Source organism: Veillonella ratti, from assembly GCF_003992115.1.
GTDB lineage: Bacteria > Bacillota > Negativicutes > Veillonellales > Veillonellaceae > Veillonella_A > Veillonella_A ratti.
On the sequence record NZ_RQUX01000017.1, the window covers coordinates 1 to 47,721 of the forward strand.

At 41.1% G+C, this 47,721-nt stretch carries 41 protein-coding genes and 1 tRNA gene; 23 read left to right on the top strand and 19 right to left on the bottom strand.

Annotated elements, in window-relative coordinates; genetic code table 11:
• The 16 genes from EO124_RS07660 to dnaA all read right to left on the bottom strand — a co-directional run.
• Positions 1 to 890, bottom strand: an 890-nt coding sequence (locus EO124_RS07660; protein ID WP_206512555.1) for an AlbA family DNA-binding domain-containing protein, incomplete at its 3' end; no start/stop codon positions are given.
• Between the two features lie 130 nt (positions 891 to 1,020).
• Positions 1,021 to 1,097 (bottom strand) — tRNA-Arg (locus EO124_RS07665).
• A gap of 329 nt (positions 1,098 to 1,426) precedes the next feature.
• A complete protein-coding gene (locus EO124_RS07670) occupies positions 1,427 to 1,744 on the bottom strand; it encodes a hypothetical protein (RefSeq protein ID WP_021840478.1) in 318 nt (105 codons plus the stop codon).
• Between the two features lie 147 nt (positions 1,745 to 1,891).
• Positions 1,892 to 4,939, bottom strand: coding sequence for an efflux RND transporter permease subunit (locus tag EO124_RS07675; protein ID WP_127059027.1), 3,048 nt, complete (start codon positions 4,937 to 4,939; stop codon positions 1,892 to 1,894).
• On the bottom strand, positions 4,936 to 6,027 hold the full coding sequence (locus EO124_RS07680) for an efflux RND transporter periplasmic adaptor subunit (protein WP_127059028.1): 1,092 nt from the start codon (positions 6,025 to 6,027) through the stop codon (positions 4,936 to 4,938). Before EO124_RS07680 ends, EO124_RS07675 begins: the two co-directional genes overlap by 4 nt.
• A 161-nt stretch (positions 6,028 to 6,188) precedes the next feature.
• Positions 6,189 to 6,740, bottom strand: a complete 552-nt coding sequence (locus EO124_RS07685) for a winged helix DNA-binding protein (protein ID WP_021840475.1) — start codon at positions 6,738 to 6,740, stop codon at positions 6,189 to 6,191.
• A 123-nt stretch (positions 6,741 to 6,863) separates the two neighbouring features.
• Positions 6,864 to 8,222: a hemolysin family protein gene (locus EO124_RS07690; protein ID WP_127059029.1), complete on the bottom strand. Its 1,359-nt coding sequence runs from the start codon at positions 8,220 to 8,222 to the stop codon at positions 6,864 to 6,866.
• A gap of 412 nt (positions 8,223 to 8,634) precedes the next feature.
• Positions 8,635 to 10,386, bottom strand: a complete 1,752-nt coding sequence (locus EO124_RS07695) for a 1-deoxy-D-xylulose-5-phosphate synthase (protein ID WP_127059030.1) — start codon at positions 10,384 to 10,386, stop codon at positions 8,635 to 8,637.
• Between the two features lie 352 nt (positions 10,387 to 10,738).
• Complete coding sequence (locus EO124_RS07700; RefSeq protein ID WP_127059031.1) at positions 10,739 to 12,190, bottom strand: amino acid permease; 1,452 nt, start codon at positions 12,188 to 12,190, stop codon at positions 10,739 to 10,741.
• 16 nt (positions 12,191 to 12,206) lie between these two features.
• The gene (gene gyrB, locus EO124_RS07705) at positions 12,207 to 14,108 is read right to left on the bottom strand and encodes a DNA topoisomerase (ATP-hydrolyzing) subunit B (RefSeq protein WP_127059032.1); all 1,902 of its coding nucleotides are present in this window, start codon (positions 14,106 to 14,108) and stop codon (positions 12,207 to 12,209) included.
• A gap of 85 nt (positions 14,109 to 14,193) precedes the next feature.
• A complete protein-coding gene (locus EO124_RS07710) occupies positions 14,194 to 14,463 on the bottom strand; it encodes a hypothetical protein (RefSeq protein WP_127059033.1) in 270 nt (89 codons plus the stop codon).
• Positions 14,464 to 14,490: 27 nt separating this feature from the next.
• Positions 14,491 to 15,630: a DciA family protein gene (locus EO124_RS07715; RefSeq protein WP_127059034.1), complete on the bottom strand. Its 1,140-nt coding sequence runs from the start codon at positions 15,628 to 15,630 to the stop codon at positions 14,491 to 14,493.
• A 2-nt stretch (positions 15,631 to 15,632) separates the two neighbouring features.
• Entirely contained in the window at positions 15,633 to 16,709 is a 1,077-nt protein-coding gene (recF, locus tag EO124_RS07720; RefSeq protein WP_127059035.1) for a DNA replication/repair protein RecF, read from the bottom strand.
• Complete coding sequence (locus EO124_RS07725; protein ID WP_127059036.1) at positions 16,706 to 16,948, bottom strand: RNA-binding S4 domain-containing protein; 243 nt, start codon at positions 16,946 to 16,948, stop codon at positions 16,706 to 16,708. The genes recF and EO124_RS07725 overlap by 4 nt, the downstream gene beginning before the upstream one ends.
• A 76-nt stretch (positions 16,949 to 17,024) precedes the next feature.
• Positions 17,025 to 18,134, bottom strand: a complete 1,110-nt coding sequence (dnaN, locus tag EO124_RS07730) for a DNA polymerase III subunit beta (protein WP_127059037.1) — start codon at positions 18,132 to 18,134, stop codon at positions 17,025 to 17,027.
• A 254-nt stretch (positions 18,135 to 18,388) separates the two neighbouring features.
• A complete protein-coding gene (gene dnaA, locus EO124_RS07735) occupies positions 18,389 to 20,245 on the bottom strand; it encodes a chromosomal replication initiator protein DnaA (protein WP_164726585.1) in 1,857 nt (618 codons plus the stop codon).
• A 449-nt stretch (positions 20,246 to 20,694) separates the two neighbouring features.
• Between dnaA and rpmH the strand changes: the two genes are divergently transcribed.
• From rpmH to EO124_RS07835, 20 genes are all read left to right on the top strand, one after another.
• The gene (gene rpmH / locus EO124_RS07740) at positions 20,695 to 20,829 is read left to right on the top strand and encodes a 50S ribosomal protein L34 (protein ID WP_006555255.1); all 135 of its coding nucleotides are present in this window, start codon (positions 20,695 to 20,697) and stop codon (positions 20,827 to 20,829) included.
• A gap of 60 nt (positions 20,830 to 20,889) precedes the next feature.
• Entirely contained in the window at positions 20,890 to 21,276 is a 387-nt protein-coding gene (gene rnpA, locus EO124_RS07745; protein WP_412192070.1) for a ribonuclease P protein component, read from the top strand.
• A gap of 14 nt (positions 21,277 to 21,290) precedes the next feature.
• The gene (gene yidD / locus EO124_RS07750; protein WP_021840463.1) at positions 21,291 to 21,533 is read left to right on the top strand and encodes a membrane protein insertion efficiency factor YidD; all 243 of its coding nucleotides are present in this window, start codon (positions 21,291 to 21,293) and stop codon (positions 21,531 to 21,533) included.
• Between the two features lie 120 nt (positions 21,534 to 21,653).
• Positions 21,654 to 22,310 (top strand): YidC/Oxa1 family membrane protein insertase, encoded by a 657-nt coding sequence (locus tag EO124_RS07755; protein WP_021840462.1) that lies wholly within the window; start codon positions 21,654 to 21,656, stop codon positions 22,308 to 22,310.
• A 2-nt stretch (positions 22,311 to 22,312) separates the two neighbouring features.
• Positions 22,313 to 23,431 (top strand): RNA-binding cell elongation regulator Jag/EloR, encoded by a 1,119-nt coding sequence (gene jag, locus EO124_RS07760; protein WP_127059039.1) that lies wholly within the window; start codon positions 22,313 to 22,315, stop codon positions 23,429 to 23,431.
• A 64-nt stretch (positions 23,432 to 23,495) separates the two neighbouring features.
• The gene (gene mnmE / locus EO124_RS07765; RefSeq protein WP_127059040.1) at positions 23,496 to 24,884 is read left to right on the top strand and encodes a tRNA uridine-5-carboxymethylaminomethyl(34) synthesis GTPase MnmE; all 1,389 of its coding nucleotides are present in this window, start codon (positions 23,496 to 23,498) and stop codon (positions 24,882 to 24,884) included.
• A gap of 181 nt (positions 24,885 to 25,065) precedes the next feature.
• Positions 25,066 to 26,943, top strand: coding sequence for a tRNA uridine-5-carboxymethylaminomethyl(34) synthesis enzyme MnmG (gene mnmG, locus EO124_RS07770; RefSeq protein WP_127059041.1), 1,878 nt, complete (start codon positions 25,066 to 25,068; stop codon positions 26,941 to 26,943).
• Between the two features lie 8 nt (positions 26,944 to 26,951).
• Entirely contained in the window at positions 26,952 to 27,677 is a 726-nt protein-coding gene (gene rsmG / locus EO124_RS07775) for a 16S rRNA (guanine(527)-N(7))-methyltransferase RsmG (RefSeq protein ID WP_127059042.1), read from the top strand.
• Between the two features lie 302 nt (positions 27,678 to 27,979).
• On the top strand, positions 27,980 to 28,672 hold the full coding sequence (locus tag EO124_RS07780) for a methionine synthase (protein WP_127059043.1): 693 nt from the start codon (positions 27,980 to 27,982) through the stop codon (positions 28,670 to 28,672).
• Between the two features lie 117 nt (positions 28,673 to 28,789).
• Positions 28,790 to 31,216 carry a homocysteine S-methyltransferase family protein gene (locus tag EO124_RS07785; RefSeq protein ID WP_127059044.1) on the top strand — a complete coding sequence of 809 codons (2,427 nt, stop codon included), beginning with the start codon at positions 28,790 to 28,792 and terminating at the stop codon, positions 31,214 to 31,216.
• A gap of 119 nt (positions 31,217 to 31,335) precedes the next feature.
• Complete coding sequence (locus tag EO124_RS07790; protein ID WP_127059045.1) at positions 31,336 to 32,199, top strand: methylenetetrahydrofolate reductase; 864 nt, start codon at positions 31,336 to 31,338, stop codon at positions 32,197 to 32,199.
• A 381-nt stretch (positions 32,200 to 32,580) separates the two neighbouring features.
• Complete coding sequence (locus tag EO124_RS07795) at positions 32,581 to 33,342, top strand: ParA family protein (protein WP_127059046.1); 762 nt, start codon at positions 32,581 to 32,583, stop codon at positions 33,340 to 33,342.
• Entirely contained in the window at positions 33,335 to 34,330 is a 996-nt protein-coding gene (locus tag EO124_RS07800) for a ParB/RepB/Spo0J family partition protein (protein WP_127059047.1), read from the top strand. Before EO124_RS07795 ends, EO124_RS07800 begins: the two co-directional genes overlap by 8 nt.
• Before the next feature lie 77 nt (positions 34,331 to 34,407).
• Positions 34,408 to 35,625, top strand: a complete 1,218-nt coding sequence (gene hydF, locus EO124_RS07805) for a [FeFe] hydrogenase H-cluster maturation GTPase HydF (RefSeq protein WP_127059048.1) — start codon at positions 34,408 to 34,410, stop codon at positions 35,623 to 35,625.
• Between the two features lie 209 nt (positions 35,626 to 35,834).
• A complete protein-coding gene (locus EO124_RS07810; protein ID WP_127059049.1) occupies positions 35,835 to 36,356 on the top strand; it encodes a DUF4446 family protein in 522 nt (173 codons plus the stop codon).
• 73 nt (positions 36,357 to 36,429) lie between these two features.
• The gene (locus EO124_RS07815) at positions 36,430 to 37,428 is read left to right on the top strand and encodes a M23 family metallopeptidase (RefSeq protein ID WP_127059050.1); all 999 of its coding nucleotides are present in this window, start codon (positions 36,430 to 36,432) and stop codon (positions 37,426 to 37,428) included.
• A gap of 341 nt (positions 37,429 to 37,769) precedes the next feature.
• On the top strand, positions 37,770 to 38,348 hold the full coding sequence (locus EO124_RS07820) for a cob(I)yrinic acid a,c-diamide adenosyltransferase (protein ID WP_127059051.1): 579 nt from the start codon (positions 37,770 to 37,772) through the stop codon (positions 38,346 to 38,348).
• Between the two features lie 155 nt (positions 38,349 to 38,503).
• Positions 38,504 to 39,616, top strand: coding sequence for a hypothetical protein (locus tag EO124_RS07825; RefSeq protein ID WP_127059052.1), 1,113 nt, complete (start codon positions 38,504 to 38,506; stop codon positions 39,614 to 39,616).
• Between the two features lie 61 nt (positions 39,617 to 39,677).
• Positions 39,678 to 40,052 carry a GerW family sporulation protein gene (locus tag EO124_RS07830; RefSeq protein WP_021840419.1) on the top strand — a complete coding sequence of 125 codons (375 nt, stop codon included), beginning with the start codon at positions 39,678 to 39,680 and terminating at the stop codon, positions 40,050 to 40,052.
• A 234-nt stretch (positions 40,053 to 40,286) separates the two neighbouring features.
• Entirely contained in the window at positions 40,287 to 40,736 is a 450-nt protein-coding gene (locus EO124_RS07835; RefSeq protein ID WP_127059053.1) for an OmpH/Skp family outer membrane protein, read from the top strand.
• A 177-nt stretch (positions 40,737 to 40,913) separates the two neighbouring features.
• On the opposite strand, the gene EO124_RS07840 is transcribed toward EO124_RS07835, so the two are convergent.
• The 3 genes from EO124_RS07840 to EO124_RS07850 form a co-directional block, all read right to left on the bottom strand.
• Positions 40,914 to 41,201: a cupin domain-containing protein gene (locus EO124_RS07840; protein ID WP_127059054.1), complete on the bottom strand. Its 288-nt coding sequence runs from the start codon at positions 41,199 to 41,201 to the stop codon at positions 40,914 to 40,916.
• A 216-nt stretch (positions 41,202 to 41,417) separates the two neighbouring features.
• The gene (locus tag EO124_RS07845; protein WP_127059055.1) at positions 41,418 to 42,080 is read right to left on the bottom strand and encodes a hypothetical protein; all 663 of its coding nucleotides are present in this window, start codon (positions 42,078 to 42,080) and stop codon (positions 41,418 to 41,420) included.
• A 2-nt stretch (positions 42,081 to 42,082) separates the two neighbouring features.
• Positions 42,083 to 43,078, bottom strand: coding sequence for a DUF1858 domain-containing protein (locus tag EO124_RS07850; protein ID WP_127059056.1), 996 nt, complete (start codon positions 43,076 to 43,078; stop codon positions 42,083 to 42,085).
• A 342-nt stretch (positions 43,079 to 43,420) separates the two neighbouring features.
• Between EO124_RS07850 and sfsA the strand changes: the two genes are divergently transcribed.
• The 3 genes from sfsA (at position 43,421) to gyrA (ending at position 47,536) form a co-directional block, all read left to right on the top strand.
• Positions 43,421 to 44,584 (top strand): DNA/RNA nuclease SfsA, encoded by a 1,164-nt coding sequence (gene sfsA, locus EO124_RS07855; protein ID WP_127059057.1) that lies wholly within the window; start codon positions 43,421 to 43,423, stop codon positions 44,582 to 44,584.
• A 20-nt stretch (positions 44,585 to 44,604) separates the two neighbouring features.
• Complete coding sequence (locus EO124_RS07860) at positions 44,605 to 44,925, top strand: YnfA family protein (protein ID WP_206512556.1); 321 nt, start codon at positions 44,605 to 44,607, stop codon at positions 44,923 to 44,925.
• Between the two features lie 133 nt (positions 44,926 to 45,058).
• Entirely contained in the window at positions 45,059 to 47,536 is a 2,478-nt protein-coding gene (gene gyrA / locus EO124_RS07865; RefSeq protein WP_127059059.1) for a DNA gyrase subunit A, read from the top strand.
• The last annotated feature ends 185 nt before the right edge of the window (positions 47,537 to 47,721 follow it).

Consider the following 47,721-nt stretch of genomic DNA (forward strand, 5'->3'; position numbering starts at 1 on the left):
CCTGTAAATCCATAATCTCTATGAGTAACAGCATTTACAATGCCTTCAAACCAAGCAAACTCTGGATATTCAGGTATAATTTGAAATTGTCCATTATCACCTAATTTTTGGAATTCTCTTAATTGTGTTTTTATAAAATCAGTTATCTCTGGTATTAACTTTGGTATAGCACTATCAAACGATTGCTCCTTAACTATATTTAATCTTGAGCCGGTTTTTGATTGACTACCATCATACCGAATAAATTTTATACGAGCATTTGGTAGAAACTGTGTTGGATTTTTCCCAAATAAAAGAATAGCTGCATTAGTTAATTTGTTATTTTTATATAATCCTCTTGCAGTTAATACCTCAATGTTATCCTTATGCAAGACATTCATTCGCTCTTTATAGTTTTCTATAATTAACAAATCTAAATCATCGATAGTTGCTTCTTCTATTACTTTATCTTCATATAGACGAAAGCCACGATCATACTCCAAACTCGTTATTTCCCTATGGCTCAATTCTCGAGAAGAATCTTTCACACGTAAATATACTTTATCACTCCTATCGCTAATAATACTCCCCGATTCACTTTCAACGCCAATGAGTAAAATAAAGTCCTTTGTTTCTTCATTAATAACTATTGTTTTATATTCAAACTTTGGAACCGGAATACAGTTTTGTCTTATAGCATTAATATATTCATCAACAGTATATTTTGATCGTGCGAAGCCTGTTATTTCTCCTTTATCCTCTACTCCTACAACAATAACTCCCCCATTTGCATTAGCAAATGCTATAATTTGCTTTACTAAATGATCTGGTTTAATGGCCGAACTTTTACGTTCAAAATAGCCATTTTCTTTAGTTTCTGTTATATATTCTAATGTTATATTTTCAAACATACTTCCCTCTACATATACATATACCTAAACTATTTATTACAAAAATTGTAGCACGCATACAAAGTACCGTCAATTTACTAAGATAATACAAAAACAACCACGAAGACCTATCTTCATGGCTGTTCTTATTTGGTGCGCCTAGGCGGAATCGAACCACCGACACGCAGTTTAGGAAACTGCTGCTCTATCCTACTGAGCTATAGACGCATGTATGTATTAAATTAAAACACTTTACAAACTATATTATAAACGGAATGTTCACATCTCGCAATATACCTATATTCTTAAGCACTTATACACGAGTTATCCCCAGTTTATACACAGAGTTATGCACTTTTTCGTTCACTTATGCACCAAATTTTTAGACTTACACACAAGCTATACACAACATATCCACAGATTTATGTGTATAATCTGTGGATATGTTCGTCAGTATGTACTATTTTTAGTTTATAACCGGTGTATAACTTTTAATTTGTTCGCTCAAAAATAACATGTTCTGCCAATTTTTACTAACAATACAGATCATCCATTACTTATTCCGGAAACTTAAATTCGCCGTCGATTTCAACCGGGCGGCTCCAATCAACTTGAACGTCAGTGCGTTCCCACATAACGGTTAACGCTAATTTTAAATTTTCCAAAGATTCAGAAGGATCTAACGTAACTGTTTCATACACGTCGAGGCTTAACGCTTTTTCAATAGTTTGCGGTGTATGCAAATAATCCCAAACCTTTTTTTGCCAAGTTTCATCAGGCAATACTACTGTCATTTCCTTATTGTCTTTATTAAAGGCAATATATCCCTTTTCATCCACCCCATAATGAATGGCATAATATGCTACGTTACTCATCGTATTAGCTCCTTTTCACTGTTATTGGCAATGTCTACTTACTTATTTAATCATACATTACATCATCTACGCAATATGCTTTGATTAAATTTTATCGTATTAATTACAATATTACCAATAAATTTTCACTAATTTTGATAATTCCCTTTATTTTTCTTCCGCTTTAAAATAAACGGCATACATAACGGGCAGCACAATTAAAGTTAAAATTGTAGCCACAAAGAGCCCACCGCTGAAGGCTATGGCCATCGGTGACCAAAAAGCACTGCGCATGAGCGGTACCATGCCTAAAATCGCGGCTAAGGCGGTGAGCATAATCGGCCGGAAACGCAAGATAGTGGAGCTTACAATGGCTTCATAAGTCGTTTGTCCTTCTTTGCGATGTAACTCAATCTGGTCAATTAAAATGATAGAGTTTCGGATAATCATACCGCTTAATGAGATAACCCCCAAGACTACCATAAAGCCCATCGGCGTATTGGTTAAGAGCATAGTCAAAACAACCCCGATGAGTCCAAGTGGTGCCGTTAACATGGCCATAATCATGAGGGAGATTTTCTTGAGCTGGAACATGAGAATCACCATAATGAGACAAATCATAATCGGCATCGGCCCTTTTAAGTTATTAAGAGCAATGTTACTTTGTTCCGCAGATCCATCTACTTCAATGGTGTAGCCGGCCGGTAAGTCCGCTCTCATAGTATCCAGTTTTTCATTAATTTCATTAGCTAAGGAATCGGCCATTACATTCGGCGGTACATTGCCATGGACCGTAATGGTCGGCGCCATGTTACGGTGCCAGATGATACCGTCTTCATTTCCTAAGGAGATGGTTGCTATCTGGCTTAAAGGTACATAGGCGCCGGAACCGGTCTGAATTGGAATATTTTGCAAAACACTCATATTATGATCTTCGTTACCGCTGAGTTTAAATTTCATCGGTATCGTCTGATTGCCTACATAATATTGCCCCACCGTAATACCGGATATTTTACTTTGTAAATCCGTTGCTACCGTATAACTGTCAACGCCCATCAAACGCGCTTTAGACGGGTCGATATGAACTTCAATATTCGGTGTATTATCCGGCCAATCTTCGGCAATATCGGTGATTTCAGGATATTCTTTGAAAACAGCCTTCACATCGGTGGCGATGTCTTTAACTTTAGCCATATCAGGTCCCGATACACGGAACATAATCGGATATTTTGAAGGCGGACCGGTTTGAATAAAGTCCATATTAATTAAAGCCGACGGGAATTCGTCCTTCAACTTTTCATTTAATTCATTGTACAAACTGTTTCTATCGTCCAAAGAGTTAGCTACAATCACATACTGCATGTAGTTGTTACGCTGTACTTCCGGTTCCAAGGTAAGTACGAAGCGCGGCGCTCCTTCACCGATATAAGAGGAATAATGCTCAATTCGTTTATCGCCGCTGAGGATATTATCCAATTGCTCCGCCTGTTCTTTTGTATACTGTAAGGACGAACTTTGCGGAAACTGAATGGCTACCATGATTTCCGGTCTGGTAGAAGCCGGGAAAAATTCCACTTTAATGAGCGGCACACTGACTAATGAAATCAAGAATAAAACCAACGTTGTTATGAGAACTGTACGACGATGGCCCAGGGCCCAGTGAAGAAATTTTTCGAAGCGAGCCAAAAAGGCTTTTTGTATCCGCATAGCTCTTGTTTCCTCATGACCCGGTTTGATACGGATTAACTTACTGCCCAATACTGGACTTACCAACACCGAAGCAAACCATGATAATAAAAGTGCCATGGCCACAACAATAAATAAAGCATGGGTAAATTCGGCAACCGATCCTTCCGATAAAAAGATTGGCAAGAAGCCGCAGCAGGTAATTAAAGTACCGCTCAGCATCGGAAAGGCTGTCGATTTATAGGCAAAGGTAGCCGCATCATGCGTATTGAGCCCTTCTTCCATTTTGAGGGTCATCATTTCTACGACGATAATCGCATCATCTACCAATAGACCTAAGGAGATGATTAAGGCACCGAGGCTTACTTTATGTAACTCAAGCCCGTCAGCGTACATGCCCACAAAGGTACTGGCCACAACGACCGGAATCGTAAGAGCTACCACAATCCCACTACGTACACCGAGGGATATAAAGCTGACGATTAATACGATAACAATGGCTTCAAATAGAGAACGGGTAAATTCACTGATGGAATCATCCACCACTTTCGGCTGGTTGGATACCTGACTGACATCGAGTCCAGCCGGTAAGGCATCCTTATAGGACGCCATTTTAGCATCCAATGCCTTACCGAATTCAATATTATTGGCTCCCGGATCCATGGAAACAGCAATGCCTATGGCCGGTTTACCATTATAGTAGAACAGCGGACTTTGGGGTGATTCGTAATCCATACGAACCGTGGCAATATCCCCTAAACGCAAAGTCTGACCATTCACTTGGAGTGGCATTTCACGAACGGAATCAACGCTGTCAAACAGCCCGTTCACCCGTAAATAGACATTATTCGTGTCTGTATCAATCATGCCAGCCGGTGCCATGGAGCTTTGTTGTTTTAAGGCATTTAAAATTGTCTGGGCGCTTATTTGATAGGCCGACAATTTATCCTTATTCATTTCCACATAAAGCGTCTGCTCTTGCACACCTTTTAAATCTATCCGTTTTACATTCGGCACACTGAGCAAAACACGTTTAATATCTTCCGCATAAGCTCTTTTTTCTTCATAGGAATAGTCATCGCCCGTAAGTGCGTAAATCGTACCGTACACGTCGTCAAAACGGTCGTTAATAACAGGTCCCTGCACGCCGTCTGGCAGACTTGACCATTCATCATCAATCATGTGACGTACTTCCGTCCAAGCGGCCCGTACGTCGTCACTTTTGACCGATTCTTTGAGGTTAATATAAATAACCGTTTTACCGCCGTCCGTAAAACTCTTTGTATAATCAAGGCCCGGTAAGTCGCGGATTTTTTCTTCCAGCTTATCCGTAACCTGTTCCGACATCTGTTGTGGCGATGCGCCCGGCCAGGTAGCGGCTACAACCATGGTTCGAATCGTAAAGTTCGGATCCTCCATGCGACCGATTTTCATAAAGGAAAAACTACCGATGGCAAAGAGCATGGCCATAAAGAAGTATATGATGGACTTGTGTCTGAGGGCCCAATCAGCTAAGTTAAACTGCTTCATATGCGTACCTTAGCCCCTTCTTCCAATTTATCCGTACCGGCCGTTACAATGCGGTCACCGGCCTTCAAACCGGATACTACCATGACTTGATTATTGCCTAAACTACCTAAAGTAACATTTCGTAAATGCACCGTATTATCGGTGACTACATAGACTTGTCCCTGACTGTTTGGTGTCGGTTGACGAGTCCCTACCAACGCTGTCAACGGAATCATCAAACCGTTGCTATTTAATTGATTGAATACTACATTAGCTGTCATGCCAAGCTGTAATTGAGCCGGCGGATTTGGTAAGGAAATTTTAACCGTATAGGTACGCGCCGTCGCATCCGGCACCGGAGAAATTTCACGTACTACACCGGCCGTTGTCACATTTGGTAAAGCCCAATAGGTTACACTGGCCGGTGAGCCGACGGCTACGGATGCCATCATTTGTTCCGGTAAGGCAATAACCGCTTCCGGTTCATTGCCGACCGCAATAGTACCTACGGTCTGACCGGCGGCTACGACCTGACCCACTTCGATTGAGGCAGCCGTAATAATACCGTCAGCCGGTGCTGTTAATTGCGTGTAGTTTTGCTGATTAGCACTGGTTTGCACATTAGCCTGCGCCTGTGCCAATTGAGCGGCCGCTACTTTATAGGAGTTTTCCATCTGGTCCAATTGCAATTGACTGATTGCTTCTTCCGCATAGAGTTGACGATAGCGCTGTACGTTGGTAGCTGCCAAATCATACTGTGACTGAGCCGCCGCCAATGCGCCTTCCGCATTTTGTAATTGACTGCTTGTATCGCCTTGGTCTAATACTGCCAGTACTTGACCGGCTCCGACGCGATCACCGATATTAAAATTCTTTTGAATGACACGTCCGCCGATTTGGAAGGATAATGCCGTTTCATTGCGGTTTTTAATGGTGCCGGCCAAACTGTTTTCACCGGCTCCGCTCCCTTGCCCGACAACCTGCGTTTTAACCAACGGTGCTTTATCACTCGTTTCGTCCGATGAGCCACATCCACTCACCAAGAGTAACAAACCTGTCAATAATGCTGTAATTATCGTGTATCGGCGCCAACTTCTCAGCCCGCTCATATGAATCTCCTCCTTATTTATTACCGGTAATATATATGTTAATTGTAAGAGTTATTCCCATTACTGTCAATTATTTTCAATATACTGTGTACCTTATACTAGTCGACTTTGATTGGTGTTACGGTAGTGCCAATAAGATTTTATTTCAATATAAATGACTATCAATAAGCCGATTTTGGCTTCATACCGGTTAACGTATTCAATTCTTCATCAGATATAGCAATCGGTCCATTCATTAAAAGTTTAAGCGTTTCCAAGGTGTCCTTAATTTTTTCAGCCGGCACATTACTGAGAACCGATTTAAAATAGGCTTCTTCACGCTTATGCAAATCATTATGCACCAACGCCACCGCCGTTCCCAGTTCCGTATTACGCAATAATACAGCTTTTAAATCTTCTTTGTTGTGAAAACGAATGAGCAAATTATTGGCCGCCAAACGTTTCACATACCGTGATAACAGCCCCTGTGAAAATGGCATGGCCTTCAAAATTTCCTGATAGGTACCCGTTTTATCCGGTTTAGCTTCCAAATAGCTTAAGATCTGCATCTCCGAATGATTAAATTTTTTATTCATCAGCTTATTTGCCGATTCACAAGGTACTGTATCAATATACGTTTCAATAGCCTCTTTTAGGAGACGTTTACGAACTTCCTGCACATATACAGCAAACAGTGAAGCCGTAGTCACTAATTCTTTGTACGTATTTTCCATTGGTATTTACAACTCCGTATTTTTGTAGTTTTATTCAGATGTTTAACACATCTCATAATAACCGTCTTTTAACTAAAAAAATCCTCATAGCTTTGGTCTTAGCCTACACTATGAGGATAGTTCTTATTCGTCGGCAGCTACTGTTTCCTCAATCGGCTCGTGAACCACCATGATTTTATCGATACGAACATTATCCATATCGACAATTTCAAAGGTATATGTTTCCCACACGTAGCGGTCCAGCTCTTTAGGAATGCGACCGAATAAATATGTCAAAAAGCCGCCCACCGTTTTATATAAATCTTTTTCTTCACCCGGTAATTCTTTGTTAATACCGAAATATTCTTTAAATTCATCAATGCTGAGTAGGCCATCAACAAGCCAAGTTGTTTCCGTGCGCTGAATGATACGATTTTCTTCTTCTTTCAGCTCATCTTCGCTGGCCGGCATCAAACCAACCAATTTTTCCATGATGTCATGAAGTGTTACAAGCCCACTAAAACCGCCGTATTCGTCGAGTACTACTGTTTCATGAATACCTTCCGAACGGAATACTTCAAGAAGCTTCATAAGACTGATTGATTCCGGTACCATAACCGGCTGCTTGGTACATTCTGCCACCAATTGTTTTAACGTCTTTTGCCCGCCTGCTTTCATATGTTCAGCGAACACATCAGCCACAATAACGAGACCTTCCAATTCATCCAAGGAATCGCGCCCTACGGGCAAACGATAATGTGTAGAGTTGCAAAGACGTTCTTTGATTTCTTCCTCCGGACTATTCAAATCAAGCCACTTAAGCTGTGTACGCGGTGTCATTACATCACCGGCATTTAAATCGGCCAAGCGGAAGACATTATCTACAAGAATCGGTTCTTCTTTTTCAAAAGCCCCCAACTCAACGCCTTGGGTCAACATTTTGTTGATTTCAAGTTCTGTAACCGGCGCTTCTTCCTTCTCTTTGACACCCAAGAGTTTTAATAAAAAGCTGGTGGATGAACTGAGCAAAACTACCAACGGCTTTGCTATAACCGAAAACGAATGCATCGGTACGGCCATAATAATGGCAATTCTCTCCGGTGCGTTCAAAGCGATACGCTTAGGTACCAATTCACCCACAACGAGGGATAAATAGGTCGTCAACGATACGATAACAATAGGGCTTACCGAATCGGCATAGGGTGCCAAAACAGGTATATGTTCTTTAATAGCTTCTGCCATCGGCGTCGATAATGCAGCGCCGGAATACAAACCGGTTACGATACCGATTAAGGTAATCCCGATTTGAATGGTAGAAAACATCTGATTCGGGTCTTCCGATAATTGAATCGCCCGCTGTGCCCCCGTACTGCCTTTTTCGGCACTATCTTCCAATAAACCCTTACGGGCATTGACTATGGCTAATTCTGTCATGGAGAAAATACCATTTGCTATAATGAGCAAGAAAATTATGAGTATCTCCAGACCCACGTCACCATCCACTAATGAATCACTCTCCTCTTACTTACAGTGGATACTTATATTCTGTCAGGCTACTTTAGCCTGTACTTACCGTATAGTATATCAAAAATTGAATATTTTCGCTATATTGAGTCTTACTGCCTCTATTTGTAAAAGATCAACTGTCGGTATATTACCTAAGTTAAAGCAATTAGTCTTATAATACTTACGACTAATACTTACGACATAATGTAAAAACACCCTGTCGCTGCGTATTGCGACAGGGTGTTTTCATAGAATATATCGAAGGGCTAAGCCTATTTTGCTTGGCATTTATGCCTAAAATGCCAAGCATCTATCAGATAAACGTTTTAACTTTAATAAAACGGGAACCGGAAAACTAATCTTACAGTTTTAATTAATAATACTGCCATTAACTCTAAATTAACCTGAATTATTTATTTAAAATCGCTTTTACGTCCTTAACGATTAATTCAGGGGACAAGTGGTAACGAGCTACCAATTCATCCATAGGAACACGGTCGTTTACTTCTTTTTTCATACCGATGTTCAATACTTTCATATCAGCTAAACCGTAGAAACGGGATACTTTTTCACCGAAACCGCCATCCAATACGCCGTCTTCCAAAGTAACTACGAGGCTGTGGTCTGCTTTTAAGCTTTCCAAAGTGTCAGCATCTACTTCAGAGGATAAACGAGGATTTACAACTGTAGCATCAATGCCTAATTCGGCTTTTAACACATCTTTAGTTCGTAAAGCAAGGTCATAGAATGCGCCTAAGCCCAAGAGAGCTACCGTATTACCTTTAACCGTTACCTGATTACTCAAATCACCGTTAAATGCGCTGCCTGCTTCATAAGTCTGAACTTTACCGCCCGGTACGCGAATCATTACAGGGAAATCAGTCTGTTCCAAAGACCAGTCAAGCATAGCCAATAATTCTTCTTTTGTGGCCGGTGATAATACACGAAGGTTTGGAATGGTGCTCATCATCGCCAAGTCGAAAGCGCTGGAGTGCGTTGCATCCATTGGCGAAATACCACCACCCAATGGGAAGGATAAAATAGTAACGGCATTGTTATTCAACGCCATATCCTGAGTCAATTGGTCATAGGTACGTTGTAAGAAGGTAGCCGCATCAAGGATTACCGGTTTACCGCCGTTTTTAGCAATGCCGGCCGCCATAGCCACCATATGTTCTTCCGCAATGCCTACATCAATGAATTGTTTACCCGCTTCGGCACGACGCTGTGGATTAAAACCGGGAATGCCCGGTACACCGGCCGTTAAACCGACTACGGTAGGATCTTGTTTCATTTTTTCAAGCAAATGGGTCGCAATGATGTCATCGAAGTGTTCTTCTTTCATGTATGCATCCACATCAAAATGTTTGCCCATAATGTAGTGATACGATTCTTTATCCGCTTCTGCTTCCGGTAAACCTTTACCTTTAACGGTTACCATGTGAATTACGATTGGATGATCGATATCTTTAACCGCTTTGAAGGTTTCAATCAAGGATTCCAAATCATGACCGTCTTCTACGAATACATAGTCAAAACCCATAGTTTTGAAGAAGTTGTTTTCAGCTTTGCCTTTGCTGTCACGCAAAGCTTTGAAGTGAGCGTAAAAACCGCCTTCGTTCGGAGCGATGGACATATCGTTATCATTGAACAATACGATAAAGTTGCTGCCCAATGTAGCACTTACATTAAGACCTTCCAAGGCTTCGCCGCCGGACATGGAACCATCACCGATGATGGCGATTACATTGCCGTCTTCCCCTTTAAGGTCACGCGCTTTAGCCATACCGGACGCAAGACTTACAGACGTTGAAGTATGACCTACGGTAAAGAAGTCATGTTCACTTTCATTCGGATTGGTATAACCGGAATATTTGCTGTAAGACGCCGGGTCGGTAAAACCTTCTTTACGACCGGTCAACATTTTATGAATGTAGGATTGATGGGATACGTCAAATACAAATTTATCTTTTGGGGAATCAAACACGTAATGAAGGGCCAAGGTTGCTTCCACAAAACCAAGGTTCGGAGCCATATGGCCACCGGTCTCGGTTACGCGATTAATTAATACTTCGCGAATTTCCTGAGCCAATATTTTTAATTCTTCAATACTCATACCTTTAATATCTTTAGGACTGTTTACTTTATTTAATAAGTTCATACTATCTTCCTTTCTAAACACCATATATATAATCCGTATATCATACATTGTCATCCAACTTAGGATTTGCAAAACTATTATGAATACAACTTACTAACGATTTGTTTCAAACAAAAAAAGTTCTGTAATCTTCACTGTGACTCACATTTCGTAGTCATCAGCGGTGATTACAGAACTCATTATAGAACTTGAAGTCGACTTCAAGTCAAGCATTAAATTTAAATTTTTCTATTTAATTTAAAATTTCCGTTCAACGAATGATGCATATATCCCTTAGAAACCGCTCTAATATCAGTATTTATGACCAAATCGCCGGTTTTAAAAATTTTTTAGAAAATAGGAACTTACCGGATTATTTTTCGTAATCCCGATCCAAATTAACTTCTTTTAACGGAATAACATGAGTTTTATATTTACTCTTATACGCCGCATATACCAACAAGAATACCGGAATACCGATATAGGCTACGCTGGCACCGTACCAGTCAATCGTTTCACCGGTAAACGCTGTATAGTTCTGACCGGCAATGATGATAAGACATAAAACGGTAGCAAAAATAGGACCAAATGGATAAAACAAGGCTTTAAACGGTATGGCATCCAAACTTTTGCCCTGTGCATGGAATGCACGACGGAAACGATAATGAGCAATGGCAATCCCGAGCCATGCAATAAAACCACTCATACCACTGATATTAATTAACCAGTTGTACGCCGTACCTTCACCGATTAAGGAAGTTAAGAACGCAAATACACCGAAAGCAGCCGTAGCCAATAAAGCCGGTACCGGCACACCACGAGAATTTAACTTTGTAAATACCTTTGGTGCATCCCCTTCTTTAGCCATGGCATATAGCATACGGGTAGATGCATAAAGACCGGAGTTACCGGCAGACAATACGGCTGTTAAAATAATAGCATTGATGAAGCTGGCCGCAAAGGCAAAACCGAAACGATCGAGTACCAAGGTAAATGGGCTGATAGCGACATTTTCAACACTGGAATTCAATAAATTCGGATCATCGTAAGGAATCAAGAAACCGATGACTACGAAAGCACCGATATAGAATAATAAAATACGCCAGAAAATGGAGTGAATCGCTTTAGGAATATTTTTTTCCGGCTCTTCCGATTCACCGGCAGCTACGCCGATTAATTCCGTACCTTGGAAGGAGAAACCCGCTACCATGAAGATGGCCATAATAGATGCAAAACCACCTACAAACGGCGCTTCACCGCGTGTCCAGTTTTCAAAGCCCGGCGATGTACCACCAATGCCCAAAATAAGCATGGTACCTACAAATAAGAATACGAAAACAGTAATAACCTTCATACTGGAGAAGAAATATTCACTTTCGCCGAAGGAACGGGTCGATAAATAGTTCATCAAGAATAAAGCTGCCAAGAACAAGGCCGACCACACGATGGCCGGAATCTCCGGGAACCAGTATTTCATAATTAAAGCACCGGCAACAAGTTCCGCTGCCAACGTAATAGCCCAGTTAAACCAGTAATTCCAGCCTAAAGCAAAACCAAAAGCCGGATCTACATACCGAGATGCATAGGTACCGAACGACCCCGGTACCGGTAAATAGGTAGCCATTTCACCTAAACTGGTCATCAAGAAATATACCATAATACCGATAAAACCATAGGCTACCAAAGCGCCGCCCGGGCCGGCGGTGCTAACTACTTCACCGCCTGCTACGAAGAGGCCCGTACCAATGGAGCCGCCCAAGGCAATCATATTCATGTGGCGCGATTTCAGACTTCTTTTTAATTTAGTATTCGCTGCATCACTCATACACTATCCTCCCACCCTACAAGTCTAAATTACGAACTAATTTAGCATTATCTTCAATAAATTTGCGACGCGGTTCTACTTTATCCCCCATGAGTACACTAAAAATCTTATCGGCCTCAATGGAATCTTCCAAACTTACCTGCAAAATAGTACGATTTTCCGGATTCATGGTTGTTTCCCAAAGTTGTTCCGGATTCATTTCACCTAAACCTTTGTAACGCTGAATTGTAATATTGTCACGGCCGATTTCATCCAACTTAGCGGCCATTTCAGCATCACTGTATACATACCAATGACCTTTGCCTTTTTTGATTTGATACAATGGCGGCTGTGCAATATATACGCGTCCTTCTTCAATGAGCGGTTTCATATAACGATAGAAGAAGGTTAATAAAAGCGTACGAATGTGGGCGCCATCAACGTCCGCATCGGTCATGATAATAATTTTGTGATAACGACTCTTATCGAGATCAAAATCCTCTCCAATACCGGTCCCGAAGGCCGTAATCATGGAACGAATTTCATTATTAGCTAAAATTTTATCTAAACGCGCTTTTTCTACGTTCAAAATCTTACCGCGCAACGGTAAAATTGCTTGATAGCGACGGTCACGGCCCTGTTTGGCACTACCGCCCGCAGAATCACCTTCGACGAGATAAATTTCAGTCATAAGCGGATCTTTTTCAGAACAATCTGCTAATTTGCCCGGTAAAGAATTTACTTCAAGGGCATTTTTACGACGGGTCAATTCACGCGCTTTACGAGCCGCTTCACGAGCACGGGTAGCGCTGGTTGCTTTTTCAATAATACGTTTAGCTTCTGCCGGATGTTCTTCAAGGAACGTTTTAAGACCTTCCGATACAACCGTATCGGTAATGCCTTTAACTTCACTGTTACCCAGTTTTGCTTTCGTCTGACCTTCAAACTGAGGATCTAAAACTTTTACACTGATAACGGCAGCCAAACCTTCGCGCACGTCTTCACCGGATAAATTACTTTCATTATCCTTAATGAGACCGGATTTACGACCGTAATCATTTAAAGTACGCGTCAAGGCGCTGCGGAAACCGCTTAAATGAGTACCACCGTCAATAGTGTTAATATTATTTACAAAAGAAAATAAAGTTTCGCTATAGCTGTCATTGTATTGGAAAGCTACATCTACCACTACATCGTCACGAGTATTTTCCACATCGATAACAGTAGGGTTAACCAAGTTTTTCCCTTCGTTTAAAAATTCAACAAAGGATGTAATACCGCCTTCATACATGAAGCTTTCTACTAAATTTTCTTCCGGACGTTTATCCGTAAGGGTAATACGGAGGCCTTTATTCAAGAAAGCCAATTCCTGTAAACGAGTACGCAATACGCCGAAATCAAATACGGTAGTTTCAAAAATTTCCGCATCCGGTTTAAACGTAACAGTTGTACCGGTGTCTTTAGCTTCACCGATTACTTTTAACGGTGTTTGCAAATGACCGCGTGCAAAGGTAATTTCCTGTTCCTTGCCGTCCTGACGAACTTTAACAATCGTCCATTCACTCAAAGCATTAACTACAGAAATACCTACGCCATGGAGACCGCCGGATACTTTGTAACCGCCGCCGCCGAATTTACCGCCGGCATGCAATTTGGTTAAAACCAATTCAACCGCCGGAACGCCTGTTTCATGCATACCTGTCGGAATGCCGCGGCCGTCATCGGTAACGGTAACGCTGTTATCTTCATTAATGCTGACTTCAATATGCGTACAATAGCCGGCTAAGGCTTCGTCCACACTATTATCAACAACTTCATATACTAAATGGTGCAACCCTTTAGATGATGTACTCCCTATGTACATCCCCGGGCGGCGTCGTACCGCTTCCAGGCCTTCTAAGACCTGTATATTATCGGCACTATAATTCTGTTCTGCCATTCCATATCCTCCCTAATTTCAGTAATAAACCATATCTATGGGGATTTAGCTTTATAAAACAATTATCCTTAATTATACTCTATTTTTATCGTTTTGTGTATAAGCTTACCGGAATACCGGTAGCGGCACGCTGTAAACGGCGGCCTACGCCGGTAATAGACATACTTAAGCCATAAACCGCATCTACTGTAACCAAGTAGCATTCAATCGGTTCATCCGGAAAAACTTGGATTACATCCTTGTTCTGCCATTGCTTATTGCGACGGCGCCGCCCTTTTAATAGCGGAATATCCTGTACCACCGCCACGATATCTTCAATAGACACGCTATACGTATCCGATAAATGAACGAACATACATCTTACCATCACTTTCTCTATATTTCAATTGCTTTGAGGTTTACGAGACTTTACAGCCTCCTTGTATTGAGCCCGCATTTTTAAAACCGAATTGCGTACAAATTCCGGTTTTAGCTGTTCTGCTTTTTTGTGCGTAATCAGCATTAACAGCATATATATATCATAATTCTCGTTGGATTCTTCCTTGACGACTCGATTTCTGAAAAAATACACGCATTCACGATGAGCCAACTGATAATCAGTCATAGTGCACTGCGGTACATGTTGACGCATTTCATCATATACGGCAAAAGGTTCTTGCATCAATCTATCTTTAATGCAATTAATATGCTGACGATATAAAAAAGCCTCATGTTCCTGCGCTTTTATAGTACAGGAGGAGCAAAGAATTTCATCAGGACCGATAAGGTTTTCACAGCATTCACAATTATGATAACCATGTTCCTTTAGGTAGACCGTCTTCTTATACTGTTTTATCTGCACATCTTTCAACTGCCGACGCAATTCTTCGCTTTTTATATTCGCCACCGATGAGTCTATTTGAGCCATCACATCAATGGGAATGGGAATCGCTTTAAAATTAATGAGCACTCGCTCATAGGAATCAGTGTGTTTTGCTTTGCCCATATAGGCCGATGCATCGCCCTTAGTTAATCCTTGACTATTAGACGATGTTACCGACACTGCATCAACCGGCTGAATCGCTTTCAAATAGCTTTGCCGATACATGGTGCATTGTAACTCCGTAATAAGCTCCGATCCGTAAAAATCATTAATCTTCTTCAATAATTGACGTTTCATCATCTGAAGTTGCTGCAAACAGGGTGATGTCATGGCCGCCACTTTAATAATAGGCGGCTTAATTTCAAGCACTTTAGTCTGTTTGCCCAGCACTGTCCCCACAACTTTAGGCCAATGATGATACAGGCGCATGACGGCGAATTGTTTGAATACGTTGAAGGATTTATATTTACTGTTCAAATGCGTATCATATTGCCGCACATAGGCATCCGGCTTATAGCCGATGGGTCCGGCCGGCCGATTGGAGGCTAACAGCCCTTCAATATAGCGGACTGTTGTATCATCCCCGGCAGCATCTTCCGTCTTAACCTCGGAGACTGCCGGTTGTATGCCGTTTTTCGACTCAAACGTTTCGCTCATCATGATCACCGCCTTTCACAATTAATGAGTTCCACATCACTCAATTGTTTCACATCTTCCAAATCGGTCGTAGTTATAAATGTTTGGATTTTTTTATGGATAAAATTCAACAGATTTTGCCGTCGCTCCTTGTCCAATTCACTGAGCACATCATCCAATAACAATATAGGATACTCGCCCACTTCCGATTTGATATATTCCAATTCGCTTAATTTAAGCGATAAAATAGCCGTTCGTTGCTGACCTTGCGAGCCAAATCGTTTCAAATCCATAGGACCGGAAAAGAAGCCTAAATCATCACGATGAGGACCAAAAGAGGTACTCATACGATGCCGATCCACCGGTAAATTAGCCTGCAATTGCTCATAAAACGCTTGCGGTTCGGTTAAAAATCCATTTGAAATTTGATGTTGCTCATAGGTAAGCTTTAAGTTTTCTTTACCCCCTGTGAGTTTGCGATTCATCAAATCCAGCAAAAGATTAATTTTACGCAAACTGTCGAGTCGTTTTTTTATAATAAAGGAACCCGTCTCCGCCAACTGTGTATCCCACTCGGCTAAAGAAATATCTCGCTTGCCGTAAGAATCTTTTAACACTTTATTGCGTTGCTGCAAAATCTTATTATACAAGCGCAGTTGCTGATAATATAAAGCACTGGTCTGAGATATTTCAATATCTAAAAAGCGGCGCCTTAAAGAGGGACTGCCTTTTATGAGCTGTAAATCTTCAGGACTGAAAAGAACAGTATTCAAGGTGCCTACTAATTCTTTTTGTAAAATACGGTTACCGTTGAGACGAATATCTTTCTTTTCCTTGCCACTGAGCTTCAAATTGATTTTGTGTTTCGTATCGCGCTTCGTAAATTCCACAATAATCCCCGCTTCGGTAGCACCAAATTGCAGTAAATCCTGTGTATCATTGGTACGAAAACTGCGGCCGATAGTGCTGACATACAAGGCTTCTAAGAGATTACTCTTGCCTACACCATTGGGTCCGTGAAGCACGATGATATGGGGCGGAAAGGTCCAATTGGCATGCTCGTAATTTCTGAAATTAACGAGTTCCAAGGAGTGAATATTCACTCGCCGGCCTCCTCTTTAACAACGACTAAGGTACCGATACCTTGAATTTCAACTAAGTCATCAGGGTATATTTTCTTACGTTTTTCATGGCAAACTTCGCCATTTACTTTGATTTTTTCATCATCAAGCAAAAATTTAATTTGACCGCCCGTACCAATAATTTGTTCCAATTTTAATAATTGATCCAATTTAATGTAAGGCGTATAAATTTCTACTTGAATTGCTTCTTTGTTACTCATAATTGCCTCCTCACAAAACGTGATGTTAACTCTGCAACTATATATTATTAATATAAGCTTATAGCTCAGTATATTCTTAGTTCGTGCGAACCGGCGTTACTACATAGGTATAATTTGGATTATCATCCTGGCGGATAACAACGGGACCGTTCTGTTTTAAGTATAAATGAATTCTGTCGCCGTTGCTGTGACGTAAAATATCGCCAATATAACGACCGTTAAAGGAAATAGTAAACGGCGTACCTTTGAATTCGCAAAGTACTTCTTCTTTAGCCATGCCGATTTCAGCATTTTGCGTAGATAAAGTAACTTCTTTTTCATCCCAATCATAGCGAATAACATTGTAGCTCGCATCCTTAGCCAATAAGGAAACACGATCTACGGCACCGGCAAAATCACGGCTGTTTAAAATCGCACTGGAATCGAATTGCGATGGGATTACTTTTTCATAATCAGGATACTGGCCTTCAATTAAACGAGAGAATAAGTAAATCGTATCAAATAAGAATACTACATTCGTACGATTCCAAATGATGCGAACTACGGTTGGCTGATCTGTTGGTAATAAACGGGATACTTCTGCTAACGTTTTAGTTGGAATCAAAATACGCATAGCCGCCGGCATAGGTGCCTCTAAGTTGATTTTCTTAACGGCCATACGGTGAGTATCTGTAGCTACCATAGTTAAATTGGTGCTTTCACCTTCCAATAAAGCACCGGTAAAAATCGGACGATCATCATCATTGGCAGCTGCGTAGTTAGTTAAATCAATCATTTGTTTAAATTGTTCGCCGTCTACATCAATGTGATTTTCATCGTGAATCTGTTCAACTAAGTTGAAATCATCCGGATCCATGGTAATAAGATTGAATTGAGAACTTTCAGAACTTAATAATAATTGTTTAGTTTCTGCATTAGATTCTAAAGTAATGGTATCGGTTGGTGTTTTACGAACCCATTCTTGGAAATAACGCGTACTGAGAACGATAGTACCTTCTTCGATAATATTGGCATCAATAGTAATGCGGATACCGATTTCATAGTCATTGGCCTGCATTTCTACTTTACCGTTTTTAGTTGTTATATATATAGCACCGGGTAAATTAGAACTTGTTTTGTTCTGACTAACCTTGGCTAAGGCATTAATCGCTTTTTGTAACGTATCTTTTGCAAATTGGATTTTCATGGCCTGTCTCCTTTACTATTACGGATATGATTAAGTTTTTAATTATTAGTAGTCTTAGTAGTAGGGGCGGTGTATAAGTGGATAAGCTGTTTAAAGTGGCATTTTCAATAGGTTTTCCACATGGGTATAAGTTTGTGAATAGACGGAAAAAGTTATCCACTTATGAACTTTTATAGTCGTTTTTGTCAATAACTTGGAAGTTAATCACTAACTATACACAACTTATTCACAGAGTTATCCACAACCGTTACTCTTTAGGTATCTTCGTTGATTTTACTGATAATATCATCGATAGTTCGCTTTAAATCAGTACTTTTAGCTAGGTCTTCACTGATTTTATTATACGCATGGAGAGCTGTGGTGTGATCCTTTTTGCCAAAAGCTTGCGAAATTTGTGGAAAACTTTCATTGATGAGTTCACGGCACAGATACATAGCGATTTGGCGCGGATGAGCGTATTGCTTATTCCGTTTCTGACCGACTAAGAATTCTTTTTTGATTTTGAAGTAATCAGAAATAAAATCTTGAATATAGGCAACGGATAATACGGATTTTTTGCTTTCAGGAATGAGATCACGCAGGATATAGCGCGTATATTCCACGGTAATTTGATCGAGTTTATTATCCAATTCAGCGGCGGTGATTAATTTAGTAAGGGCACCTTGTAAATCACGAACGCTACGGTTGTAATAGGTGTTGCCGAAGAAACGAATCACTTCATTAGGAATATTAAGATTTGGCAGTAATTCACGCTGTTTGTCAACATAGGAGCGCGTGATGGCTTCCAAAGTTTCGGAGTTTGGCGGATCGATGGTTACGACCAGGCCGGAGCTGAATCGTGTACGCAAGCGATCTTCCATTTGTTCCATATCTTGCGGTAAAACATCACTGGTGAGGACAATCTGTTTTTTACTGTCTGTTAAGGCATTAAAAGTGTGGAAAAATTCCATTTGTGTGCCGGCATAGCGTTTTTCTTGAATAAACTGAATATCATCAATCAAGAGAACATCGACTTTGCGGAAGGTACTGCGGAATATATCCATATTGGTTTGACCGTAACGAATAGATTGAACGAAGAGGTTCAAGAAGTTTTCACTGGTGATACACATGATTTGTAAATGGGGATAACGGCGATGAATTTCATTGCCGATAGCATGCATTAAGTGAGTTTTACCGAGACCTGATTTACCGTAAATAAAGAACGGATTATAGCGATTGGCCGGATTTTCCGCAATATTTTGTGCTGCCACATAGGCCATTTGACTGGAGCCGCCGGCAATAAAGGTGGCAAAGGTGTAATCCGGATTTAATTTTAAAATAGATTCATTATTTTTATATAAGGTTGTTTGGCTGCTATTAGACTGCATCGATGCCGCTTCCTGCGGTATTTCCGATGGCGGGAATAAACTATCCGATTCCATCGGTGAAGCACTTGGAATATACGGGCCTGATTTAGTGGCGTCGTTTTTACGTACGGAATCAACTACAACCGGTTCATCATAAGTCGGTGTATGCAGCGGTGTTTGTGACGGCGCCGGTGCGGCCGGTGGTAAACCATATTGACTGGCTAATTGATCGTAGCCGTTATAATTCGGTGCATGGGTTGCCGTTTCATTGGCATGAGCGGCTGTTTCATACGGTGCATTTTCATAGTCATTCATGTCATAGCCCGATTCATTTCCCAGTTGTGATTGCGGAATAGAGGCGATTTGACTATCGTCATAGCTTGCCGGTTGATTGGTAAAAGCCGTTGGTTCCGGTGGCGTCATTACACTCGGTTGGGCAACGGTTGTTTTTACCTCTTCGTGAAGGGTTGCCGGTTCTTTGTCCCCCGGTGTTGTAATAATAATTGTAAGTGGAGAATTGTTTTTGGTTAAACGCTGCCAAACATTATTTACGGAATTTTGAAAAGCATTTTTTATCATTGGTTCGTTTTCGATAAAATCCTTAATATACGTTTGCATCGTGGTTAATGTAAGGGTCTTACTGATTTCGTCCAATTGTAACGGGAGCAATCGTATAATAGTGCTTTCTAAAATTTCTTTTGGTAATGTGGCTTCAATATCTTCGCGTACTTTATTCCAAAAATCGTTAAGATTGATGTTTGACATACCATTTCCTTCCCAGGGTGTCATACTGTGAATAACTAAAAATACCTAACCTGTGTATAACTTCGTTTTTTGTGAAAAAAGAGAAAAAATAAATAGGTTAGAACAACTGATAAACACTGACTTTATACTGTTATCACTTGTGTTGTGGATAAGTGGTGCATAAGTTGTGTATATCTTGTTGATAACCTAGTTTTATTAGTCACAATATGATATTCCTTTTATATTTCATCCTCTATATTTTATCAGAAATAGGAAGAATTGTCATCGTAGTTGTGGATATCTTTTTTGGCGTTATTAAAAGTATAATGTATATAATATATATTCACAGTATATGGCGAATAATGATTGAATCTATCGAGTGAGTATTGACATTACATGGCTTTATATTTATAATTATGCTGTTATGGTATAAGTAATTACAAGAACAATCTCAAGGAGGTGTTTTATACATGAAACGTACATATCAGCCAAATACTCTTTGGAGAAAACGTACTCATGGTTTCCGTGAACGTATGAAGACTATTGGCGGCCGTCTTGTTTTGAAAAGACGTCGTGCTAAAGGCAGAAAGAAATTATCTGCATAATATAATAGCTTTTAGGCAGGAGAAAAAACTTGGCGCTGCTGCCAAGTTTTTCTATTCATAATGGCATGGGATGATGATATGAGTGAATTGACATTTAAATTAGATAAAGAACGAAGAATTCGTAAAAACAGTGAATATCGTCTTGTCTATAAACATGGCAATTATGAAGTAGGTCGTCTCTGTGTAGTTTACCGTATGCCCGTGGCCAAGCAGGCCACCCGTATCGGTTTTGTAACCGGTAAAAAGGTAGGCGGTGCGGTGGAGCGCAACAGAGCGCGCAGGCTTATGAAGGAAGTGTATCGTCTTAATCAGCATGCTATTCGAGAAGGCTATGCTATTGTGGTTGTAGGGCGGGCTCGCATGGCGAGTGCCACCTATGATCAAGCGTGTAAGGAAATGATGTATCTTTTTAAAAAGAGCAAATTACTTAAAAGTAATGAAGCTTAGAAAGAGGCTTATCCATGAAACGCTGTTTGACCTTCTTAACCAAACTGTTGAATATGCTATTCATCGGCTTGGTACAATTTTATCGCTATGGAATTTCTCCATTAAAGCCTAAAACTTGTCGATTTTATCCCTCATGTTCGACGTATACCTTGGAAGCATTACGCAAATATGGACCTTTTAAAGGCAGTTATTTAGGAATTCGGCGCATTTTACGTTGTCATCCCTTTAATCCGGGCGGCTACGATCCGGTTCCGTGATAACACAAATTTGGAAATGTCAAAGTGTCTGTATGGATGAAATATAGACCATACCATAACGTATATAGACACGCAAAGGCCATTTGTATTCGTCATTAATACTCGTATAGGAGCAAACTAATGGAAATTTTTCAGGTATTAGTTGATTTTATGCGGACCTTGCTTACGTATTGCTATAATCTTACAGAAGCATTAGGGTTCCCAAGCTATGGTATAGCGATTATTATTATGACCATCGGGATTAAGGCAATCCTGGCGCCGTTGACGGCTAAACAGGTCAAATCTATGAAGGGCATGCAGAAATTGCAGCCTAAAATGAAAGAGATTCAGAATAAATACAAGAATGATCCACAGCGTGCGCAACAGGAAATTGCTAAGATGTATAAAGAATTAGGCGTTAATCCGTTATCCGGTTGTTTACCGCTATTGGTGCAAATGCCGTTTTTAATCGCTATTTTCTACGCGTTGCAAGGCTATCCATATGATCCTGCATATGAAAGCTTCTTATGGTTGCCAAGCTTGGGTGAAGCGGATCATTTGTATATTTTACCTGTATTAAGTGCTCTTTCTACATTTGTAATGAGCAAACAAACTGCGCAAGATGCTACCGGTGCTGGTGCCGGCCAACAGAAGATAATGCAGATTTTCATGCCTTTATTCATTGGTTATATCAGCTTGAATTTCCCAAGCGGTTTGGTTATTTACTGGGTTGTATCAAACATATTCCAAATGATTCAGCAGTTCTTTATCTATCGCAACGATAATAAGGAGGCTTAATTATGGATTATATTGAAGTTTCAGCAAAAACGATTGCTGATGCCGTTGCCAAAGGTACCGAACAGCTTAAAGCTGACGGTAAGGTCGTAACCGATACGAAAGTATTGGAACAGCCTTCCAGCGGTTTCTTGGGAATTGGTCGTCGCGATGCGTTAGTGCGTTTATATTTTGAAGAAGCTCCGTTGACTGAAAAAGTAGCTTTTGCAGCTGAACAGGCTGCAGCCAATGTGCAGGCTACGGCACAGACTAAAGTAGCGGAAGCAAAAACAGCAGTTAGTGAAGCTTCTGAATTTGTGCAAGAAAAAGTAGCTGACGCTAAAAGCACGGCTGTAGAAGTAGCTGAAGCAGCGCAACAAAAATTCAATGAAGTAGCGGAAGCGGCTCAACAAAAAGCCGGTGAAGTTTCTGAATTGGCGCAGCAAAAATTTGGCGAAGTGAAAGAACAGGCTGCCGAACTTGCTGATAAAGCACAGCAACATTTAGGTGAAGCAGCTGATGCGGCACAAGCAAAAATTGCTAATGTGAAAGCACAGGCAAAAGATGTAGCGGCTGATGTGAAAGATACCGTAGCGGATAAATTAGCTGATGCTAAAGAAACTGCGGAAGATGCGGCAACTACCGTTGCAGCGGCTGTAAAACCGCAACGTGAACCGGTTTCTAAAGAAGAACAGATGGTAATTGCCGATAAAGGTAAACAGTTCTTACAAGATATGTTTAGCAAAATGGGCTTATCTGTTCAGATTGAAAAAATGATGACGGCTGAGAAAATCACATTCCAGATTCATGGTGAAGAATTAGGTATTTTAATCGGCAAACATGGTCAAACCTTGGATGCTATTCAATACTTAACAAACTTGGTGGCTAATAAAGAAGTAGCCGGCCATTGCCATATCGTAGTGGATGTAGAAAATTATCGCTCTCGTCGTGAAGAAACTTTGGTTAATTTGGCTAAACGCCTTGCCTCGAAGGTAAAACGAAATCGTCAAAAGATTTCCTTGGAACCTATGAGTGCATTCGAGCGTAAAATTATTCATTTAACGCTCCAAAACGAAGTACATATTGTGACTGATAGTGAAGGTGAAGAACCGTATCGTCACGTAGTCATTGCTTATAAACGATAAGCTATGTGCGAGTCATAAAACCCGATCTATGATCGGGTTTTATTTTTACACAAGGGAGAACACCATGTACACAGAAGATACGATTGCTGCCATTGCGACGCCACCCGGCATCGGCGGGGTTGGCATTATTCGCGTCAGTGGCACTCGTTGCTTTGAAATAGTTGGTTCTGTTTTTAAAGCGCAGGGAACCGTACCTTTAGAAAAACGGCCGAATCGAACCATTCAATATGGTCATATTATAGATCCTCAGAAACAGGATGAAATCCTTGATGAGGTCCTTGTTTTAATCATGAAAGGTCCAAAGTCGTTTACGGCGGAGGATGTCATAGAAGTACAGTGCCACGGCGGGATTATCGTGGTACGCGAAATTTTGAAATTATTGCTTCGTCAGGGGGCTCGCTTGGCCGAGCCGGGTGAATTTACAAAACGGGCGTTTTTAAACGGCCGCATCGACCTTACCCAGGCAGAAGCTGTTATAGATATTATAGAGGCAAAATCGGAGCAATCGTTGGCGGTTGCGGTAAAACAGCTGGATGGTACTTTGGCAGGTATGATTCGCACCATTAGAGAGCAGTTGATTGAGTTAATTTCACATCTGGAAGTGGCTATCGATTATCCGGAAGAAGACATTGAAGAACTTACGATGGATGAAACGGCTGATAAATTGCGACCCATTTTAGCTAAAATCAATCAATTATTGGCTACGGCTAACCGTGGGCGCTTATTGCGCGATGGCATTATGACAGCTATTGTGGGACGTCCGAATGCAGGTAAGTCGAGTCTTATGAATGCTCTTTTGCGTGAAAATCGTGCTATCGTTACGGATATTCCGGGCACCACCCGTGATAGCATTGAAGAAGCTATTACCATTGAGGGGATTCCGGTTCGCTTGATTGATACAGCCGGTATTCGTGAGACCGATGATATCGTGGAAAAACTCGGTGTAGATCGAGCTAAAGAGTATTTGGATAAAGCTCAAATCGTAGTGTGCGTTATTGATGCATCGGAGCCTATGACGGCGGAGGAAGAAGCTATTTTACGTGAAGCTTCGCATAAGAATACCATCGTATTCCTCAATAAAGCTGATAAAGGTGCGGTCATTACGGCCGAGACAGTGGCTCAATACGGTCAATTTGCCGCTATTGCACCGATTAGTGCTGCTAACGGTGAAGGTTTGGATGTGTTGGCTGATGCTGTCAAAGAATTGGTATATGGCGGTACAGTTCAAAATGAATCATCCGCTATGCTAAGCAATGTGCGCCATATTACTTTGATGGAGCAGGCAAAATCGCAGATTGAACAGTCTTTGAATAATATTGAGTCCGGCTTGCCGGTTGATTTTATCGTCACTGATGTACGAACTGCTTGGGAGCAACTGGGGGATATTACGGGGGACAGTTTGCGCGAATCCTTAGTAGATGAATTATTCAGTCGTTTTTGCTTAGGAAAATAAAATAGTATAAATTTCAAAATTTGACTATTTTACTTAAGTAAAACTTTTGGTAATTTCTTGGTTGTCATATAGGTTTTTGCTTAGACAACTGAATTTGCTTATAATGTAAATTACAGACCTCAAATGAGGTTGGTGTAAAATTACTGAACAATAGTGCCTCGAGAGAGGGATAGGAGATAGTATGTATACAGTAGATACGTATGACGTCATTGTCATCGGTGGCGGTCATGCCGGTTGCGAAGCGGCCTTGGCTACAGCCCGTATGGGTCAACGCACGCTTATGGCAACTCTTAATTTAGATAATATTGCTTTGATGCCTTGTAATCCGGCCGTAGGTGGCCCGGGTAAAAGTCATTTGGTGTATGAACTGGATGCTTTAGGCGGTCAAATGGCTATTAATGCGGATGCCACAGCCATTCAGATGCGCATGCTGAACATGGGTAAAGGTCCGGCCGTGCATTCCTTGCGCGCTCAGTCTGATAAAGTGGCTTATCAGCGTTTGATGAAAGAAACCCTTGAAAATACGGATAATCTGAATGTAAAGCAGATTATGGTAAATGAACTTCTTATCGAAGATGGTGAAGTAAAAGGTATTTTGAGTGAATTGGGCGAAGTATATGAAGCCAAAGCTATCATTCTTTGCACCGGTACTTACTTGAAAGGTAAAATTATTCTTGGTGAATTGACCTATACCGGCGGTCCTAACGGACAGCGTACAGCTGAATTATTGTCTGATTCACTTCGTAAAAACGGCATTGAATTGATGCGTTTTAAAACAGGTACACCGGCTCGTGTGGATAAACGTTCTTTAACTTTGGATCACATGGTAGAACAACCGGGCGACAGCAAGTACCGCGCCTTCTCTTTCATGTCTGATTGGACTGACCGCAATGAACAGATTTGCTGGCTTACCTATACTACGGAAGAAACTCATGATATCATTCGCGGCAACTTAAACCGGGCACCTATGTATACCGGTATCATTGAAGGTACGGGCCCTCGTTATTGCCCATCCATTGAAGATAAAGTAGTTCGTTTCAGTGATAAAAACCGTCACCAACTCTTTGTAGAACCGGAAGGTAATCACACGAATGAAATGTATGTACAGGGGATGAGTACGAGCTTGCCAATTGATGTGCAGTATCAATTCTTGCGCACTATTCCGGGCCTTGAAAATGTAGAAATTATGCGTCCTGCTTATGCGATTGAATATGATTGTTTAAATCCGTTGCAATTGACGCCGGCCCTTCAAGTAAAACACATTAAAGGTTTGTATTCCGCCGGTCAGGCTAACGGTACATCCGGTTATGAAGAAGCGGCAGCTCAAGGTTTAATGGCCGGTATTAATGCGGCCTTATATTTGCAAGGCAAAGAACCGTTTATTTTATCTCGTTCCGAAGCCTATATAGGCGTATTGATTGATGATTTGGTAACGAAAGGTACTAAAGAACCGTATCGTATGATGACGAGTCGCAGTGAATATCGCTTATTGCTTCGTCAGGATAATGCGGACCTTCGTTTGACTGAAAAAGGTCGTGAAATCGGCCTCGTATCGGATGAACGTTATCAGCGTTTCTTACATAAAAAAGCGCTAATTGAAGAAGGTGTAGCTGCCTTAAGAGCACGCAACATTAACCCAACCAAAGAAGTGCAGGCACTTTTGGAATCTATGGGGACCGCTCATATTAAAACCGGTATGACTGCTTATGATTTGGTAAAGCGTAATGAATTAAGCTATGGTGATGTGGCTGAAGCATTTGATTTAAAACGTTACAGTCCGGATGTAGAAGAAGAAATCGACATCATGATTACCTACGAAGGCTATGTAAAAAAGCAAATGGAACAGGTAGAAAAAGTTCGCAAATTGGAAGAAAAAATTATTCCTGCCGATTGGGATTATGATTCCATGAAAGGTATTTCTTTGGAAGCAAAGCAGAAATTAAAGACGATTAAACCGCATTCTATTGGCCAGGCCAGTCGTATTTCCGGTGTATCACCGGCGGATGTGTCGGTTTTATTAATCCAATTAGAACAATATCGTCGTGAACAACAACAGTAGGAGGGGCTATGAACTTTACCGATAATTTGGCGATTCAATTAAATGCAGCCGGTTTCTCGGCTACAACCAATCAGTTAAGTCAATTCACGACTTATTATGAAATGCTTATTGAAACCAATAAGTATCTCAATTTGACAGCCATTACGGATCCGCACGAAGTAGCGGTGAAGCATTTTGTAGACTCCCTTACAGCTTTGGATGATAAGGCTCTTATATTCAAAGAAGGTGCAAAACTTCTTGATTTGGGAACAGGCGCCGGGTTCCCCGGTATACCGCTCGCTATTATGCGCCCTGATTTAGAAATTGTACTATTTGATTCTTTGCAAAAACGACTTAATTTTCTCAGTGATGTTATATCAAAGTTGGGATTACATAAGGTAACAACATTGCATGGTCGGGCGGAAGATATAAGCCATGATGCGGTGCATCGCGAAGCCTACGACCTCGTGACCAGTCGTGCGGTGGCCCGCTTGCCGGTGCTGCTCGAATGGGCATTGCCATATGTGAAACAAAATGGTTATATGGTAGCCTTAAAAGGCGCCGCTTATGAGGAAGAAATGGGCGAAGCGGCGAAAGCGTTGAAGATTTTAAAAGGCAATATTGAACAGGTAAAACCGGTACAATTGCCAACGCTCGACGATAAGCGGGCTATTATTTATATTAAGAAAACAGGTATAACACCAAAGTTATATCCCCGTAAGCCAAAAGATATTAAGACGAAGCCTTTAGTTTAACCAACTTACTATTGATAGGATAGAGTTCTTAGCGTAATGTATAAAATCGGTAAGATACGAATAAAATACCCCTTGTTAAAGGTTTAACCTATAACTAAGTACATTTGATATGTATATGTTTACAGGCCTTTAGCAAGGGGTTTTTTATTGACATTAAAAGGTAATAAAGGTAACATATTTTTATGTGTTGGCCATATTTGTTTATTATAGATTATAGGCAAAATCTATAATAGTTTTATATATAGATTATAAATACAGATGGCCGAAAATATTTGCGAAAGATGATGAGAGGAGCGAGGCGTATGGCTATTTATAATGGTCGTTTGCCACAGATTGATGTGGCGGAAACAATACGATATGCGGGCTTACGCCAGGCAACAGATTTTCCTAAACAATATGTAACCGATGCTTGTTTAGAAGTGCAATTGGTGGCGGAACCGAAGGGTGTTTATGAAGTGTATGACTATGATGCTGCTACCGGAACGATTAAAAGTAATCCGCCCCTAACAGTGGAAGGAAGTTCGATTCGCAAACATTTAGAAAAAGCGGAAAAAGTATATGTTTTGGCTGTTACCATTGGGGAAGGGGTAGAGCTGCGTAGTGCTGAGCTTTTTAAAGAAAATAACTATACCTTAGGTTTACTAGTTGATGCGGCTGCTACAACGGCCGTTGAACAGGTTGCGGATCAAGTGAATGACTTAATTGAAAAAGAAGCGGCTAAAGCGGGTTATACTACGACATGGCGATTCAGCCCCGGTTACGGTAATTGGAATCTGAATGTGCAAAAAGATTTAGCGGCCATTATTGGGACAAGTCATATAGGTCTTGAAGTAACGGACACATTTTTGTTGTTTCCACGCAAATCGGTAACAGCTATTGTGGGTTGCATTCCCAAAGGGTCACTTGATTGTGAAAAAAATGGTGATGTGCGTCCGGGGATTAAACGCGGTTGCAGTTCCTGCAGTCAGGTTAACTGTGCATCACGCAAAGTATAGCCGGTTGGGAAAATACATAAAGTATAGTGATTTCGGAACCTTAAATAATGTAAACTAAGATACAGTAATTTCAACAGATAATATATGAGTTAGCAGTAATAGAGAGAGGCGATAGGTATGTATATATTTGACGGTGCTATGGGCACTATGCTCCAACAATCGGGCTTAGTGGAGGGCGAATGTCCCGAATTATTTAATGTGGAACATCCGGAGGTAGTAACGGGGATTCATGCTGCCTATTTAAAAAACGGCAGTGATATTGTAACGACTAATACCTTTGGTGCTTGCGGTTTAAAATTAGCCGATTACGGTTTGGAGCATCGCGTAGCGGAAATTAATACGGCTGCTGTTAAAGCCGCCAAAAAAGCGATTGCTGAAGTGAAACCGAATGCCAAAGTAGCCGGATCTATGGGACCAACCGGTCAGTTTATTGAGCCCTTGGGTCAGATTTCTTTTGATGAAGTATATGATACCTATTATGAACAGGCTTTAGCCTTAATTGAAGCGGGCGTGGATTTCATTATTATTGAAACAATTATAGATGTTCAGGAAATGCGTGCCGCCTTATTGGCTGCTCGTGATGCTCGTGAGAAATTATGTAAAACTAAAGAGGACGTTAAGATTATTTGTCAGTTTTCCTTCAGTGAAGACGGTCGTACTATTACAGGGACACCGCCGGAAGTGGCCGCTATTTTAATGGATGCCATGGGCGCCGATGTGGTAGGTATTAATTGTTCTTTGGGACCGGAACAGCTTATACCATTAGTTGAACGATTAGCTTCAGTAACTAACTTACCGATTAGTGCTCAGCCAAATGCGGGGATGCCGATGCTGGTTGGTCGGGAAACAGTATTCCCTTTATCACCGGAAGAAATGGGCTCTTATGTACCTGCTTTACTTGATGCGGGTGCATCCTATGTAGGTGCTTGCTGTGGCAGTACACCATTACATATTAAAGCTATCGCTGAAGCGGCCGGTAATCATACGCCTAAAGAACGACTTGAAATTGCACCGTTTACCGCATTTACCAGTCGTACCGGTTTTGTTAAAGTGGGGCATACGGAAAAGCCGATTATTATCGGAGAACGTATTAATCCGACCGGTCGTAAAGTATTAGCCAAAGAAATTAAAGAGGGAAGCTTTGCTATGGTAAAACGTGATGCTTTGGCGCAAGTGGCAGCAGGTGCTGATGTACTGGATGTTAATATGGGTGTGCCTGATGTAGATCCGGCGACCATAATGAAGCGAGCTATTATGGAACTCAGTATGCTTGTAGACGTACCACTTTCCATTGATACCATGGACCCGGCTGCGATGGAAGCAGGGTTAAAAATGTATCCCGGTCGTCCTTTGATTAACTCCGTAAATGCGGAACCGGAACAATTGGCCCAGGTATTGCCTTTAGCAAAACGCTATGGGGCCACCCTTCTATGTTTACCCTTAGGGCGTGGTGATTTGCCGGCCACAGCGGAACAAAGAGTAGAATTGGCTAAAGAAATCGTACTGGCCGCTTATGAGAAAGGTCTTCGCAGTGAAGATTTATTATTAGATCCGCTGGTGTTAACTTTGGCAAGTGGTCAGGACAGTGCGGTGCAAACACTTCGTACTTTGGCTATGTATAAAGAAACATTTGGTTTTCCAACTGTAATGGGCTTATCCAATGTATCCTTCGGTTTGCCGCAACGGCCATATTTAAATAGTCAATTTTTGACTATGGCATTATCTCATGGTTTGACGGCACCTATTCTTAATCCTTTAAATGCGACAGTTAAAAAAGCCTTTGTGGCAGCACGAACTCTACTTGGATTTGATCCGGCAGCGGCCGAATTCATTGCTGATTACGGTTTGGATGAAGAAGCTACCGTTACAAGTTCTGCTTCGAAAAAAGTGACGGCTGTTTCTTTTAACAGTGATAATCCTTTAGAGAATATACAGCATGCAGTTGAACAAGGGGAAAAAGAATTAGTTATTGAATTAGTAGAAAAAGCTTTAGCTGATGGTGTTGATCCTTTGAAAATCACAAAAAACGCTTTATCGGAAGCGATGAATGTGGTAGGTGAAAAATTCGGTGCCGGTAAAGTCTTTTTACCACAGGTAATGCTTGCAGCGGAGGCTATGCAAGGTGCGTTCCAAACAATTAAACGTGTATTACCTGACTCCGGTGGCATAACTCGGGATACGGTTATTGTGGCTACCGTTAAAGGTGATATTCACGATTTAGGAAAAAACATCGTAGCAGCTTTACTCGAAAATAACGGGTACCGTGTAGTTGATTTGGGCAAAGACGTGGATCCGGAAGAAATTGTAGCCTCCGTTAAACGTGAAAATGCTACGGTTGTAGGTATTTGCTCTTTAATGACGACCACCATGCCGATGATTGATGCTACTATCGAAGCAATTAGAGAAGCTGGTTTACCATCGAAAGTGGTTGTGGGCGGTGCTGTTTTGACTCAAGAATATGCCGATAAAGCGGGGGCTGATTCTTATGCGAAAGATGGAATCAGTGCTGTTAATATTGTTAAAAAGCTGCTTGGGGACGACTGATAATTTTCATTACTTTATTATCAGCTATAATTAACTATGCCGAGGAGAGTATTAGTAAGCCCGGCATTACGATTAACTAGTAAAATTTACTTGATTATAAGAGAGAGTTGGGAATTTAGATGGTTACATCATTACGTGAAAAACATAAAGCCGGTCAATTTACCATTACGGTTGAATTGGACCCACCGAAAAGTGCTTCCGCAAATAAAACCTTTAAAGAAGCGGCACAACTTTTAGACAAAGTGGATGCCATTAATATTGCTGATTGCCCGATGGCCAAACTTCGCATGAGTCCGATTGCCTTGGCTCATTTAATTAAATATCGGGCACAGATTGATACAATATTCCATCTTACCTGTCGTGACAGAAATATTTTGGGCTTACAGGCAGAACTCTTAGGGGCCGCTGCTTTGGGCGTTAATAATATTTTAACTTTAACCGGCGATGAACCTTCGAGAGGGGATCATCCTGATGCAAAACCTGTTTTTGAAGTGGATTCTATGGGCTTGTTGAAAATAGCACATACTTTAAATAAAGGCTTTGATTTGGCCGGTAATGAACTTGAAGTACCGACAAATTTTTATATTGGTACAACAGGTAATCCGGGAGCCGATGATTTGGAAGAAGAAAAAGCTAAAATAATTCGTAAAGTGGAGGCGGGTGCTAATTTTATTCAGACGCAACCGATTTATGATTTAGAAAAAGCTAAACGCTTTACTGACATGGTAGCACCATTAGGTGTTCCGGTTATGTTAGGTCTTATTCCTTTGAAAAGTTTTAAAATGGCCACATACCTTCATACCAAAGTTCCCGGAATTTCATTGACGGAAGATATATTAAACCGTATGGAAAAAGGTGGTAAAGAGGCTGGTCTTGAAATCGCCTTGGAAACATTATTGGAAATAAAGAAAGTTGCACAAGGTGTTCATATTATGCCGCTCAATGATATACAGACTGTTTTATATCTGATTGACCATGTTTAATGGTTTTCCTTTGTTAAACTTACCAAACTTATTTTAATAGAATAACTTAAAAACGATTCGTTGCTGGGGTGACGAATCGTTTTTGTTTCACGTGAAACAATGTGAGTAGTATGTACGTGTTAAAGAAAATATTTCACGTGAAACATTTTGGTAAGTTAATAGCTCATAGGGGAGTGTTTCACGTGAAACAAATCTCTACACAGTTAAATATGATGTAATTATATATATGATGTCTTAGCTCGCTAAATTTAAGGAAAACTCAATTGTTTCACGTGAAACAATTTTTAAAAAATGATTAAATTAACCTATTTTACAAGTTTTTATTCGGGGAGTATGGTATAATATTTTTGTGTATTTGTATTAAGAAAATGAGGTGAGCCTGTGGGAAAAGTAATAGCCATAACAAATCAAAAAGGTGGAGTCGGCAAGACTACCACGTCGGTTAATTTAAGTGCTTGCATTGCGAAATTAGGCAAAAAAGTGCTGCTTATTGATATGGATCCACAGGGAAATGCCTCAAGCGGACTTGGCATTGATAAAGATAATTTAGAGCTTTGCATTTATGATGTTTTAATCAATGGCATGACGATGAATGATGTTATTGTGCCAACAGCTCTTAAAAAATTAAAAATCGCACCTGCATCCATAGATTTGGCAGGTGCCGGTGTTGAATTGGTAAATTTACCAAAGCGCGAGCATATTTTGAAAAAGGCGTTAAAAGAAGTAAAAGATGACTATGATTTTATTTTCATTGATTGTCCGCCATCACTCGATTTGCTCACACTCAATGCTCTGACGGCCGCTGACGGTGTATTGATTCCAATTCAAAGTGAATTCTATGCATTGGAAGGGGTTAGTCAATTGATTAATACCGTTAACTTGGTTAAAAAATCCCTGAATGAAAAACTTGAAGTTGAAGGTGTATTATTAACCATGTTTGATGGTCGGACCAATTTGTCGATTCAAGTGGCGGATGAAGTTAAAAAATTCTTTACCACTAAAGTGTATAAGACTATCATTCCTCGAAATGTACGTTTAAGTGAGGCTCCTAGCTATGGTGAACCGATTATTATTTATGATCCAAAATCCAAGGGTGCCGAAGTGTATATGAAATTAGCCAAGGAGGTCATCAAAAATGCCTAGAGACAGTAAGAAAAAAGGTGGTCTCGGCAGAGGTGTTCTTTCCTTGCTGCCGCAAGATGAGCCGAAAACTGCATCAGTGGCCACAGCTGTTATTGATGAAGCGGATAAAACGGGAATTATTGAATTACCGCTAATAGAAATCGAACCAAATCCAAATCAGCCGCGACGTCATTTTTTAGAAGATGAAATGGCAACATTGGTAGAATCAATTCGTCAGTACGGTGTGATTCAACCCATCGTAGTTTGTAAAATGGATGATAAATATCAAATAGTGGCCGGCGAACGCCGTTGGCGAGCTGCCCAATTGGCGGAACTTACGACCATACCGGTAGTAATTAAAGACTATAGTATGGAACAGATTACGGAAATAGCCTTAGTAGAGAATTTACAGCGCCAAGATTTGGATCCTGTAGAAGAGGCTTATGCTTATAAGCGCCTTATGGATACGTTTAAGAAGACGCAAGAGGCTATTGCTACTCGTTTGGGACGCAGTCGTTCTCATGTAGCTAATATGGTACGCCTACTGCAACTACCGGATTTTATTCTTACAGAATTATCCCTTGGCGATATTTCTATTGGTCAAGCCAGACCTCTATTGAGTTTAAAAAATAAAGAATTACAAAAAGAAGCATTAAAGCTTATTAAAGAAAAAGAATTAACGGCCCGCCAGGTGGAAACACTGGTTAAGCAAATGCTTGACGGTACCTATGGTAAACAGGCCAAAGCAAGAAAGAACACTCAGCAAACAGCTGAATTACGGGCTATTATGGACCGCTTAAAAGTGAGTCTCGGCATGCCCGTAGATATTAAAGTTAAAGCAGGTAATAAGGTACAAGGGAAAATGGAGATAGCCTTCCGTAGTGAAGAGGAGTTAAACTATCTCATAGATTATATAGAGGCCCAAGGTATGGGTGAAGTTGAGGGAGCTTCCCCTGCACAGACTGAAGCTGATGCTGATGAATCGGCTTCCATTTCATTTCACGTTTAACCGGCAATCCGTTTTTTCAGACGGCTGAAGCGGTTTACGTTATATTAAAGGCAGGTAAGTAAGAAGCTATGACAAGTATGGAACAAACACCAAAAGCGAATCGTGTACATATCGGATTTTTCGGCCGCTGTAATGCAGGTAAATCTACCTTAATTAACATGTTAACGGGACAGCCAATTGCATTGGTTTCTGAAGTAGCCGGTACAACTACCGATCCGGTGAGCAAAGCCATGGAAATTTTGCCATTAGGTCCGGTTGTTATTACCGATACGGCTGGCGTTGACGATACGTCGGAGTTAGGACCGTTGCGTATTAATAAGACAAAAGAATTATTGCCGCGCATGAATTTGGCCGTGTATGTTTTGAAAACCGATGCGGCACCGACAGCAGCGGACATGGAATGGCTTGGTTTGTTGCAACGTCAAAATGTAAATACGTTACTTATTTTGAATGAAGTGGCCGGTAATACGGCTGATTCTTATATGGCACAAGCCGGAGCCGTATTGAGTGATTTGAACTTGTCTTATATTGGCGCTGACTTATTGAAAAATGATAAACAGCGGGTTATTTTAGAAAAATTAGGTTCCATGAAACCAAAAGACGGTGAGGATGAGCAATCTTTATTGTCTGGTTTGGTAGAACCACATGATGTTATTCTTTTGGTGTGTCCAATCGATGAGGCCGCACCAAAAGGGCGTATTATTTTGCCGCAAGTGCAGATGATTCGTGAAATATTGGATGCTCATGGTATGGGCCTTGTAGTGCAAACGGAAGAAGTTTCGGCGGCTCTTGCTAAATTGGGGGTAAAGCCCAAAATGGTAATCACCGATTCGCAGGCCTTTGATGCCGTGGCTCAGCAGGTACCGGATGATATTCCGCTCACATCTTTTTCTATTCTGATGGCTCGATTTAAAGGTAATTTAAAAACATTGGCAGCGGGCGTTAAAGCTGTTAAAAACTTAAAACCGGGGGCTAAGGTTCTCATTAGTGAAGGCTGTACCCATCATCGTCAATGTGATGATATCGGTACGGTTAAAATTCCGCGCTGGTTAAAGCAGGCAGGGTATGAAAATTTAGATTTACAATGGACTAGCGGTGGTGCATTCCCGGAAAATGTAAAGGACTTCGATTTGATTATTCACTGCGGAGCCTGTATGTTGACGCGCCGTGAAGTATTGCGCCGCTTGGACGTATCAGAACAACAAGGGGTCCCTATCGTAAATTATGGTGTGCTAATTGCGTCATTACATGGTATACTAGACCGTGCACTTAGTCCTTTTGCTTCGGAGTTATAAACAAGCTGAGGCATTTAAATATAACAATAGTCACCTATTTGTGATATAATAGAAGTTCAGCTATGAGATATAATCAGGTTGAATTATGGGTTCCTTAAAAGGAAAAAACATCGTATTATAGCCATACTATTTCATGTTATCGATGAAATAGGCTGTAATTTAATATTAAATTCATTATATTCGTATAATTTTAGATAGAAAGGCATATCATGTTAGAAAATATGCAACTTTGGATCGCCATTGCCGGCGGTTTATTACTCATTGTATTATTTCTCTATTGCCTCGTATTGCAAAGTAAAATTAATTCTTTAAGTAAGCGATATGATTATTTTATGCGCGGTGAAAATGGCAGTAGTTTAGAGCGTAAATTATCTGTAGAAGTCAAAGAATTGCGTGATGCGGCGGAATCAATTGAAAGTTTATTCCAGCAGCAGGAAGCAATTCAGGCCACACAGCACAATACATTTCAAAAAATTGGTTTTGTTAAATACAATGCCTTTGAAAATATAGGAAATGACTTATCGTTCTCTGTAACTTTATTAGATGGTAATAACAACGGGATTTGTATTTCCAGTGTATATGGGCGCAGTGAATCTCGTATTTTCAGTAAACCTATTGTTAATGGTAAAAGTCTTGCCAGTCTTTCTCAGGAAGAAATGGAAAGCTTGCAGGAAGCGTTGGGAACTAAGAGCAATGAAGAAGCTCTTATCAGCGCTTCAGTAGTAAAATAAGATAGCATACATCTTGTTACAACAAATTTAATGATGTAAGGATTGTAGTAAAAAGAAGGAGTTGGGGCAATATATGAAAATTCCGGACTTTTTGGCACAGCATGTGCAAAGTCAGGGCGATTCGTATACGTTGCAAATAACGAAACAACAATGGCGCTGGGTTTTGACCGGTTTCGTATTGTTATTGGTTGTTACTTTAGGCTTCGGCATCTGGGGCATTACGCGTCAGGCTGAAGTTATGCAATTGCGACAACAAACACAATTACAGACAGAACAATTAAAGTTATTGCAACAAAAAACTGAGATTTTAGATAAAAAAATGGAATCGTTGGACCAGTTGGATAAAGAAATTCGCCAAATGGTTAAGGGCTCCGAAACAGGCACTATACCGCAAGGTGGTGGCGAAGCACAGACACCAAAGGCCGCTTCCGGCGATAAAGAGGAGCCTGGCGGTGCTGCTAAAACTGATTCTGATAGCGCTACGGCCAATGCCGCGAGTAGTTCCGGAACATCCGTAACAAGCTTGTCGGCAAAATTATCACGCCTTGATCGCTTGGCACAGCAGCGTATGGCTTCGTTTTATATGTTGCGTAACATTTTACGTGACGGAGCAGGCCAGAATATTCGTGATTTACAATCGGTAGCATTTGCTGCCAATAATCCGGGGAACACATCGACTATGCCGTCTATTTGGCCGGCTAAAGGGGTTATTACGTCCAATTTCGGGACCCGTATCGATCCTGTTTACGGTGGTTCGGCAACCCATGAAGGGCTTGATATAGCCAATGACTATGGTACACCGATTATTGCTACTGCAGCGGGCACGGTTACTTTTGCCGATGCAACATCGGGCGGTTACGGTAATTTGGTAGAAATCGATCACGGCAATGGTTTTGTAACACGTTACGGTCATAACTCCGTTTTACTTGTTCATGCAGGTATGCAGGTAAAACAGGGGGACACGATTGCTTTAATGGGTAGTACCGGTAAGAGTACGGGGAGCCATGTTCACTATGAAGTGGATATTAACGGCGTAGCCGTAGATCCGTTGTTATTCTTGCCGATTCAGTAACATTCATGCCAATTTAGTAACATTTTTGCCGATTCAGTAACCTTGTTGCCGATTAGAATGTGGCAACAAGAGTCGGGGCGTTGTTCGTAAAATAACGGATTTAAATCCTATACGAAAATTGAATAAGTTATCATAAAAACTAAAGGCTATAACACTCATAGAATGGCTTATGTTTAGGAAAATTATTAGAATTTTCTTGTTTCATAATGGCATATTTGAGTTGTTATAGCCTTTTTGATAAAAAAATTTAAAAGATTTTTGAATGTATACAGTTTTTATATAACGTTAGCGGTTTAGATGTGGTAAAATGATAATATACAAATGTGTAAAGGAGGTCCATCATGGATACGTATGTGCAAGTCTATACGGGCGATGGCAAAGGTAAAACGACTGCTGCTATAGGGTTGGCGATTCGTGCCCTGGGAGCAGGCAAAAAAGTATTGTTTTTGCAGTTCATGAAATCAAAGGTTTATAGTGAACATAAAATTTTACCGACCTTACCGAATTTAACCTTAGAAACGGTAGGTAAGCCTTTTTTTATCATCCAAGAAGGAGTCAAAACCAAAGAAGAATTGGCTCGTTGGGGTGATGAAGTTGTTGTATTTCCGGTTGGTAAACCCCCGGCTGATTATGTAACACTTATAGCTAAAGGCATGGAACGAGCTAAAGAAGCTGTAAGCTCCGGCGAATATGATGTGGTAGTCCTTGATGAATATGTAATGGCCTTGTTTTTCGGACTTATCAGTCGCGAAGACACAGAAGATTTATTGGCACATCGTTCACCGAAGACTGAATTGATTTTTACCGGTCGTGGCGCTCCTGATTGGCTCGTTGATGCAGCTGATTTGGTTACTTCTATGGAAGAGGTAAAACATTATTATACAAAAGGTGTTTTAGCCAGAGCCGGCATTGAAAACTAACCATAATAAATTTAGATAGAATGTATTAAATTAAAATTTCTAAAATAGAGGAATTTTCGCTCTATATGGAGAATATTTATAAGAATGCCTTATTCAGGGAGCTGAAAGGGCGGCGGATATAGAGAAAACCGCAAGACGTTACTATAGGAGGGTAGGTGTTGCCTGTGACCTGGCTAGCCATAGTGCTACTGGTTATTTTTGTTCTGATTATAGTCGCTATTTTTAACCCCATTACATATGCTGTTGAATTAGTAGGCCGTAAACCGTATAAAGCGCGTTTATTCGTTCAATGGTGGGGCAAAATGTTTTGCATTCACTTTGCCTATGAGCAAGGTAAGCCTTTTTTCAAAGAAGTTTATATTTTGCGCAAAGCAAAACTGGGCGATGTCCGTGATTATGAAGATTGGTTGTCCCGCCGCGTAGCGGAAGAGACGGCTGAACCTGATGAATCCAAGGTCTATGAAGAAGAGTTGGAAAAAACGCGGATGCAACAGGAAGAAGGCGAAGAAGACACTACACCTAAGACGGTGATTAAAAGTGTACGCTTTGATGCTGATGGTAAACCGGTAGAAACAGTGGCAGAAGTCACTGAAAAAAGCGGTGATCGCATTATCATGACGAACCCGACTACGGGTGAAGTGGAAGGTACTATATCACCAAGTGAATTGCGAGCTCAAAATGAAGCGGCAGCCGCTAAGGCAACACGCCAAGCTGAAAAAGCCAATGAGGCCTATAAAGCTGACACTGACAGCCAGCAAGCTGATGAAGACGCGAAGGGCGAAGAAAAAGCAAAAGATCCTCATAAATGGTGGTGGGTTAAACATGTAACCAACGGTGCCTTATATGAGAAATTGTTACTTTTTACCAAGCGTTGTTACAATCATTCGAAACCGCGTCACTTTGAAATCGAAGGCACATTCGGTACAGGTAACCCATATCAAATGGGGTTGACTGCATCTGCCTTATATTCGATTTGGCCTGAAAAAATGACTAATGTAGAACTTAGCTTCGTTGAGCCTGCTTTTGAAGGCAGCTTAGATGTGCATGGTCGTATCAGTCCGGGCGTACTTGCTTTTTACGGCACCTTGTTTGCTGTATCTAAACCGGTACGAGACCTTTTAATTGATGCGGTGAAATTTGCCTTGCGTTATCGCAAAGCGCAAAAAGCTAAAAAAGAAGCGGAAGCTAAAGAGTCTGACAATAAACAGGCTACAGACAAAAATAACAAAGCTAAAAAATCAGAAACAAAAGATAAAGCAGCTGCGTAATGCGGTGCTACTATACTAAATATTATCGGTGTGAAGTACACATGCGTTAAGGAGGATCCTCATGGAAAATAAATGCACCTTTGTTAAAGAGAATTTACAACCTATTTTTGAAAAATTCAAAGATATGATTAAAGTGGAAACTGTAGTAGGCGAAGCGATTCAAATCGGCGATGCTACGCTCGTTCCATTTGTAGATGTAACCATGGGTTTCGGTACCGGTGGTGCCGGTAAAGCTGACTGCGGTGGTGCCGGCGGCGGTGCTAAAATGGAACCGACTGCTATTCTAGTTATCAAAGGCGAACGAGTAGAATTATTCAATATTAAAGGTTCCGCTAAATATAGTGGTTTTGATCGCCTTATCGGTATGGTTCCTGAAATTATCTCCAAGTTAAAAAAGGACCAATATATTTATATCAACGAAAATGATGAAAAATAAAATAGTATCTCGTCAGACAGCCTCTTTATTAAGGGGCTGTTTAGAGTATATGATTGGTTTTAGTGATAATTCATTTGATATTCATTATCAATCGGTATGATAAATACATGACAAAAATAAATATTGAATATTAAATTAATTTTTTTAGATATTGTAGTTTCTCTATATTTCTGTTACTATAGTAAATATAGGGCTACATAATAGGCTCTAGTTTTGTAAGGAGGTCTTTGGGACATGAATTTTAAAAAGAATCTTGCTGCTTTAGCAGTTATTGGAACAATTGGTTTAGGTGCTGCCAGCGCAGCTAATGTTGGCGTAGTTAATATGGCTCAGGTAATGCAGGCATATCCTGGTTACGGTGCTATTCAAATGCAAGCTCAGAAAGTTGAACAGGAATACGCTCCAAAACTTCAGAAATTGGAAAATGAAATTAACGCAATCAAAGACGAAAAAGCTAAACAGGAAGCTATCGATAAAAAATATGCTCCGGTAGCTCAGAAATACAACGAAGAAATGAACAAAATCTTCGCACCGGTTGATTCTAAAATCCAAGAAAAATTGGATCAGGTACGTGCTCAGAAAAACTTACCTTTCATCGTAGCTAACCCTACAGTTATCGTAAGTATTGAACCAAATTCTACTGCTGAAAACGTAACTGACGATGTAATTGCTTTGTTGAAATAAGCAAGTAACTTCATTAGTTAGGGACTGTCATATGACAGTAGGCCCTCATTAAAAAAAGCGAGTCAAGGATGACCTTGGCTCGCTTTTACTTTTATGAGGCTATAGAATAAGGGTTAGTGCATATAAATATTGTGTTAACGGCGATATATCTGCGTAATAGGGATATGTCGCTATTTTTTATTCCGGTTTGTGCACTAAGGTAACAATAAATTCGCTGTCTTCTACGAGGGTTGCTTGAATGAAGTTGTCACCGTTAAACTGTAAAACCGTACCAGGAGTTAACACATGTTCTTCTTCCTGATTCAGTTGAACCGCTACTTTACCTTTAACTACGGTAAAGACTACATTGGCTTCCGGATGATTGTGATTTTCTACGTTTTCACCGGCTTTGCCGCCTTTTTTTACAACTACAAAATTAGGACCTTGGAATAATAAGCCCAATTCGTTTTTTTCAGTACCAACCATGAGAAAACCTCCTTTGGAAATAATTGTAAGAAAAAAACTTGCCGACAGTACGTTGCCTTTAGACTATAAGGGAAAGGTAAATTAGTTATAAAGTGCAATGGTCAGCTGACGGCAAGTTATATACATATATTGTTGATGGTAGGGCGTACAATTTTTAGCTGATTTAACTATCAGCCGGGAGTCGGCTGTATAAAATAGCCGGACTTGAAATGTTACTTAAGCGCGAACGATTTTGTATTGCGGGAATTCGCCGTCAATTAACTCTACGGTGAACTTGAACTTAGGATCCGCAGCGCTCACGAAACCTTGGAACCAAGCCTGGTAGGCAGCCATCATGAATGTCTGATCGACGCCTGCTTTGGCCCAGTTGGCTTTTTGATTAGCGTGGCTACCTTCCCATACGTATTCATCAGCTGTATCAGCGAGAACCGTATCGCCACCGTCACAAGGCATGCCGTTTAAATAGTAGTTTTGCATAATCTGATAGATTTCCTGTGGCGTATGTTCACCCTTATTAAGCTCGTCGGCCGCTACTTTCCCACAAGCGGCACCTTGGGTTACGAAGGCTGTCAAAATGGCTTCTTCCGCATCTTCGCCACCGCAGTCGAGCAAGTCTTTGATGAAGTTAGCTTCACGGACCGTAGCAATTTCAATCTGATTTTGTAACCAACCGTGAATATTGCTGTGGTCGATAATCATTTCAAGATTACGATCCGCCGGAATTGGTTTACCGTAGAGGTCAACCGTAACGAAATGAAGTTCATCAGCTAAATCGCCTAAGGATTTCTGTGCTTCTTTATAAATTAAATCTTCACGCTCGATAACGAGGCGAATTTTTTTATACAACCAAAAATGAATGTGACCTAAGAATGCTGACATGGTTATGCTCCTTTACAAAGATTATTTAAACGAGTTACGAGGTCATTAACATCAAAGCCGTGAATGGAAGCGGCCTGCCATAATGGTTCGGACGTAGCAGACGGACAGCCGAGACAGCCCATGCCGATTTCCTGAAGAGCCGGAATTGTGTTTGGATATACTTCGATGATTTCACGAATGATGGAGTTTTCAGTAATAGGTTCACCCATTTGTAAACCTTGCGTAGCATTGTTACCCATACCCGGTAATTTTACGGAAGGTTCGGTAGCATTTACATCAGCAGCGGTAGCGGCACTTATTGTAGCGGTGGCTGCGGCTGATTTGGTTGCGTCTGCTGCTTCGATATCGCCTAATACAGCTTCTTTGAAAGCGTCGAGACCAATGCGATCGATGAAGGCGCCCATGCGTTCAATATGAGCATTTTCTTTGTAGAAAGTAACCATGCGGTCTACCAATGCTAATACTTCTTGTTCGGTTGCGACTTCGGCAATGAGGTCGGCAAAACGAGGATGTGCCCCGGCACTACCGCCTGCATATACTTGCCAGCCGTCTGCGGTACCGATTACGCCGATATCTTTAGTAATAGATTCGGAGCAAGAGTTTGGACAACCGGATACGCCAAATTTCATCTTGGAAGGCATTTCCTGAGAGATATATAATTTATCTAATTTCATGCCGAGACTTACGCTGTCTTGCTTAGCGCGTTTACAGAACGTGGTGCCCGGACAAATCTTTACGCTGCGTACGCGATTAGATGTGGAGTAAGCCGGTGCCATACCCAGCATCTCCCAAGCTTTATCAACATCTTCCGCTTTTAAATTAGTAATCATGATGCGTTGCGCACCGGTAATTTTGAGGGTAGCCTTAAATGTGTTGGCTACATCAATAAATTTTTGAAGCATAGTTGGTTGTACGAAACCACCTGGAATGCGTGGTGTGATTGCATAACGGCGTTGACCGTTGCGAATTCTTTGTAAGTTACCTGCTACTTGAGCCATAATGTCATCGTTCTTTCCCTTGACGGCACTTCTTTACGAGTGCAAAAGTTCTACGTATAATAAAGAAGGTAGTGTTTTATTAAAATTACCGCTTCATATCGTTTAGTACACGGTATGAAGCGTGTTTACATTGTTCATTATAGGACATTTTACTTGAAATGTATGTAGCCGGTGCTACATTTTTATTTTTTTAGATATATTAGAAGAATGATTCGTTATTGCAATTTTGTAATGACAGGTTTTGTAATTGCTTTTGTAAAAGCTATTCTAGAAGATTTTGTAACAGCCTTTTAGTTGTATAAATTAAAAAAAGGAATTTTGGTGAATTAATTGAGGTAGGCCATGAAACAATTATATGAAAAGGTATTAACAGGACGATTTGTAGAACGGCCGAATCGCTTTGTGGTTCATCTGGCTATGGATCATTTAAATGGTGAATTATTGCCGGCCCATTTGCCGAATCCGGGGCGCATGTGGGAGTTATTATACCCCGGTGTTAAATTCTACATAGTCCATCATCCGAAAAAAGATGCTAAAACGCAGTACCGGGTTATCGGCATTGAACGAGATGGTGTGCCGATTATGCTGGATACTAATTACAGTAATGATGTGGCGGAGTATTTAATTTCGACGAAACAAATTCCCGGTTGGGAAGAATGGTCCGTAGTGCGCCGCGAGTACACGGTAGGCAATAGCCGCTTCGATTTGTTATTAACCAATGATGACGGTGAGTCTTTTTTGCTAGAAGTAAAATCCTGCACCTTGTTCAGTCGTGAAGGGGCCATGTTCCCTGATGCCATAACGGAGCGAGGACGCAAACATCTACTGCATCTACAGGCCCTTAAAAGTGAAGGGTATCATACGGGGGTCTTGTTCTTAGTACAGTGGGAACGAGCTCGTTGGTTTTTACCGGACTATCATACGGATTTGGCGTTTGCCCAAACTTTCGGGGAAGTAGCCGGAGATCTCGATTGGAAGGCGGTGGCACTGCGTTGGACGGAAGAATTTACCATGCCGGAGGTAATCCGTGAATGCCGTTTTGATGCGGAACTGCTTCAGCAAGAAGCACAAGACCGCGGCGATTATCTGGTGGTGTTACATTTGCCCACCGCTATGGATTTGGAAATCGGTAGTAAGGGAATCCTTCATTTTGATGAGGGGTATTATACCTATGTGGGCTCCGCTAAAGCCAATCTTACGAAGCGTTTGGAGCGTCATAAACGGAAACGCAAAAAGATGCATTGGCATCTCGATTATTTCCGGTCTCATTGCGAGATGATTGCCACCTTGCCGATTCGGAGCAGTGACGATTTGGAATGTGAATTGGCAAGGGCTATGAAGCAGTTAGACTCATGGGCTGTGCCGGGTTTTGGCTCAAGCGATTGTGATTGTGAAAGCCATCTGTTTGGTACGACCTATAATCCGATTCATAATGAGCCCTTTATGCTCATGATAGAAGATTTTCGCATGAACCGACTTGATGATGTAATGAATCGTAGTAAATAAGGAAGGATACTCTGATGGAAATAGCTAAATCCTTATTTTATTTTATCTTGGCGGGCCTTTTTGAAATCGGTGGGGGCTATCTGGTATGGCTTGCCTTAAAAGAAGGTAAAGGGCCGTGGTACTTAGTAGCCGGTGCTATCGTTCTCTTTTTATACGGTATCATACCTACCTTACAGGAGGCATCTTTCGGCCGTGTCTATGCGGCCTATGGTGGTATTTTTATTGTTTTGTCCATATTATGGGGCTGGCAGGTAGATAAAGTGGTGCCGGATATGGCGGATTTAGTAGGCGGCGCCATTGCTCTCGTGGGGGTATTAATTATTATGTATTATCCTCGTTAAATACGGTAAAAATCCCTTGTTGATGCGGTTAAAAGTAGCATAAAACCGCTAAAAATGCTATAATATAAGTTGCTAATAAATTAAATGAAGCGCTTGAAATGTACGATTAGTTATTATTAAATGAGGTGAGACTGTGGAGGAAACGACCTGGAGTCACGGGAAAATTGAGCCCGTCCAGATTGATAAAGAAATGAAGAGCTCCTATATCGATTATGCCATGAGTGTAATCGTTATGCGTGCCTTACCGGATGTTCGGGATGGTCTTAAACCGGTGCATCGTCGTATTTTGTACGCTATGCATGAAACCGGCATGACTCCGAATAAGCCATATAAGAAATCGGCCCGTATCGTCGGGGACGTACTTGGTAAATATCATCCACACGGGGATAGTTCCGTATATGATGCGACCGTGCGTTTGGCACAGGATTTTAATACGCGCTACCTCTTGGTAGATGGTCATGGTAACTTCGGTTCCATCGACGGTGACTCGGCAGCAGCTATGCGTTATACGGAAGTTCGTATGGCTCGTATTACTACGGAAATGCTCGCAGATATCGACAAAGATACCGTTGATTTCATGCCGAACTATGACGAGTCTTTACAAGAACCGACTGTATTGCCGGCAAAAATTCCGAACTTGTTAATTAACGGTTCCGCCGGTATCGCCGTTGGTATGGCGACCAATATTCCGCCGCACAACTTGAATGAAGTAGCGGATGGCTTAATTATGCTTATCGACAATCCTGATGTGGATGTAAACGATTTGATGAAAGCCATTAAAGGGCCTGACTTCCCGACAGGGGCGTTAATTCTTGGTCGTGACGGTATTAAAAAAGCTTACAGCACCGGCCGTGGCAGCATTAAGATGCGTGCACGTGCGACGATTGAAGAAATGAACAAGGGCAAACACCGTATCGTGGTAACGGAAATTCCATACCAGGTTAATAAAGCCCGTGTTATTGAAAGTATTGCCGAATTGAGCCGTGACAAGGTTATTGACGGTATTACCGCGCTTCGTGATGAAAGTGACCGTCGCGGTATGCGCATCGTCGTAGAACTTCGCGCTGATGTACAGCCGGATATTGTTCTTAACAAATTATATAAACACACCCAATTGCAAGACACCTTCGGTGTGATTATGCTTGCCTTGGTTGATGGTCATCCGCGAGTACTTACGTTAAAAGAAGTACTTACCCACTATTTGAATCACCGTTTAGGCGTTATCGTACGTCGTACGCAGTTCGAATTGGCCAAAGCGGAAGCTCGCGCTCACATTTTAGAAGGCTTGCTTATTGCCCTCGATCATATTGATGAAGTTATCGCCACAATTCGTGCGTCGGATACGGATGAAATCGCGAAGAACGCATTGATGCAGAAATTCGGCTTAACTGAAAAACAAGCCGTTGCCATCTTGGATATGCGTTTACGTCGTTTGACCGGTTTGGAACGTGAAAAGATTGAAGACGAATACAAACAGTTGGAAATCCTTATTGCTGATTTGAAAGCTATTTTGGCTAGCGAAGACCGTCAACGGGGTATCATCAAAGACGAATTGACCGAAATGAAACAGAAATACGGCGACAAACGTCGTAGTGAAATTACAATCGATACATCGGAACTTGATGTGGAAGATTTGATTGCCGATGAAGAAATGGTTATTACCTTGACTCGTCAGGGCTATATCAAACGCATGAATGCCAATGTATATCGCAACCAGCATAAAGGCGGTGTAGGCGTTGTAGGTATGAAGACTAAAGAAGACGATTATGTGGTACAGATTTCTCATGTTCGTACTCACAATACGCTCTTGTTCTTCACTACCGCAGGCCGTGTATATCGTTTGAAAGGTTACGAAGTACCGGAAGCATCGAGTCGCAATTCGCGCGGTACAGCGATTATCAACGTGTTGCCACTCAATGTGGGTGAAGCCGTGACGACTATGATTGATATGGAAACTGTAAATCACGATCTTAATTTGTTAATGGTAACAAAACAAGGCGTGGTAAAACGTACGTCCATTGAAGAATACCAAAATATTCGTCGCAGTGGCTTGAATGCTATCTCCTTGGCTGATGATGACCGCCTTATTGCGGTATGCCTCACAGCAGGCAATCAGGATGTTCTTCTCGGCACTCGTAAAGGTATGGCTATTCGTTTCAATGAAGAAGACGTGCGTCTCATGAAACGTTCCGCTCAGGGCGTTCGCGGCATTAAACTTAATGCCGGTGATGATGTAGTCGGTGCCGGTGTGATTACCGAATCGGGCGAAGCTTGTCAGGTATTCACTATCAGTGAAGAAGGGTATGGTAAACGAAATAGCGAAGATGCTTACTCACTTCAGAAACGTGGCGGCAAGGGAACGAAAAACTTCCGCATTACCGACAAAACCGGTGATGTCGTAGCTGTTGGTATCGTAACCGATAGCGACGAAGTAATGCTTATTTCCGAGCAGGGTAAGATTATTCGTTTTGACATGAAAGACATTGCCATTAAAAAAGGCAAAGCTATTTCCGGTGTGAAATTGCAAAACCTTGATGGTGAAGATAAAGTAGCTTCCGTAGCTATTATTGCTAAAGACGAATTGGATTCGGAAGAAGACAGCTTGTTCTAAGTGGTAGCTGATAAAAACTAAAAAAGCGGATTGAAGATTAATCTTCAATCCGCTTTTTTTGATGATTTCTTACTAGTCATCAGTCTGTAATATAGATTCAATGCCAATAAAATAATGCTGTGCAATTTTTAGGTTCTATATCCCTAACCTGAATACCCTAATCTTATAGGATTTTATTAACGCTG

Excerpts from the sequence above, each read along its gene's own strand:
- EO124_RS07670 (WP_021840478.1), bottom strand. The coding sequence starts at position 1,744 with ATGAGTAACGTAGCATATTATGCCATTCATTATGGGGTGGATGAAAAG.
- EO124_RS07675 (WP_127059027.1), bottom strand. The coding sequence starts at position 4,939 with ATGAAGCAGTTTAACTTAGCTGATTGGGCCCTCAGACACAAGTCCATC.
- EO124_RS07680 (WP_127059028.1), bottom strand. The coding sequence starts at position 6,027 with ATGAGCGGGCTGAGAAGTTGGCGCCGATACACGATAATTACAGCATTA.
- EO124_RS07685 (WP_021840475.1), bottom strand. The coding sequence starts at position 6,740 with ATGGAAAATACGTACAAAGAATTAGTGACTACGGCTTCACTGTTTGCT.
- EO124_RS07695 (WP_127059030.1), bottom strand. The coding sequence starts at position 10,386 with ATGAACTTATTAAATAAAGTAAACAGTCCTAAAGATATTAAAGGTATG.
- EO124_RS07700 (WP_127059031.1), bottom strand. The coding sequence starts at position 12,190 with ATGAGTGATGCAGCGAATACTAAATTAAAAAGAAGTCTGAAATCGCGC.
- gyrB (WP_127059032.1), bottom strand. The coding sequence starts at position 14,108 with ATGGCAGAACAGAATTATAGTGCCGATAATATACAGGTCTTAGAAGGC.
- EO124_RS07710 (WP_127059033.1), bottom strand. The coding sequence starts at position 14,463 with ATGTTCGTTCATTTATCGGATACGTATAGCGTGTCTATTGAAGATATC.
- EO124_RS07715 (WP_127059034.1), bottom strand. The coding sequence starts at position 15,630 with ATGATGAGCGAAACGTTTGAGTCGAAAAACGGCATACAACCGGCAGTC.
- EO124_RS07725 (WP_127059036.1), bottom strand. The coding sequence starts at position 16,948 with ATGAGTAACAAAGAAGCAATTCAAGTAGAAATTTATACGCCTTACATT.
- dnaN (WP_127059037.1), bottom strand. The coding sequence starts at position 18,134 with ATGAAAATCCAATTTGCAAAAGATACGTTACAAAAAGCGATTAATGCC.
- dnaA (WP_164726585.1), bottom strand. The coding sequence starts at position 20,245 with ATGTCAAACATCAATCTTAACGATTTTTGGAATAAAGTACGCGAAGAT.
- rpmH (WP_006555255.1), top strand. The coding sequence starts at position 20,695 with ATGAAACGTACATATCAGCCAAATACTCTTTGGAGAAAACGTACTCAT.
- rnpA (WP_412192070.1), top strand. The coding sequence starts at position 20,890 with ATGGCATGGGATGATGATATGAGTGAATTGACATTTAAATTAGATAAA.
- yidD (WP_021840463.1), top strand. The coding sequence starts at position 21,291 with ATGAAACGCTGTTTGACCTTCTTAACCAAACTGTTGAATATGCTATTC.
- EO124_RS07755 (WP_021840462.1), top strand. The coding sequence starts at position 21,654 with ATGGAAATTTTTCAGGTATTAGTTGATTTTATGCGGACCTTGCTTACG.
- jag (WP_127059039.1), top strand. The coding sequence starts at position 22,313 with ATGGATTATATTGAAGTTTCAGCAAAAACGATTGCTGATGCCGTTGCC.
- mnmE (WP_127059040.1), top strand. The coding sequence starts at position 23,496 with ATGTACACAGAAGATACGATTGCTGCCATTGCGACGCCACCCGGCATC.
- mnmG (WP_127059041.1), top strand. The coding sequence starts at position 25,066 with ATGTATACAGTAGATACGTATGACGTCATTGTCATCGGTGGCGGTCAT.
- rsmG (WP_127059042.1), top strand. The coding sequence starts at position 26,952 with ATGAACTTTACCGATAATTTGGCGATTCAATTAAATGCAGCCGGTTTC.
- EO124_RS07780 (WP_127059043.1), top strand. The coding sequence starts at position 27,980 with ATGGCTATTTATAATGGTCGTTTGCCACAGATTGATGTGGCGGAAACA.
- EO124_RS07785 (WP_127059044.1), top strand. The coding sequence starts at position 28,790 with ATGTATATATTTGACGGTGCTATGGGCACTATGCTCCAACAATCGGGC.
- EO124_RS07790 (WP_127059045.1), top strand. The coding sequence starts at position 31,336 with ATGGTTACATCATTACGTGAAAAACATAAAGCCGGTCAATTTACCATT.
- EO124_RS07800 (WP_127059047.1), top strand. The coding sequence starts at position 33,335 with ATGCCTAGAGACAGTAAGAAAAAAGGTGGTCTCGGCAGAGGTGTTCTT.
- hydF (WP_127059048.1), top strand. The coding sequence starts at position 34,408 with ATGGAACAAACACCAAAAGCGAATCGTGTACATATCGGATTTTTCGGC.
- EO124_RS07810 (WP_127059049.1), top strand. The coding sequence starts at position 35,835 with ATGTTAGAAAATATGCAACTTTGGATCGCCATTGCCGGCGGTTTATTA.
- EO124_RS07815 (WP_127059050.1), top strand. The coding sequence starts at position 36,430 with ATGAAAATTCCGGACTTTTTGGCACAGCATGTGCAAAGTCAGGGCGAT.
- EO124_RS07820 (WP_127059051.1), top strand. The coding sequence starts at position 37,770 with ATGGATACGTATGTGCAAGTCTATACGGGCGATGGCAAAGGTAAAACG.
- EO124_RS07830 (WP_021840419.1), top strand. The coding sequence starts at position 39,678 with ATGGAAAATAAATGCACCTTTGTTAAAGAGAATTTACAACCTATTTTT.
- EO124_RS07835 (WP_127059053.1), top strand. The coding sequence starts at position 40,287 with ATGAATTTTAAAAAGAATCTTGCTGCTTTAGCAGTTATTGGAACAATT.
- EO124_RS07840 (WP_127059054.1), bottom strand. The coding sequence starts at position 41,201 with ATGGTTGGTACTGAAAAAAACGAATTGGGCTTATTATTCCAAGGTCCT.
- EO124_RS07845 (WP_127059055.1), bottom strand. The coding sequence starts at position 42,080 with ATGTCAGCATTCTTAGGTCACATTCATTTTTGGTTGTATAAAAAAATT.
- EO124_RS07850 (WP_127059056.1), bottom strand. The coding sequence starts at position 43,078 with ATGGCTCAAGTAGCAGGTAACTTACAAAGAATTCGCAACGGTCAACGC.
- sfsA (WP_127059057.1), top strand. The coding sequence starts at position 43,421 with ATGAAACAATTATATGAAAAGGTATTAACAGGACGATTTGTAGAACGG.